The sequence below is a fragment of the Geojedonia litorea genome (assembly GCF_042654525.1).
GTDB classification, from domain to species: Bacteria; Bacteroidota; Bacteroidia; order Flavobacteriales; family Flavobacteriaceae; genus Geojedonia; species Geojedonia litorea.
The window spans coordinates 1-57,671 of sequence record NZ_JBHSGP010000005.1 but is presented as its reverse complement, the minus strand read 5'-3'; the positions used below and the strand labels follow the sequence as shown (position 1 = coordinate 57,671).

Sequence of the window (57,671 nt, the reverse complement as noted above, 5' to 3'; positions counted from 1 at the left end):
AACTAAAAAATTCTCTAACAGTTGTTTACCATCTGTAGTATGATATACTTCGGGGTGAAACTGAATAGCGTACGTAGATTCACCTTCAATTTTGTAAGCGGCATTCTCAACATCATGAGTACTCGCCAGTAATACGCCATTTGTTGGTAATTTTTTAATGGTATCGCTGTGGCTCATCCAAACTTGACTTCCTCTAGAAATTCCCGAGAAAAAGGCTTCTTTATCTTTTACAAAACTCAAATTGGCCCTTCCGTATTCACGTGTATTTGACGGAGCCACTTCTCCTCCTGAAAAATGTGCTAAATATTGAGCTCCATAACAAACTGCTAACATTGGCTTTCTGCCTCGAATTCGAGACAAGTCTGGATGTAAAACATCTTCACCTCTTACCGAGTTTGGGCTGCCAGATAAAATAACTGCATTAAAGCTGTCTGGATCTGTTGGAATTTTGTTGAATGGATGGATCTCACAATATATGTTGAGTTCCCTTACACGGCGAGCAATTAACTGTGTGTATTGCGAGCCAAAATCTAAAATAAGTACCTTGTTGTGTTGCATGCGCAAAAATAACAATGATTTAGGAATTACGTTTTAAGAATTCTGATTTTTTTGCCACGAATTCATAATTACCTTTTTGTACAAAATTCCGAATTGTGAAGCATTAAATTACAATCTAAACCAAAAGCCTTTTCGCATTTGCAGTATTACATTTTCAATACCAAAAATTCGGCTTTTAGGGGCTCAAGGTAATTAATAAGTTTGGCAAGGAATTCTTCTCCATTTTCGAGATAAAATTCTGAAAAATTGGTGTATCGTTCTTGCAAACTTTGATTAGGAAACAATTCATTTTGAAGATCTACAGCACGATCCAACACCTCATGTAACTTACGTTTTTGAGCTTTAAGCAAACGCCTTTCAAGGTGCTCCAATCCTTTAATTTGTTTACGCTCTTGTGCAGCAACAGCACCAATAAAGGAATTATCGGTTTGTTTTGCCAATTGATACAGGGCTTCAAATTGCTGTTCTAAATGAGTTTTTTGAGCCGAGAAATCAATATCAATTTTAGAATGAATTTGGGTCACTTTGTTTAAAAGTTGATCTTGACTTAAGAAAAGATCTTTTACTGAAAGTTGCAATTTTTGAAGTTTATCCAATTGCTTTTCTGAAATCATCAATGCAGAATTACGAAGTAAGAGCAATGGAAAGGTCACCTTTTGTGCTTCAAAATTAGATTTTAATTGTAACCAATAAGCCAATTCACCGCCACCGCCTATATAACAAAGATTTGGTAAAATTACTTCCTCATACAAAGGTCGCAAAATCACATTAGGGCTAAAACGTTCGGGATTGGAATATAGCTCATTTAAAATTTCATCTTTTGACCATGATATATCTGTTCCATAAACGCTATACTTTCCATCAACCTCAACAATGCGTTCTCGCAGATTCTTATGTAAATAAAAAAGATTGATTTCTCTAGGGTTAACCTGTATTTTATAGTTCTGATCGGTCAAATTGTTAATCTGTGCATTTGTTTCAGAAACTAATTTAAAGGACGTTTGATTAACCAATTCATCCTCCATAATAGGGATAAATAATCGTTTCAAATTTTTATCATTACCATCGAGGATCACCAGCCCATGGTCCTTAAAAAATTCATTCACCAAAAAACGCATGGCATCCGTTAAATTTTGATGCTTCAAATAAGCCGTTTTGAACAATTCCTTTAACACTTTTGCATTGGTGGTAGAGTTCAATTGACCTGAAAACACTTCATAAACTTCATCTAGTCCTTGTAAATCTAATTCGCCAACTGCACCCGTAGATTCTCGATTCCACTGTATTTTTTTTCCATCAAAATTAAAATAGTTGATTTCGTCAAAATCATGATCTTCACTTGCCATCCAATATACTGGCACAAAAGAATACTGTGGATAAGTTTCCTTTAATTGTTTACATAAATTAATGGTAGAAACGATCTTATAAAAAAAGTATAGAGGCCCAGTAAATAGATTTAATTGATGACCTGTTGTCACCGTAAATGTATTTGTATCCTTTAATGCTTCAATATTAGTAGATGTGCTTTTTGAAACAGTAAGATTTTTGTATTGTGACCGTAAACTAGACACCAAAGTCTCCCGAAATTCTGAATTGAAAGACAATTGTTTTTCATCGATTTGAATCTTGAAATTGTCGAGATTGGGATATCTATTATAGAAGGGTTTAAGCTGTTGCTTTTCATCCAAATAGTCACAAATTAAAGACGAAAAGTAATGGGTATCTCTAAACGGAATACAGTCTGTTGGCATAGTGTCATTAAAAATCTGTTGTAAATATAAGGCTCTTAAATATTTTATCTCCTAAATTTTAGTTAATTCGTTTGCACTTACTATCTTTATCCTCATTCATTTTTAAATCCATTTTAATGCAAAAATTATATGCGTTTTGTGTTGTCGCAATCTTTTCAATTTCCTTATCATTTGCACAACAAATTCAATCTCCAGATACTTTTTTAGGTTATGAATTAGGCACCAAATTTTCAAGACATCATCAAGTTGTTGACTATTTTAAATATGTGGCCACTCAAATGCCAAATCAGGTTCAATTAGAACAGTATGGCAAAACCAATGAACGACGTCCATTGATGGTTGCCTATATTTCTTCGGAAGAAAACATGAAAAACCTTGAAATCATTAGGGAAAATAACCTTAAAAGCGCAGGTATTCTCAATGGAAATTCAGACTCCAATAAAATTGCCATTGTATGGTTGAGTTATAATGTGCATGGCAATGAAGCCTCCAGTACTGAAGCCTCAATGAAAACCTTATACACTTTATTGACTCAAAAACAAGATTGGTTAAAAAATACGGTGGTTATTATTGATCCTTGTATCAATCCAGATGGACGCGATCGTTATGCCAATTGGTTTAATGAAACAGCGAGTACACCTTATGATATAGACCAACAAGCGAGTGAACATAACGAACCTTGGCCTGGTGGACGACCAAACCACTACCTTTTTGACCTCAATAGAGATTGGGCTTGGGCAACGCAAGTAGAGTCTGCTGCACGTTTAAAAATCTATAATAAATGGATGCCTCAAATTCATGTGGATTTTCATGAGCAAGGCATTAATGAGCCCTATTATTTTGCACCAGCAGCAGAGCCTTTCCATGAAATAATTACCGACTGGCAACGTGATTTTCAAACTCAAATAGGGAAAAATCACGCGAAATATTTTGACGCCGAAGGTTGGCTTTATTTTACAAGAGAGCGTTTTGACCTATTTTATCCTAGTTATGGTGATACCTATCCTACGTATATGGGCGCCATAGGTATGACCTATGAACAAGCGGGTCATGGTAGAGGTGGATTAGGCATTTTAAATGATGAAGGAGATGAATTAACTTTAGTTGATCGGGTTGCACATCACACCACTACAGGACTTTCAACCGTTGAAATCGCATCTAAAAATGCTGAAAAACTGAATAGCGAGTTCAAAAAATTCTTTGATAATTCGGGTTTAAAATATAAAAGCTACGTACTGCAAGGAAATACAGACAAAATTGAAGCGGTAAAGGCTTTATTAGATAAACATGAAATTTTATATGGTCACGCATCGAATGGCAAAGTGTCGGGATTAAAATATTCTACATCAAGCCAAGGCAGCGTGAATACCACGACTAATGATTTGGTAGTAAGTGCAAATCAACCTAAAGGGAAAATGGTGAAAGTACTTTTCGAGCCTAATGCTAAATTAAGTGATTCGCTCACTTATGACATTACGGCTTGGAGTGTACCTTATGCTTACGGACTTGAAGCCATTGCAAGCACAAGTTCCGTTTCAACTGCTGTAGTAGGAAAAACACCAAGTCTAAATACTATGAGTCCTTCGGCTACTGGTTATGTTTTGCCATGGAACACTTTAAATGACGCCCAATTTTTAGCCGATCTACTTAAACAAAATATAAGAGTACGCTTTACCGAAAAACCCTTTACAACTGATGGGAAAAGCTTTGACCGAGGTTCGCTTATTATTGTTAGGGGAGACAACAAAAAAGTGAGTGATTTTGATAACAAAGTTATACAAACAGCAAATGCCCATAAACGCAGTTTACACGCTGCGGCTTCTGGATTTTCGACTTCAGGTCCTGATTTTGGGTCGCCTGACATTAAATTGGTGAATCCCCCAAAAGTCGCCATGATATCTGGAGAGGCAACTTCTTCATTAAACTATGGCGAATTATGGCATTTCTTTGAGAAACAACTCAATTACCCTGTGACATCTATCAATTCAGAGCATTTTAGTTATATCAATTTGGACAAGTACAATGTGCTTATAATGCCCAGTGGGAATTACCGAAGTATGCTAAATGACAATGGAATGAAGAAACTTCAAGACTGGGTTAAAAATGGTGGAAAGGTAATTGCTATTGATCGTGCCTTGAATGCCTTTGCCAATAAAGATGGATTTAGTTTAAGCTCTAAAAAGGAAGACAAGAAAGATGAGGACAAGGCTGATAAAAAAGAAAACCTCATCCCATACGCCGATAGAGAACGTGAATATGCCAAAAATCTAATTACAGGCGCTGTATTCGAAACCAAAATCGATGCTACACATCCCATGGCTTTTGGCTACAGCAACAGCTATTTTACCTTAAAATTGGGAAGTTCTGCCTATAGTTTATTGGAAAGTGGTTACAATGTAGGGTATTTGGGGGAAAACCCTAGAAGTGTTTCTGGATTTGCAGGAAGCGAGGCTGTTAAAACATTAGGAAAAACATTAGTATTTGGTGAAGAACGACAAGGTAATGGTAGTGTGATCTATATGGTAGACAACACCATGTTTAGAAGTTTTTGGGAAAACGGAAAATTGTTTTTAGTTAATGCCATCTTCTTTGTCAATAATAATTCTGCAGAATTGTAAAACAACCATTTAATTCTATAATGTTGATTTCATAAAGTTCAATTGTTTTGACTAAATGTGTTATAAATAATCTTTAATATTTAATTCTTATTAGTTATGAAAACGATAGTTACATTACTTGCTTGTATTTTCACTTCAATAGGAGTCACCAGTCAATCTGTAATAGGAGCTTGGGAGTGTTATCATACTTCCGAAACAGGTGAGGAACTTAAAAGTGTTGTGATTTTTTCAGAAGGCTACCAAGTGCTTACCACCTACAATGCTATTTCTGGTAAATTTATTCATACTAATGGCGGAATTTGGAAATTGGAAGGTGATATGATGACCGAAAAAGTAGAATTTCATACTGATAATGCAGACCTAGTAGGTCAAGAATTTAGTTTTAAAGTCTTTATTTCTGATTCTACATTAAGCGTTGATGGTAATGAACTTCAATTTAAGAGACTTGACTCTGGAGCTCCAGGCCAACTGCAAGGTGCCTGGTTAATGTCTGGTAGAGTTAGAGATGGCGAAACCCAGTTGAGAGACACTTCTGGACCTAGAAAAACCATGAAAATATTGTCGGGCACCCGTTTCCAATGGATTGCCTATAATACAGAGACCAAACAATTTATGGGCACTGGAGGAGGAACTTACACAACAATTGATGGTAAGTACGTTGAAAACATTGGGTTCTTTTCACGAGATGATTCTAGAGTAGGCGCCAGTTTAGAATTTGATTATAAATTGGTAGATGGAAACTGGCATCATTCAGGCTTGTCTAGTAAAGGCGACCCCATTTATGAGATTTGGAGCATTAGAGAGTAATATTCTCTATTTAGTACTTATTGATTCAGAAAGAACTCAAAAAACACTTTTGGAGTATTAAATGAAGGAATCCGTTCTACCATAACATCCACATCAAAACCGTTCTTTTCCAAAAGTTTTCTATCCTTTAAAAAGTACTTGTTTCCTTGCTTTAAATTGATTTCTGGATGAAATTGGGTACCCAATAAACGTTTTTCTTTATTTATATAAGCTTGAATAAGGGAATGACTATTTGTGGCTATGATTTCGGAACCTTCAGGGAGTTCAGTCACTTCATCAAAATGGTGTTGCCAAATACGTTCCACTGGATTTAGGTTCAATAATTGTTGCCCTAATACATTAAACTCTACTTCTCCCCAACCGGCTTCCATTCCTTTTAGTGTTGCTCTCACTGCATTTTCACCTACCAATGCTAGTGCCATTAGCTGATGTCCATAACAAATACCAAACTGCCGAGTCCCTTTTCTCACTAAATCTTGAATGTAATTGACCGCTTCTTTGGTAAAAGGTGAAGGATCATTGATAGATAAGGTCGAGCCCGTATGTACCACATGAGTAAAATCCGCTTCAATTAAATCGTCGGGAAATGAAGCTTCGTTGGTGATGTGTAAGGCCGTTACCTCGACATCAAAATTTCGATTAAGAAAACTTTTGATAATAGGGGTTTCAAACTGGTCAACCGAATAATCGAGGATGAGGACCTTTGATTTCAAATGATAAAAATTTAAGATATTAATTTAATCTTCCACACACGTCGTCACGTTCCATGTGACAATTAGTTGGACTTAACAACTTCTCCAAACAAGTCGAAATCAGCAGCGTCTATAATTTTCACAAAAGCAAATTCACCCGTCTTCAAATATGTTTTAGAAGCATCAATTAAAACTTCATTATCCACATCAGGAGAATCAAACTCGGTACGACCCACAAAATAATTACCTTCTTTGCGATCGATAACCACCTTAAACTCCTGCCCTATTTTTTCCTGGTTCAATTCCCAGGAAATTTGGGACTGCAGTTCCATGATTTCATTGGCGCGTTGCTGTTTAACGTCTTCAGGCACATCATCTTCCAAGTTGTAGGCATGTGTATTTTCCTCATGGCTATAGGTAAAACATCCCAAACGTTCAAATCGCATCTCACGAACCCATTCTTTCATTTCTTGAAAGTCGGCTACAGTTTCACCAGGATAGCCCACAATAAGTGTAGTTCGGATAGTCATATTTGGCACGGCCTTTCTAAACTCATTAAGTAATTTGGTGGTTTTCTCTTTTGTTGTCCCGCGTCGCATACTTTTTAAGATATGATCTGAAATATGCTGGAGTGGGATATCGATATAATTACAAATTTTAGATTCACGATTCATAACATCCAGTACATCCATCGGGAAACCAGTTGGAAATGCGTAATGTAATCGAATCCATTCAATACCATCTACCTTGACTAGAGCCTCAAGTAATTCGGCAAGATTTCGTTTTTTATATAAGTCCAAACCGTAATATGTAAGGTCTTGGGCAATTAAAATGAGCTCTTTAACCCCTTTAGCCGCTAGCTTTTCAGCTTCTAAAACCACCTCTTCAATAGGTGTACTTTTATGTTTACCTCGCATCAATGGAATGGCGCAAAAACTACAGGGACGGTCACAACCTTCGGCAATTTTTAAATAGGCATAATTTTTTGGTGTTGTAGTTAGTCGTTCACCAATAAGTTCATGCTTGTAATCAGCGCCTAAAGCCTTTAGCAATGCAGGCAATTCAGTGGTTCCAAAATATTGGTCAACATTAGGGATTTCCTTTTGCAAATCGGGTTTATAACGCTCACTCAAGCATCCGGTCACAAATACTTTATCTACTTCGCCAGCTTCTTTTTTCTGCATGAATTCCAAAATGGTATTCACACTTTCCTCTTTGGCATTATTTATAAAACCACAGGTATTGATAACAACAACATTACCTTCCTCTTCATGAACAACATCCTTACCACTGGCTTTTAGCTGTCCCATAAGCACTTCACTGTCATAGACATTTTTACTACAACCCAGTGTTATAACATTGATTTTATTCTTTTTAAGTGTCTTTGTTCTCATGCGAAAAATTAAGGCAGCAAAGATACGTAATGATTGTTGATATATACTACGGTTTACTACAAATCAATGTATTTGAATAGCTAGTTATAATCCTTTGGCAATCGGCGCATTTTAGAAGCCTGCTCAAAGGCATACGCCCATTGTAGAAGAAATTTTTCCTGCAAGCGACCACCAATAAATGTCAATCCTCTTGGTTTCCCTTCCATATCGTATCCCATAGGGACAGTTATAGCTGGATATTCAGCTACGGCCGCAAAACCAGCGTGGTAATTATTTATGGATAGAATACCATCTAAATTGTTTGCTTTCATTGGGATGTCAAAAAATGATTGTCCTCCTTTTTTAAGTGAAGATTTGATAGCTTCAAACTCCTCCTCTGTTGCATTGTCGGCCATAATACCATGAAATAGTCTTTGCCCATAAGGCATCATATTAACAGAGTCTTTCTCATTATATACAATCACATCACTAACAGAGCCCACTGCAACAGAATTATCGGCTGCGGTAGAAAGATAAGTTGGTAAATCTTTTTTCATGTCGAGATTTAACAGACGTCTGAAATCTTTAAGTTCAATTGATTCGCCTTCAATTTCAACAACTTCAGCCCCTTGAGATTTTAAAACATTTATGGCGTTGACATATAAGGAATCTTCCATTAATCGTTTAATGGCTCCAAAACGTTTTCCTTTTAAAGTGCTCTCTTCTAGCCCATCCAAATAAAACCCAGGCTCCCAAAGTGCAAAAATGGATTTAGGATCGGATTTGTCTTCACCAAACATAGCATCTAATAGAATTACATTATCCATGACATTTTTTGTCATTGGGCCAGGAGTATCCAATGTAGATGAAATAGGCACAATCCCACTTCTACTCAATAAGCCAATGGTTGGCTTCAACCCTACAATTGAGTTTTGGCTCGAAGGTGACAAAATAGAACCTGAAGTTTCACTACCCACAGCCGCAGCACAAAAATTGGCTGCAACAGCAACGCCACTTCCCGAACTAGAGCCACCAGTATCCATAATCCGTCTACCATAAGGGTTAAGTGTCTGTCCTCCAATAGCACTGTAGCCACTTGGGCAATCACCGCAGAAAAAGTATGCCCACTCACTTAAATTAGCTTTACCTAAAATAAGGGCCCCTTTAGATTTTAGTTGATTTACAATGAATGCGTCTTCGGCGTTATTATAACGAAGTGCAACAGCCCCCGCCGTAGTAGGCATGCCTGAAGCATTAATATTATCTTTTAACAATACAGGCATTCCAAAAATTGGATGTTTCATTCTTTTATTACGGAATTCAATATCCTTTTGTTTGGCTTCATCAATAATATTGGGATTCAAGGAAATCACTGAATTTAGGGATAAGGGATTTTCTCTGTCAAAGGCCCTAATTCGAAATAAATAGAACTTTACAAGTGCTTCATAGGATAACTTCCCATCACGAATATGATTTTGAAGCGTAGGAATGTCTTGTTCTAAAACTAACGGTTTTAAACTTTGGTATTGAGATTCAGAAAAGGTTTCCATGTCCTTTTTGAAAGGTTCCCAAAGACTATCAATATTAATGTATTTTGAATCTAAAACTTTGAATTCCCGAAAATCTTTTATCGCGAGAGAATCAGTTTTAGTAGTATCTTCAGAAGGTTTGGTTTCATTGGAATTAGCTGGGCCTTTACAAGAATATATAAAAGCGGCTACACAGAAAAGATGGAAAAATTTCATGAATTAATATTTTTCCTAAAAATACTCATTTATTTAAAAAACGAATCCACAAATTCGTATTTGTTGAATACTTGAAGGTCTTCCATTTTCTCACCTACTCCAATATACTTTACAGGAATTTGAAATTGATCGGATATGCCTATAACCACACCACCTTTTGCTGTGCCATCTAATTTAGTAACCGCTAATGAGGTTACTTCGGTTGCAGCCGTAAATTGTTTGGCCTGTTCAAAGGCATTTTGACCTGTAGAACCATCTAAAACCAACAATACATCATGAGGCGAATGATCTACAACCTTTTGCATAACACGCTTCACTTTGGTCAACTCATTCATTAAATTTACCTTATTGTGCAAACGACCAGCCGTATCAATGATGACCACATCGGCATTTGTGGTTACAGCACTTTGTAAAGTATCAAAGGCTACTGATGCAGGATCGCTTCCCATGGATTGTTTTACAATAGGAACCTGAACGCGATCAGCCCAAACTTGTAATTGGTCTATAGCTGCTGCTCTAAAGGTATCAGCTGCACCTAAAACAACATTTAAGCCTTGCTTTTTGAATTGGTAAGCCATTTTGCCAATGGTTGTTGTTTTTCCAACGCCATTTACACCAACTACCATAATCACATAAGGTTTATGTGTTTTTGGGACAGTAAATTCGGTTTCCTCACCTACATTGGTTTCAGATAGTAAACCAGCAATTTCTTCCCTTAAAATTTCATTAAGTTCTGCAGTGCCCAAATATTTATCTTTAGCGACGCGTTCTTCAATGCGCTCGATTACTTTTAAAGTTGTGGCCACGCCTACATCACTTGTAACCAAAACTTCTTCCAAATTATCGAGAACATCATCATCTACTTTAGATTTCCCAGCAACAGCCTTGTTAAGTTTATTGAAAAACGATGTTTTTGATTTCTCTAGACCTTTATCTAAAGTTTCTTTTTTTTCAGAAGAAAATATTTTTTTAAAAAAACTCATTGTTGTTTGTTGTTTATTGTTTGCTATAAAGTTGCAGTTTATTAAACTGTCTTCAACTTCACAAAATCCCTTCAAAGAAGGAAAAGAACAATTACAAATATCCTGCCTTAATAATATTATTGTAAAAATGGCAGAGAAAAGTTCAAATATAGATATAAAAAAACTGCTTTCAAATGAAAGCAGTTGTAATTAAATATGGTGATTTAATCTTACTTTTTGTTTAAAAAATCATTCACAAACTCTGGAGCCATAACTGATTCAACAAACATATACGCTCCTGTTTTAGGAGACTTTACCATCTTGATCGCTTTTGTTAAACGTTTTGATCCTGTTTGTAAGGATGCTACTGCTTTCTTTGCCATGACTTATTATTTTATCTCTTTATGAACTGTCATACGCTTTAAGATTGGATTAAATTTTTTAATCTCCATTCTGTCAGGCGTATTCTTTTTATTTTTAGTTGTAATGTAACGTGAAGTTCCTGGTTGACCAGACTCTTTATGTTCTGTACATTCTAATATTACTTGTATTCTATTACCTTTCTTTGCCATTTTACGTGTCTTTAACGCGTGATGCTATTATTTTATAAATCCTTTAGCTTTAGCTTGTTTAAGCGCTGCAGAAATTCCAATTTTGTTGATGGTCTTCAATGTAGAAGTTGCTACTTTTAAAGTTACCCATTTATCCTCTTCAGGAATATAAAAACGCTTCTTGATTAGGTTGGCGTCAAATTTACGCTTTGTTTTATTCATAGCGTGTGATACGTTGTTTCCAACCATCGCTTTTTTCCCAGTAAGTTCACAAACTCTTGACATTCTTTCTAACTTTAAATATGTTATTCCTATATGATTTAAAAAACCTAATATGGATATTTTAAAACAGGCTGCAAATTTAGTAAAAGTTTACAATATCAGCAAACTAATAATCTTACTTTTTTAAAATTTCTTTTTGCAGCATTTCAAACGACTTGTTTACGGCCTTTTGAATAACTTTAGTTCGATGATTTCCAAGATTAAATTTTTCAGAATATACCGCTGTTTTAGTGGCTATTGCTATGAATACTGTTCCTACTTCAGCATCGCCATCTCCTTTGGTTGGACCAGCATTTCCAGTTGTTGCAATGGCGAAATCGGTGTCAAATAATTTTAAAACCGAAGCTGCCATGGCTTCGGCCACTTGTGAACTGACAACAGAATACTTGTTAATTAAGTCTGCAGATATCTTCAATACGTTAATTTTTGTCTCTGTTGCATAGCTTACAACACTTCCTTTAAAATAGTTGGAAGCGCCTGCAATAGCTGTTATAGATTCAGCTATTTTTCCGCCGGTACAGCTTTCTGCAGTCGCAAGGGTTCTCCCTAAAACCGTTAGCTGCTTTCCTATTACAGCTTCAAGTGAATCGTCTTCTTCAAATCCCACAAAAATATCCTTAATCTGTGGCAATAACAGTTTGATCTGTTTGTCAATTTCAGATTCAATTTCATTCTTATCCAAGCCCTTTGCCGATAAGCGCAAACGCACACGGCCCAAACTAGGTAAATAGGCAAGCTTAACAAACTTTGGCAAGGCATCTTCCCAAGCTTCAATTCGTGCTGCTAAACTACTTTCACCTAAACCATAGGTTAATACTGTTTTATGGAGAATGAAGGGGAATTTAAACGTACTTTGAAGCTTTGGAATCACTTCGTTTTCAATAAGTGACTTCATTTCAAAAGGTACTCCGGGAAGCGAAATAAAAACTTTATTTTCTTTGCGAATCCACATCCCTGGCGCACTTCCAAATTTATTCATCAACACTTCGGCACTTGAAGGTATTAAAGCCTGGTCTAGATTTACCTGTGTAGGTGTTTGATTAATATAGTTTTTCCAAAGGGAAATAATATTGTTAGTCACTGCCTGATTACGCACAAGATCATCGTTAAAATAATCGGCTATAGTTTTTTTGGTAATATCATCCTTTGTTGGACCCAACCCTCCGGTAAGAATGATAATATCTGCATTGTCTTCAGCTTCCTTTAATGCTTTTAAAATGTGCTCACGATCGTCTTGAACTGAAGTAATTTGATATACTGAAACCCCAATTTTATTGAGCTCTTTAGCTATAAATGCTGAATTGGTGTCAATAATTTGGCCGATGAGAATCTCATCGCCAATGGTTATGATTTCGGCTTGCATTATTATAGGTTGAAATCAGACTTTATTTCGGCTACTGCGAGCTCAACAGCAGAAAGAACTAGTTGAAGTTTATCTGAAACGTCTTCGTCACTTTTCTCAAATTTACCCCAATCCTGAACGTCTATTAAATCTTGTAGTACTCCCAGTTCAAATAAATCAACAGTTGGTTTCATTTTATGGGCGGCCTGATATGTAGTAAAAAAATCTTTTTCTGCAACCGCAGCTTTTAATCGTTGAGCATCTTCAGGTACTTCTTCTAAAAACGCTTCGGCAAGTGCCTTTACAAAATCATCATCACCTCCGGCCAATTCTTTAACCCGATCTAATTTATAATGCTGTTCCATTTATCTTATTTTAACCGAAAACATCGGTTTGTTTTCTAAATATCCTGTTAACTCGTCACCTGCACTTACCTTGCCAACCCCTGCCGGCGTCCCCGTAAATATAATATCTCCAATCTTTAAAGTAAAATATTTCGAGATATATTCGATGATTTCATCAATTTTCCACAACATCAAGCTGGTATTTCCTTCCTGAACAACTGCTGTATTGTTCTTAAGCGAAAAATTAATATTATCTACATCTATAATATCTTTTGATTTAATCCAATCTCCTATCACTGCTGCTCCATCAAAACCTTTTGCCTTTTCCCAAGGCAACCCTTTATCCTTCAATTTTGCCTGTAAATCTCTAGCCGTAAAATCAATTCCTAAACCTATTTCATTATAGTATTTGTGAGCAAATTTTTTATCGATATACTTACCAACTTTATTGATTCTTACCAAAACTTCTACTTCATGATGAATATCCTTAGAAAAATCTGGAATAAAAAACGGTTGTTTTTTAGCCAAAATGGACGAATCTGGTTTTAAAAATACTACTGGGTCTGTTGGCCTTTCGTTTTCCAGTTCTTTTATATGATCTGCGTAATTACGACCTATACAAATGAGTTTCATTATTAATAGTTTGTTTGCTTGTTGAGTTGTAAATTGATTATTATGATTACAACTAATTTAACTTATTATTTAAGGCTCTTAACTTAATTGCGGTCAACACTTTTTTTGTATACAATGGAAAATCGGCGTTGAGCAACCAACCAAAATAGCCGGGCTCATCGTTCAATACATCTTCTACACGTTTTCCTTTATGCTTTCCAAATGAAAAACATTCCTCTCCTTTTTTATTGAAGGTAATAAATCCTGCAAAATCAGCAAATTGTTTTCTTGAGCTGAATTGCGCCAAGAATTTCGTATCATTTTCAAGCTCATCGTATCTCGCAAGCTGGGCTTTCAAAACTTCATAAGTTGCTTTAGTATCGGCCGCAGCACTATGGGCATCGTCAAGATTTTTATCACAATAAAATTTATACGCTGCACTCAAGGTGCGTTGTTCCATTTTATGAAATATGGTTTGCACATCAATAGCTACCCTGTTCTTCATATCAAAATCTACTTCAGCACGTAGCATTTCTTCAGCTAATAATGGAATATCAAACCGATTTGAATTGAATCCACCCAAATCGGAATCCTTAATTAAATTAAAAATATCTTTGGCGACTTCTTTGAAGGTTGGTTGATCTGCCACGTCGGCATCTGAAATCCCATGAATGGCAGTTACCTCTTTTGGTATTGGCATTTCAGGATTTATAAGCCATGTTTTTGAATCTTCAGTCCCATCTGGGTGCACTTTTAATATTGAAATTTCAACAATTCTATCTGTTGTTATATTGATTCCTGTGGTTTCTAAATCGAAAAAACAAATGGGTTTAGTGAGTTGTAATTGCATTATATTAGTACTGTTAAGTCGTTTGCCGTTTGGGCATTCTACAACATAGAGAACAAAAATATAAAAACCCAACCGTTTAAAGGTTAGGTTTTAGAAAGGATTATATTGTATTATTAAATTTCACGTTTGGGATCCCAAGCTTCAAGATAGTCTTTAACAGCCTTTACGAATTGCCCACCTAATGCTCCATTTACGACTCTATGATCATATGAATGGGATAAAAACATGCGATAGCGTATTCCAATAAAATCACCTTCAGCAGTCTCTACAACTGCAGGCACTTTACGTATAGCACCTAAAGCCAAGATACCTACTTGAGGCTGATTAATTATAGGTGTTCCCATGATACTTCCAAAACTACCAACATTGGTTACGGTATAAGTACCACCTTGAATATCGTCTGGTTTTAATTGATTTAAACGTGCACGGTTGGCCAAATCATTAACCTTTTTAGTCATCCCAACAAGATTAAGCTGATCGGCATCTTTAATTACTGGAACAATTAAATTTCCATCTGCCAAAGATGTAGCCATACCTAAATTGATATGTTTCTTTTTAATTACAGAATCTCCTTGAACAGAAATATTCATCATTGGAAAATCACGAAGCGATTTTGCGACGGCTTCCATAAAAATTGGAGTGAATGTTAAGTTTTCACCTTCTCGTTTTGAAAATTCATCTTTGACTTTATTACGCCAATTCCAAATTTTAGTAACATCTGCCTCAATAAAACTTTGAACATGAGCTGAAGTTTTAACCGATTCGACCATATGATGAGCAATAAGCTTACCCATTCTGGTCATTTCAATTATTTCATCTTCACCGCTAACAACAGGTGTTGGTTTAGGCGTTTCAACTACTTTAGGCTCTGTTTGCGAAGGCTGGACAGATTTAACTTCTGGTGTTGGGACAGATTTTACTTGTGGTTGAGCAGATCTATTTTCTATATAGCTCAAAATATCATCTTTAGTCACGCGACCATCTTTACCGGTACCCTCAAGAGCATCTAATTCTGATTGGGAAACGCCTTCTTGTTTAGCTATATTTCTTACCAACGGAGAATAAAAACGTTCACCATTTGACACCACAGGAGCTACAACCTCCTTTGCAACCTCTATAGTTTTAGCAACTTCGGCAACAGACTGAGCCTCTTTTTCAACTTCAATAGGTTCGATTTGAGCTTGGGGGGATTCAACAGGTGCAGCGACTTCTGAATCTGTTTCTATAACGGCAATGGTTTGTCCAACTTGAACTACGTCATCAACTTCAAATAATTTTTCAATCAAAACGCCATCAACTTCGCTCGGCACTTCACTGTCTACCTTGTCTGTAGCTATTTCAAAAACCGCTTCGTCGGCTTCAATTGTATCACCAATATTTTTCAACCAAGAAGTAATTGTTGCCTCTGCAACACTTTCTCCCATTTTAGGAAGCTTAAGTTCAAATTTTGCCATATCTCTAGTACAAAGGTGTTTTTAAGGTTATCGTTTGCAAAATTAATAAATAATCGTCTATTTACTTATCATTTTAATAATTAATTACTTTTGAAAATAATGACATCTCCTCGTGTTTTGGAGCTGTTACTTCCAAGGATAAAATTAGAGTTTTTTGGAAGAATCTTAAATCTTGCCATTTTATTAATCTCTTTATCATTGTAATAATCAATTATAGATTTAAAATCCAGGAAATTACTGTCTAAAATAATTTCAGTGTTAATATCTACGGCACCCATAGTTTTACACATATATACAGGATGATTTAGCGCTTCTTTTAAACCTAATGGAAACTGTTCAGATATCAATACATAATTATTTACAGACATTTTGAATTCTTTTGGCTTTTGACGGAACAGGTAAACTAACCTAACTCCACACAATACTAGAATGTTAATCAAAGCACGGCTTTTAAAATGCTTTTTATAAAAAAGTTCCATGGCACCATAAAATCGTTTAGCATAATTTTTATCACGTAAAGTGCTCTCTCCTTTAAAATGGATTACCGTTGTAGTACCATTATAAAAATTGTCATAACCCAATTGGTGTATTTTATAAGAAAGGTCTATGTCTTCTCCATACATAAAATAATCTTCATCAAAACCTCCCACCGAATCAAAGATTTCTTTCTTCATTATCATAAAAGCCCCTACTAAAATTGGAGTTTTTGCAACATTAAATTGTTCAATTTGATTTGCATAATAGTATTTAGAATTTCCGATTAATTTTTTAAAAGCAACTTTTGGCGATGGAACATTGCGTTTACTTTCTGGCAAAAAATGTCCTCTACCATCAATTAAACGACAGCCTAAAATTCCGAGATTATTTTGTAGTTGTGCAAAATCTAAAAGAATGGTGAATGTGTCTTCGGCAACAACGGTATCAGGATTAAGAATACATATAAATTTACCCTTTGCAATTTTAACACCCTTATTATTTGCTTTTGAAAACCCTTCATTTTCAACATTTTCTACTAATACAACTTCAGGAAATAAGGATTTGACCATGTCACAACTCCCGTCTACAGACGCATTATCTACAACAATAATTTCGGAATTAATGGTTTTTGTAGCCGCTTTAACGCTATTTAAGCATAGCTCTAAAAAATAGCGAACGTTATAATTTACTATGACGATGGATAACTTCAAAAAACTATTACGATTTTAAGGAGACTTCAAAAGGAATCCTGTTTATAATACTTCTGCCTAAAGTGACCTCATCGGTATATTCCAGTTCATTACCAACTGATATCCCTCTAGCAATTGTTGAAGTTGTAATATCAAAATCTTGAATTTGCTTATAAATATAAAAATTTGTGGTGTCACCTTCCATAGTAGAACCCAAGGCAAAAATAAGTTCCTTGACTCTGCCTTGTTTTACTTTTTCGACTAAAGGCTGTATGTTCAAATCATTAGGGCCAATACCATCCATTGGAGAAATTTTCCCTCCTAATACGTGATACAATCCCTTAAAAGAACTGGTATTTTCAATAGCCATAACATCCCTTATGTCTTCAACAACACAAATCAATTCTGAGTTTCTATTTGGGTTTGCACAAATTTCACAAAATTCGGAATCACTTATGTTATTACAACTTTTACAAAACTTGATGTCATTACGCATGTTTTGTAATGCGTCTGCCAACTCAAGGGTTTGACTTTTTGGCTGTCGCAATAAGTGCAAGACTAAACGTAAAGCTGTACGTTTCCCGATTCCCGGAAGTTGAGACATTTCATTTACAGCCTTTTCTAATAATTTTGACGAAAACTCCATGCTGCGAATTTACGATTTTACAATTAAGAATTGATTATACAATTGTAATTTGTATTTTGCTCATTAATTAAATTCTCTATGAATTCTACTCAAATTATACTTCTCATAGCCTCTTATTTTGGAGTGCTCATTTTAATCTCATATTTCACTGGAAAAAAATCTACTAATGCCACTTTTTTCAATGCTGACAAGCAATCACCATGGTATCTAGTCGCTTTTGGAATGATTGGCGCTTCACTTTCTGGTGTTACATTTATTTCGGTACCAGGTTGGGTTGAGGCATCACAGTTTAGCTACATGCAAGTGGTATTGGGCTATATTGTTGGTTATTTAGTCATAGGAACCGTGCTTCTACCTCTGTATTATAAACTCAATCTTACCTCTATTTACACGTATTTAGAAGAACGTTTTGGAAATTATTCATATAAAACTGGCGCCTCGTTTTTTTTAATCTCTAGGATTGTCGGAGCTAGTTTTAGATTGTATTTAGTTGCAAACGTTTTACAGATTATCCTATTTGATGATTTAGGAATCCAATTTTGGCAAACTGTAACCATTACTGTATTACTTATTTGGCTTTACACCTTTAAGTCTGGCATCAAAACCATTGTATGGACCGATACTCTTCAAACCTTATTTATGCTTATTGGTGTAGGAGCAACCATTTATTATGTGAGTCATGACCTTGGTATTAGTGGTGGAAATCTGCTAGGATACATTCTTGAAAGTGATATGTCTAAAATTTTTTTCTTTGACGATTTTAAATCTGGTGATTACTTTTGGAAACAGTTTATTTCAGGTGCATTTATAGCTATTGTCATGACTGGTTTAGACCAAGATATGATGCAAAAAAATCTTACTTGCAAAACACTTAAAGACGCACAAAAAAATATGTTCTGGTTTACCATTGTGCTCACTATCGTCAATTTTGTGTTTTTAAGTTTAGGATTACTTCTTACTATTTATGCACAACAAAATGGTATAGATGCCAATAAAGATGACCTATTTCCTATTTTGGCTAAAAATCATCTAGGCATAGGAGTTTTTTCGCTTTTCTTGTTAGGTTTAATTGCTGCTGCATATAGTAGTGCAGATAGTGCATTAACCGCACTTACGACTTCATTTAGTATCGATATTTTAAATATTGAAAAAAAATATAATGAACAGAAACAAGTAAGAGTGAGAAAACAAATTCATGTTTTAATTTCAATTTTATTAATACTCGTTATTATAGCATTTAAATATGTAATTAAAGATGAAAGTGTTATTGCAAAACTTTTTGTTTTTGCCGGCTATACCTATGGCCCATTATTGGGTTTATATGCTTTTGGGCTATTTACTAAATTAAAAGTGAAAGACAAGTTGGTTCCATTTATTGCAATTTTATCACCAATTTTATCTTATATCATTAGTGTGAATAGTTTAAAGTGGTTAGGGTTTGAATTTGGATTCTTCATTTTAATTCTTAATGGTGCACTTACGTTTCTAGGCTTAATATTGATTCGTAGACAATAATACCAAGGTACAAGCCACCTCATATTGGATGTGATTTTCGTCCAGAATTTTATAAAACTCTGGGTTTTCAGCACCTGGATTAAAGATGATCCGTTTGGGGTTTAAGCCAACCAAATACTTATAAAATGTTTTTTGGTTCTTGGCATTCATATAAAGCGTTATAGTGTCTATATCACTATAAGGCTTTAATTCTGAGCCTATTAAAACACCAAAAGCCTCACCTCTCCTCTCACCAAACGCCTTAACTTCATGTCCCAATTGCACCAATTTTTGAATCGCAAAATAGCTATAACGAGCCCGGTCTAATGAGGCTCCAAAAACCAAGGTTTTTTTCTTCATTTGTTAAAAATTTGTTAAGCTCTGTTAAATTCGGTAACACAATACCAAAGTAAACGTCTATGTAGTAACAATCAAAATTACAATTCATCAATCAATCAATCAAAAAATGAAGAAACTATTCTTTCTGTGTATTTTATTTTCATTATACACGTTTAGCACCCAAGCAACAATCTATAGCGAAGAGCGTGAAGGTACAATTTCAGGCAAAGTAATTGATATCAATTTAAACACGCCTTTACCTTATGTGAATGTAGTTATTAAAAATGAAAGCGGAACTATCGTAACTGGTGGTATCACCGACGACGATGGACAGTTTAAAATTGGGGATATCCCAGATGGCAAAATTCTAGTAAGTATCCAATATATTGGTTACAAAACTGTAATCAAAGAAGTTAATATAGGCAGAGGCAATTACAAAGTAGAACTTGGTGATATTCCTTTGGAAGAAGAGGCAGCAGGTCTTGATGAAGTTACTGTGGTTGCCGAAGTTTCAACCATTCAACAAAAAGTAGACAGAAAAGTAATCACTATTGGCAAGGATTTAGCAGCTAGCGGAACAGCCTCTGATATTATGGTTGGCATTCCATCGGTAAGTGTTGATGCTCAAACTGGAGATATTAGTTTACGAGGTAATCAAAATGTAAGAGTTATGGTTGACGGAAAAATATCTAACATTCCAACAGCTCAACTTTTAAAGCAAATTCCATCAACTGCTATTAAATCTATTGAACTAATTACCAATCCTTCTGCAAAATACAATCCAGAAGGCATGAGCGGTATCATTAATATTGTTCTACATAAAAACACAATGGTAGGGTTTAATGGTAATATTAGTGTGGGATTAAGTCATGAAAGGAACCCTAAATTCAACAGTTCTATAAACACCAATTATCGTAATGGTAAATTTAACTTTTATGCGAATTACAGCAATAACATTTCAAAGTACAGCAATGTAGGTAATGTATTTAGACCAGACGATAATTCAGAGCAATTCTTTAATTTTTTAGACAAAAGACAATCACATTTGTACAAGGTTGGAGTAGATTTTTATTTAAACGAAAAAAATACATTCTCATTTTTTACGACCCAAAACACATCTGATAGCAGTAGTGAAGGACGAACTGATGCTCTGTTTTACAATAATTCGTCTGCAAATCAAAGTCAATTATTTTTAGCCCAAAGTGATAATTCATCATCACAATATAATTTTGATTATAAATTACTTTTTGATAAAGAAGGCCATAATATTGAGCTAGAAGTTGACTATAACATATTTGATGATACCACACCTGTGGACTATGTTTTTTTATTAGGCCCAAATCAAGATTATAAAGACAGTAATTTTACAGATCGAACGAGTTCAAACATTAATTTAGATTACGTTAATCCCTTATCTGAAAATGTAAAATTAGAATTAGGGCTTGAAGCGCGTTTATTTAATTCTGATATTAATTTCTCTTCAACTGGAGAAACCTACAATAGTGAAGGAAATTTAAGGCCAACACCAGATACCAACTTTGATTATACGCGAGACATCTATTCGGCCTATGGAACTTATAGTAAAAAGTTTGAAAAATGGACCATGCAACTTGGTGTAAGGTTAGAAAATGTAAATGAAGATGCTATTGCTCTGGAAACTGAAATAGGAAGTAATGAAACTAATATAATTGAGTTTACTAACGATTATTTTGAAGTTTATCCTTCAGCTTTTTTCACCTATAGTCCATCTGAAAAAAACTCATATCAATTGAGCTATAGCCGTAGGGTTGATCGACCAGGAATAGGTCAAGTGAATCCAATTAAAGAATGGAGTACACCTTTAGTTTCGTCATTCGGAAATATCAATTTAGTACCGCAATTCACTAATTCATTAGAAGTTAATTATACACGTCAACTAGAAAAAGGAAGTATTACTGCAGGTGTATTTTACAGAGCCATTTCTGACGAAATTAATAGAGCCATTTTTGTAGACCGAAGCGATATTAATTCTGGTCGTGTAATTATTACTCATGATAATTTTGATGATACTTCGGCTTATGGTATTGAATTATCTACCAATTATAAACCTACTAAGTGGTGGAATATTAATTCCAGTTTCGATTTGTATTCACAAACTCAAAAAGGAATAGCCGAACGCTTAAATGCACCAATTGAAACAGCAACAGTTGATGATATTGTTACTGAAATAAGAGAAGTTGATAACGTCGCCTGGAATTTTAGAATGTTCAATAATTTTACTGTAAACAAAGCTTTAACCCTTACTGCCTTTGGTTTTTACCGCGGGCAAAATAAAAGTTTACAATTTGATGTTGAGCCCATGTATTTTGTAAATGTAGGTGCTAGAGTTAATTTCCTTGAGGGCAAAGGCACCTTCAGCTTTAATTACAATGACATATTTAATACTATGAAATTTCAAGGTACTGGGACCGCACCTTACAGACAAGATGTGGAATTCAATTGGGAAAGCAATACTTGGAATATTAGTTTAGCCTATCGTTTTGGAGGCGGAAAATATCGTGCAAAATCACGAAAAGACAGAGATGATGATGTTAAATCTGATGGTGGAGGATTTTTATAATCAAAAATTTAATAACCTGCATAATAGTTGATGGTTAGTGTTAATGTCTGGTTATTAAATAAGAAAACCCGTAGTCATTTGGCTACGGGTTTTTGTTTTATATAGATTCTTTTCCAATTATTCTGTAATAATTTGCGTTTTTATTCGTCTAATTGTTAAACACATACCGTATTTATAATAATTTGAATTAGTCTTTAAATTATTTTAGAAAACAATGTGAACCCAATATATAAAAAACCCGAAGTCATCACTTTGGGTTTTTACTTTTATATGTTAATTGATAGTTAAAATTGTTAATTAATGAAATAAAAAAGAAGTTTTAGCGTCTATATGTAAGTGATAAGTTTTAAAAGTTAAAAAGGACTATAAAATTAACCGTTTTATAGTTTAGTGTTAGTTAGGTTGGTTAATAGCAGGAAAGCCCAGAACAGTGTTCTGGGCTTTCTTTTTATTTAAAAATGATATGTTTTACCATTTCATAATAACACTACCCCAAGTAAAGCCACTGCCAAAGGCTGCTAAAACAACTGTATCTCCATCTTTAATCTTTCCGGTTTCCCAAGCTTCGGTTAACGCGATGATTACAGAAGCTGCGGTTGTATTACCATATTTCATAATATTGTTAAATACTTGGTCATCTCTTAAACCAAATTTCTTTTGAATAAATTGAGCGATGCGCAAATTAGCCTGATGCGGAATCAACATGTCAATATCTTCTCGCTTTAGATTATTCTTCTTCAATCCTTCCATAATCACTTCGCTAAATCGCACTACAGCATGTTTAAACACAAACGTGCCATCCATATATGGAAAATAACTCAGATCTTCTTCTTTAGACTCTAATATTTCTGGTACCCAATGGGCAATACTTGGTGATTCCACTATAAGTTTATCGGCATATTTACCCTCACTATGTAAATGACTTGATAAAATACCTTTGGTGTTATCTTCTTCTCTTGAAAGCACACATGCCCCTGCTCCATCTCCAAAAATAACGGTTACACCTCGTCCTCGAGTTGTTTTATCTAACCCATTACTGTGATATTCAGCCCCAATAACCAATATGTTTTTATACATACCGGTTTTAATGAATTGATCAGCAACAGAAAGTGCATAAACAAATCCCGAACACTGATTTCTAACATCTAAAGCCCCAACAGTGTTCATGTCGAGCATATCTTGTATTTGAACACCGCAACCTGGAAAATAATAGTCAGGACTCAAAGTAGCGAATACAATAAAATCAATATCGTCTTTGGTGAGACCCGAACGCTCTATTGCAATTCTAGCGGCCTTTGCTCCCATCACCGCAGAAGTGTCATTTGTCCCTTCTTTAATCCAGCGTCGTTCTTTTATTCCAGTACGTTCCTGAATCCATTCATCACTGGTATCCATGAATTTTGATAAATCATCATTGGTAACCACATTGTCGGGCACATAATAGCCCAATCCTTTTATTCTGGAGTTATACATAGTGTAATTTTTTTTTCAATATACAGTTAAAAAATTAAAATTAATCAATTAATAAACCGAAAGGCTAAACACAGCATTGATTTTCACAATTACAACATAATTTTAACATACTACTATTCGTATAAAACCTTATTTTAGTAGTTCTTATTTTAAACTTAAATCACTTCAAATGAAATCAACGTTATTTTTCCTTTTCATGTTTCTTTTCCAATTCAGTTTTGGACAAGAAAACCTAACCTATCAAAAACCGCCAGAAAACATTCTAGAGCTGGCCGAGGCACCCTTGGCGCCAAATATTAGAATGGACAGCAAAGGTGAAAACATTGTGTTTTTATATCGAAGTAATTATAAATCAATTGATGAACTTTCTGAAGAAGAACTTCGTCTTGGTGGCTTACGCATTAACCCTGTCACTAATATAGGAAGTAGAACACGTTATAATACAGATATTAAAGTACGTGTAGGAGTAAAAGGTTCTATACAAGACGTTAGTGGTTTACCTGAAAATGGACGTTATGCCAATTTCTCGTACGCGCCAAATGAACAACTTATGGCATTTACCAATACCACTAATAAAGGAGTTGAACTTTGGATTTTGGATATCACAGCAGCCAAGGCTTCAAAAATCAGCAATGCTAATTTAAATGGTAATATAGGACGACCTTTTACATGGTTCAAAGATAGCAGCGCATTAATTGTTGAATTTCTTCCAGATAATAGACAAGCGTTGATAAATACAAAAGAAGCTGTACCTACGGGACCAACTATTTCGGTAAGTGAAGCCGGTGTAAAAGCGCAAAACAGAACCTATCAGGATTTATTAAAAAATCCAAACGATGAGTATAATTTTGAGCAACTCGCCTTATCGGAGTTACGAAAAGTGACTATTGACGGTAAAACCACACTTTGGAAACCTAGTGCCATGTATAGAAGTGTTGATTTTTCACCAGACGGTAATTATGTCATGATTACCACCATTGAAAAACCCTTCTCGTACCTCGTTCCTTATTACAGATTTCCATCAAAAACAACCATCTACAAAAGCAATGGTGAATTTGTTAAAACAGTTTTAGAAGTGCCTCTTATTGAAGATCTTCCAAAAGGATTCATGGCAGAACGCACTGGTAAGCGTGACCTAGCATGGCGAAATGATAAGCCTGCAACATTAATTTGGGTTGAAGCTTTAGATGGTGGCGATCCAGAAAACGAAGTGCCATACAGGGATGAAGTGTTTCAGCAAAATGCTCCCTTTAATGGCCCAGTGACTTCTCTCTTAAAAACTAAAGATAGATTTGCCCGAATTATTTGGGGTAACAACACAACTGCTATTGCTTACGACCGTTGGTGGAATACAAGAAATACACGCACCTACGTGTTTAATCCATCTAATCCAAAACAAAAACCGGAAATACTTTTCGATCGCAACTATCAAGATGTTTACAGTGACCCTGGAGATTTCGTAACCAAAGAAAATGAATTTGGTGAGCGCGTCTTAGATTTGGACGGTACAAATGTCTATTTATTAGGTGATGGTTATACGCCTGAAGGTAAGTTTCCTTTTGTTGATGAACTTGATTTAAGTACTAAAAAGAAAAATCGTCTTTACCAATCTCAACTCACTGACAAAGTAGAAACGCTTTCTTTTGCACTCGACGCCAAAGCTGGAGAGATCGTTGTTCAAATAGAATCAAAGAATGAATTTCCAAATTACTATATCAGAAACATTAAAAAACGAATTGGATTAATCCCTTTAACACAATTTGAAAATCCTTTTAAGAGTATTCAAAATGTACATAAAGAGGTCATTAAATACAAGCGTGACGATGGTTTAGACCTTACTGCTACACTATATTTACCAACCAATTACGAAGAAGGTAAAAAATACCCCATGATTATGTGGGCCTATCCTCGTGAATACAAGGACAAAAATAGTGCGTCACAAAGCACTTCAAATTCAAATGAATTTACCTACCCATCTTATGGCTCCCCAATCTATTGGGTTACTAGAGGATATGTGGTCTTGGATGATGCATCATTCCCTATTGTCGGTGAAGGTGATGAACAACCCAATGACAGCTTTGTAAAGCAATTAGTAGCTAATGGAAAAGCTGGAATTGATGCTGTGGATGCTTTAGGTTATATTGATCGAGAACGTGTAGCTGTTGGTGGACACTCTTATGGCGCATTTATGACTGCTAATTTATTGTCACACTCTAATCTATTTGCTGCTGGTATTGCCAGAAGTGGAGCTTATAATAGAACATTGACACCTTTCGGGTTTCAAAGTGAAGAACGTAGCTATTGGGAAGCTCCAGAGATTTATTACAACATGTCACCATTTATGCATGCCGATACTATGAAAACACCATTACTACTTATTCATGGTGAAGCTGATAACAACTCTGGGACATATCCTTTACAAAGTGAGCGTTACTTTAATGCCTTAAAGGGTCTAGGTGCACCTGTAAGACTAGTTATGCTACCAAAAGAAAGTCATGGTTATGCGGCTAAAGAATCTATTTTGCATATGCTATGGGAGCAAGACCAATGGCTAGAACAATATTTAAAAAAGAAAGAAGACATTACACTTCCTGAAGAATCCATGAAAGATTAATAAGAAGTAAAAGATTCAATATAAAAAAGTCATTCTGTTGAGAATGGCTTTTTTTATGGTGTCAGTTTGTCACATTTATACTATTGGCATTTTTGTTGCCAAACAAAGAAGTATAACTAATAATTGAAAAAATCACATATCATGACAAAAGGAAATATTAATGTTTCGGTAGAGAATATCTTTCCTCTCATTAAAAAATTCTTATACAGCGATCACGAAATCTTTTTACGAGAGTTGATTAGTAACGCAACAGATGCCACCTTAAAACTTAAACATTTAACAAGCGTAGGTGAAGCAAAAATAGAATATGGTAATCCAATCATTGAAGTCAAAGTTGACAAAAAAGGCAAAAAACTACATATTATTGACCAAGGTCTTGGAATGACGGCCGATGAAGTTGAAAAATATATTAATGAAGTTGCTTTTTCTGGTGCAGAAGAGTTTTTGGACAAATACAAAGATTCTGCTAAAGATACTGGTATCATAGGTCATTTTGGACTAGGCTTTTATTCGGCATTTATGGTAGCTGAAAAAGTAGAAATTATCACCAAATCGTTTAAGGACGAACCTGCGGCACATTGGACCTGTGATGGCTCGCCAGAGTTCACTTTGGAACCGCATGATAAAACCGAAAGAGGAACAGAAATCATTCTTCACATTGCCGATGATTCTAAAGAGTTTTTAGAAGATTCAAGAATTAGCGCACTATTGAAGAAGTACAACAAGTTTATGCCAATACCAATTAAGTTTGGCACTAAAGAAGAAACCTTACCACTTCCTGAAGATGCAAAAAAAGATGCAAAACCAGAAAAAGTAACGGTTGATAATATTATTAACAATCCAAATCCCGCTTGGACCAAACAGCCAACTGATTTGGAAGATCAGGATTATAAAGATTTTTACAGAGAGCTTTACCCAATGCAATTTGAGGAGCCTTTATTCCATATACATCTTAATGTTGATTATCCATTCAATTTAACGGGAATCTTGTATTTCCCCAAAATGACCAACGATCTTAACATTCAAAAAGATAAAATTCAGTTATACCAAAATCAAGTATTTGTAACTGATAATGTAGAAGGAATTGTTCCTGAATTTTTAACGATGTTAAGAGGAGTTATAGATTCTCCAGATATTCCGTTAAATGTATCGCGTTCATATTTGCAAGCTGATGGTGCTGTGAAGAAAATTTCTTCTTACATCACGCGTAAAGTTGCAGACAAATTGAAATCTTTGTTCAATAACAACCGTGAAGATTTCGAGAAAAAATGGGATGATATCAAAATCGTGATTGAGTATGGGATGCTTTCTGAAGAAAAATTCTTTGAAAAAGCAGATGCCTTTGCGCTATACCCAACTGTTGATGGTAAATACTATACCTACGACGAACTCTACAATAAAATCAAGGCTAATCAAACTGATAAAGACGATAATCTTGTCATTTTATATGCCGCTGATAAAGATGCACAACACAGTTACATTGAAGCGGCAAAAGCAAAAGGTTACGAAGTTTTATTGTTGGATTCTCCAATTGTTAGTCATTTAATGCAAAAATTGGAAACTTCAAAAGAGAAGATTTCATTTAGCCGTGTGGATGCCGATCATATTGACAGCCTCATCAAAAAAGATGATACCAAAATATCTAAACTAACCGAAGAGCAAAAAACAGAACTTGATACTTTATTGAAAGAAGTTATACCTTCTGAAAAATTCATGGTACAGTTAGAGTCTATGGATAGTGATGCCGCTCCGTTTATGATTACTCAACCAGAGTTTATGCGCAGAATGAAAGAAATGCAACAAACTGGTGGAGGCGGAATGTTTGGCATGGGAAATATGCCAGAAATGTATAATCTAGTGGTCAATACAAATTCGGAATTGGTTGGCGAGATTATGAATACCAAAACTAAAAAGAAACAAGAGCGATTAATAAACCAAAGTTTAGATTTAGCACGTCTCTCACAAGGGCTATTAAAAGGTGAAGAGCTCACTAAATTCATCAAACGAAGCTACGAAATGATAAAATAGAGCTTTAGTCTTTTAAAAACGGAATATTTTAAACCACTTTGCTTAAGCAAAGTGGTTTTTTTTCGACTATAATATTCAATTTAAAAACAGTAACTTCGTCTAAATAGCATTAAAGCATGACAAAATATCTTTTCCTCAAACTTATAGTTACATTAGGTCTTGGTTTGAGTTTTCAAAAAAATCTAGCTACAAAAAATCATGTTTCGTCTTACGATAGCAATACTACAATAACAGATACGCTGGATTTTGATGACGGTCCGTATATATTTATCTATAATGATAGTTTAGTAAAAAAGACCATTATTGGTGGTAACGTGGAGTCCAAAATTCTAAAACCAGAAACACTAAAAACAGAGTTTATTCCTGAAAGTTCAATATTCAAAAACGTTTCTAAAATTGCGGCCTTAAGTGATATTCATGGACAATATGATTTGCTTATTTCATTATTACAAAACAACAAAATCATTGACAAAAATCTAAATTGGGTGTTTGGAGATGGGCACTTTGTGATTGTTGGAGACATTTTTGATCGTGGTTCCGAAGTGACTGAAGTGCTTTGGTTTATTTATAATTTAGAACAGCAGGCCCTAAAAAATGGAGGTAAAGTGCATTATATTTTGGGCAATCATGAGTACATGGTTCTTCAAAACGATTTAAGATATATCAATAAGAAATATTGGCATACAGCTAAAGCCCTTCAAACCAATTATAATGAGCTTTTTAACAATCAAACAGTACTCGGTAGATGGCTTCGTTCCAAACCAACAATAATTAAAATCAATGACCTTCTATTTGTACATGGAGGCATTTCGGAAGACTTAATAGCCCAAGAATTTGATTTAGAATTTACCAATGATATTATGCGTAAGTCACTTCAAATGGATAGACGTGATTTACAATGGGACTCAATTTATGGCAACTATTTTAACGGTTCTGGCCCCATTTGGTACCGTGGATATTTTAGCGAAAATTTTAAAAAGGCTGATTTAAACAAATTGCTGCGTAAACTTGGTGTGAAGCATATTGTCGTTGGACACACCTCTCAAAAGCAAATAAAGAGTTTATTTAAGAACAAATTGTTGGCAGTAGATTCGAGCATAAAATTGGGAGTTTATGGAGAAGTATTATTGATTGAAAACAGAAAGTTTTATAGAGGCACTCTTGAAGGCAAAAAAATTAGACTTAATTAAAATTGGTATAACTATTCTTTTCGAGCTGAATTTAGAATTTCAGTTTTGAATTTATCAGTATTCACCATTACCTCAAAAAAACTTGAAATGTAGTCTCTGGCAATAGTAAATTCATTTTCATTTTCAAACATATCTTTATATGAGTCTAAAAGAGAAAATATTTTTAATCTATTTTTTAAAAACTCTTGGCGAACCTGTTCAAATAAGTTTTCATCTCTTTCAAACCCTCTAAATTTACGTTGTGTAACGGATGATAAACCCAAACTATTTCCTTCGATTTGAGAAACAGTGGCATAACTGCAATTAACAAAGCCAGACATATCAAAATCATACGGAATTGGAATCATCTTCTCTTCAATATACAACACCTTCATATTATGTTGATAGGCCTGTGAAAAATCCGTATTTCCTATCATAAATTGAAAAAATGCATTTCTTATTGAAGCCATGGATTCTTGATTCAAGGGATGCATATTGCGTTTATATATTTTAGCATTTAAACGTTTAGCTGCAGTTTTATCATCTTCTATAAAAAACCCTTTTAATTGATACGATTTTGAAGTGTTTCGTTTCATGTTTTCCAGATCAACCTCTAACAATCGTGTTTTAAAATGATAAGGCGAAATAAGTTCAAAAAGTTTGTAAGCAAGATATTCTTTAATCACATTGTCATTGTTATCCTTTTGAACCAAACACGGCAACACTATCTTTAAAGTTTTATTCCCTTCAAAAGCTGTGTTTTTTGAATGAGATTTTTTTATTTTCACTTTTAAAGGCGGAAAATAGCAGTTTTTTAAACGGTAATTCCCTCTGGCCCTTAATTCAATATCTAAAGATTTCCAAGTAGTATCATTTAATCTATATGACAACTTAGAATCAATATAGGTTGAGTCATTAGTATCTTTTTTGATTTCAGTAATAGAATACGATAATTTAATAGGCATAATTTGCTCTTCCAAAAATAGTTCAGAAACTTCGACTACGCTTAAAGGTTCGTGTGTTTGAGAATATCCTAAAGTGCAAAGTATTATTGAAAGAGTCGAGATAAAAATCCTTATTGGCTTATTCATTATAAAACATTAACTTTATCAAATATAACACATTTATAATCAGCCTATCAAACCATACTTTACAATAATAAACTTTAGGACCTTTCTCGCTTTAGCAATTGCTATCGTAGCCACCTATTTGTTTTATCAGTCCGAAATTAACTTTGAGTTAAACCTAACCTTATTAAGTATAGCGATTATCTTTCCTTTAGTATTCACCATTCGAGGGTCATTTAGGAGACGTGAAAAGGCACTCGAACATTTAAGTGAATTTAGGAGTTCCATAAAAACAGTAAATTATTTTTTTATGAGCCACGATGGTTTATCAGAAAACCTTAAGTCAGAAATTCAAAACATTTTACTAGAAATCAATATTAAAACCTTGGTTAATCTTAAATCAAAAGATTGCGAAATAAAAGATATTGATGCCCTTGTGCATAAAGTGTATCAATTTACTTTAGACAATAAACTTTCAATGTCCAAAAGCTTGCGGGAAAAAGTATTTAGGTTTATGAAAGACTTACATGAATCTATTGAGAATGTTTATGCTATACATAGTCACAGGACTCCTATAAGTTTAAAAGCTTATTGCGAGATCTTTATATATATTTTTCCTTTTATTTATGCCCCAACTATAATATTTAATATAGGCTCTAATAATCCGCAATGGGTCACTTACTTTATTGTTTTACTTACCGAATACATTTTGATATCCCTTTACAATATCCAAAATCAATTAGAATATCCTTTTGATGATATAGGCCTTGATGACATAAAACTAGATAATTTTAAAATTGAGCGTTAGTCATAAAAGGTGACGAATCTACTAGAACATGTAACCAAACCATTTTTTAATCGTCAAACATATTACTTAACGACTAATCACAATCAAACACAAAAGTCATGAAACTAATTAGCACCAAAAATTTTATAACTATAATAGTACTCCTTTTTTTAGCCTCGATTACAGTTCAAAGTCAAAATTTAGAAAAAGATGTAGACACATTTTTAAACTCCATGTATCCTTCAAACGAGCCTGGAGTTTCCTTTTTAATTGCTAAAGAAGGAAAACCTATTTACCATAAAGCCTTTGGTATGGCTAATTTAGAATTGGATGTTCCGATGAACACCAATAATGTATTCGAAATAGGATCAATTACCAAACAGTTTACCGCAGTGGCCATTTTAATGCTAGAAGAGCAGGGAAAATTAAAAGTTGAGGATGATATTACAAAATTCATTCCCGACTATCCTACAATGGGCAATACTATCACTATCCATCATTTATTGAATCACACTTCGGGAATAAAAAGCTATACTAGCATGCAAAGTTTTATAAAGCATGCTCGGACAGACATGACTCCTACCGAACTTATAGATGTATTTAAAAATGAGCCTATGGATTTTAAAACTGGAGAACAATTTTTATATAATAATTCTGGTTATATTATCCTTGGTCACATAATAGAAGTGGTTTCTGGCCAATCCTATGCAGACTTTATCAAGACACATATTTTTGACAAATTGGGCATGGACTCTTCTTATTATGGTAGCATGAAAAAACTGATTCCTAATAGAGCAACCGGATATTCATCAACACAAAATGGATTTGAAAATGCCGATTATTTGAGTTTGACTTTGCCTTATGCCGCTGGATCATTAATGTCCACGACAAGTGATTTACTAAAATGGCAAATGGCATTAAATAACAATCAATTATTATCTAAAAGCAGCTATGAAAAGGCCATTCATGGTTCAACTTTAAATAACGGCGAACATATCACTTATGGCTATGGACTTGGTGAAAATAATATCAATGGCTCGCGAAGTATACAACATGGCGGAGGCATTTTTGGCTATACTACCATGGGGATTTATTTACCAGAAGAAAAAGTGTATGCAATCGGGCTCACTAACTGTGATTGTAAAAATATTACATCAGCTACAACAAAAATTGCTGCTATGGCCATTGGCAAGCCTTTTCCAGACATCAAAGATGCTATTAAACTGCCAGAAACCGATTTAAAAAAATGGGTTGGTGCCTACCAATTTGACGAAAGTACGATTAGACATATTACTTTTGAAAATGGACAACTATTCAGTCAACGAGAAGGAAGTACAAAGCTTCCAATTTATGCTATGTCCAATTCAAAATTCATTTTTGAAGGTGGAGACACTAGCTATGAATTTAGCTCAAAAGACGGAAAAAAAGTTGCCAATTTTACTAATGGTGGAAACACAATTGTTGGAACGGAAATAGACAAAGCAGCACCCGTTGAAAAAATTGCAATAACACTAGCTCCAGAAATTCTAAAACAATATACTGGCAAATATGAAATCATGCCTCAATTTATTATAGAAATTACGGTAAAAGAAAACCAAATATTTGCTCAAGCCACGGGGCAACCACAGTTTGAAATTTTTGCAGAAAAAGAAGATTCTTTTTTCTTGAAAGTAGTACCTGCCCAACTTACGTTCAACAAAGACGATAAGGGCAAAGTAATTAGCGCTACTTTAAATCAAGGTGGTCAACAAATGACTGGCTCAAAACTCGATTAATTATTCAATCATTTTAAAAGAACAAAAAACCTCCTGCAACATAATGCAGGAGGCTTTCCGAGGTTAAGTGTTCACATTCCATAAACACTTCGATTAATAGCATCGTTATATTAAAAATCCGTAGTCACTGAACTTGCACCGGCAAAAGCAGTTGAATATACTGGAGCACAGTTACAATTTTCAGTCGGAATATCAAATATTAATAGTTTTTGTTGGGCTCTTTCAGCAACAAAAATGGCTCCTTTAGAGCTACTTATAGCCACATCAACAGGGTTTCCCAATTGGGTCATATCTCCTGCAATTCTAATTTGGTCAGATAATGAAATCATACCGCCATCGCCAGCTGCATGGAACTTTTGTGTAAAGTTTTTAATTATTATCAAAGCTCCATCTGATGCAGAATTAGGCATTCCAGCAGCTGAACCTATATCGGTTAAAACCATAGTATCCGAACTAGTATCATAATTGAGGCCATGTGTTCTAACCAAACCTTCAATTGCTACTTCAGCCGTTGGAGGGAGGTCACCGCTTTTAGCATTATGGAAGTTTTGAAAATATGCTAAAATGTTAGTGAGGTCTTCAATGGCCCAAAGATCTTTTCCTGTGACTTGCACATCCCAAACTTTAAAACCAACATTATAGTTTCTAAAGTCACTTATTTGGTCATCGTTTACATGATAGCTTGCCAACCTTCCTGGCATGATATCATCTGCAATTACCACTTTATTGTTATATAAGGCAGAACCTCGTCCGTTTGTAAAACTAGACGGTCCAATCGCACTAGGAGTAACCAAATCACCGTCTGATGTTCTTGAAATATTAGCTACTGCCACTAAATTTTTATCGGTTCGGTTTACTTGATAAACAGCGTCTCTGTTACCATCATATTCAACGCCATCTGCGTCGGCATAGGGCACATTAATTGATTTTAGTGTTGGACTCATCATGCCTGTAGATATGTCAAAAATTCCTAAAACACCAGAAGTGTTTGATGATACGTAAATAGATGTACCGTTTAAGTTGGATTGTTTGTTAAAAGAAAAGTTGCTCTCAAAATTATCTGAAGAGTCATAACCAACAGGTTCTTTATCACAATTTGTAAAGATTAGTGCTGTAAAGGCGCACGCGAATAAAGCTAATTTTTTCATAAGATCTTGTTTTAAATAATTAATAACTATTACTTATTCGGGGCACTCAACAACACTTACGTAAAAACCAACGAGGCGGTTTTATAAATTTTAAAAAAATAGTTTCATAATCTCACTACGATTTTCATCATTTAATTACCTTTAAAACCATTAAAAAGTTTGAATGCAATTCACCAAAATGAAAATACTTTCAACAAATATTGCCAAACCAAAATCAATTGAATGGAATGGTAAAACTATAACCACAGGAATTTTCAAATCTCCAATAAACCTTCCTATCTATCTGGATACTGAAGCTGTTAAAGGTGATGAAATTTCAGATCGAAAGGTTCATGGCGGCGAGTATAAAGCCTGCTATCTTTTTTCAGCAGACAACTATCCCTATTGGAAAAACTTGTACCCTCACTTGCAATGGGCCGATGGAATGTTTGGTGAAAATTTGACCGTTACTGGGTTAAATGAAAAGCATATTCATATAGGAGATATTTACAAAATAGGTACCGCTTTGGTTCAGGTCACCCAGCCCAGAGAACCTTGCTATAAACTTGGTGTGAAATTTGGAAATCAAGTAATTCTTAAAGAATTTATTGCTCATGGTTATCCAGGCACCTATGTTCGCGTGTTAGAAAAAGGTTATGTTTCTGTTGGTGATACTATAGAATTAGTTCAAAAAGCACCCAATAGTGTGAGTACTTTTGACTTCTTTAAATTGCTATATTCAAAAGAAAAAGACCAAGCATTATTGGCTTCAATAGTTAACAATGAAGCCTTACCAATTAAAAAACGCTCAAAATTAAGTGCCTTTCTTAAATCCTAATGCAACACTTTAACATATCTTTGCTTCAAATTTAAGTACATGCTGTTTAAAGATCTTAATCTTAACAAACCTATTTTAAAAAGTCTCGAAGAAGCAGGATATTTAGAACCTACTTTGGTTCAAGAGAAAACGATTCCGTTAGTACTTGAAAAAAAAGATGTGCTAACTACCGCTCAAACAGGTACTGGAAAAACAGCAGCTTTCGCCTTACCCATATTACAATTATTGTTTGATAAACAAGATGCTCCAAAAAAAGGAAAAAAAATAAGAGCTCTTGTAGTAAGCCCAACACGGGAATTAGCAGTACAAATTGGTGACAGTTTTAAAGCTTATGGTAAAAATACCAATTTAAGATCAACAGTAATTTTTGGTGGCACAAGTATTGAGCCGCAAATTGATATTCTCAAAAAAGGGGTTGATATTTTAATTGCTACACCAGGTCGTTTATTGGATTTACATAAACAAGACATTATAAATCTTGATTATATTGAAATTTTGGTTTTAGATGAAGCCGATTTAATGTTAGATATGGGCTTTATTGACGATGTCAAAAAAATTGAACGGTTATGCCCTGAACAAAAACAAGTCCTCTTATTTTCGGCGACAATGCCTTATAAAGTGGAACAACTGGCTAACAATATCTTAAAATCACCTGAGCGTGTTGAAGTGACACCAACCTCTTCAGCCGCAAAAGATGTGAGCCAGATTTTATATTATGTTCCCAAACGAAATAAAATTGAGCTTTGCTTACACCTTTTAAGAAATACCATAAAAGGTAGTATACTTATTTTCAGACGTACCAAATTTGGTGTTGACAAGCTTGAACAAACCTTAATTAAAAATGGTTATAAAGTAGAAACTCTACATGGAGACAAATCACAAAGTGATAGGCAAACGGCTTTAAATAAGTTTAAAAACGGTTATGTATCCATTTTAATCGCTACAGATGTGGCAGCTCGTGGCATTGACATCAATGAATTGGATGCGGTTATCAATTTTGATATGCCAAACGTCCCTGAAACCTATGTTCACCGCATTGGTAGAACTGGTCGCGCTGGAAATTTAGGAACTGCATACTCACTGTGTTCTGCAGATGAGAAGGCCTATATTAAAACCATTCAACACCTTATTAATGTTCAAATTCCTGTTGAAGATGAACATCCCTATCCTCTAGATCCTAAAGCTAAACCGGTAGTCCATAAAAAGAAAGGAAGCAAACACAAAAAGGGACGAAAGAGCGAGGCTTCAAAAAAGAAGAAAAAACGCTGGTATTAGTTTAGTATTTAATTTACCTCCTATCTAAATAACGTTTCAATATTGGTGTTTGAATACCAAGCATCACAGCAAACATAAGTAGAGTATACATGGTTGTTTGAGAGATTTTGACACCAGAGAAAAGACTAGAGAATTGATTAAAATTCATATTATCAAACCAACTAACATCAATCGTATCTCCTACAAACATCACATACCCAATCCAGCCAATTGTAAGGGTTAATAATAAAATCCAAATAGGCTTTGAAATTAATGGTTTATAAGCGGTAACATTGGATGTTGATGAAACCAATACCTGATGCATTACTTTTGAAGTAAAATCAACTGAAGGTGACTCCAAAGGAGCTTCTTTCATCATTTTATCCACAAAAGACTCTATATCCTTATTTGTGTTCTTTTTCATAATACTCTATAAGTTCTGGTTCTATTCGTTCTTTTAAAATACTCGCCAACTTTTTTCTGGCTCTAAATAATTTCACCTTAACGTGGTTAGGTGTTAACCCTATAATTGATGATATTTCTTCTAACGACTGCTCTTCAAAATAAAATAAGGTCAGTAAAAAACTATCATCACTTGGCAATTGATCTAAACACTCCTGTATAGCCTGTTTTCGTTCTTCTTCGACCAAATCGTCAAAGGCATTGTTGGTTGTTTTTATATAATTAGTTGTATGATTATTAATTTCAACTTCATTGTATTTTCGCTTATTACTTTTAATTTTATCCAAACATGAATTATAAGCAACTTTATAAATCCACGTTGAAAATTTTGAATCTCCTTTAAACTTATCTAACGATTTAAAAGCCTTAATAAATGTGTCTTGAGATACTTCTTCGGCTTCTTCCCTATGTTTCATCATCCGCAAAGCCAAGGTAAATACCAAATCTTTGTAGCGGTCTACTAAAATTGCAAAAGCATTAGTATTTCCGCTAATAACTTGATTGATGATTATTTGGTCGTTGCTGGTCATTTTTATAGTAAGACGACCTCTTTGTTATTTGGGTTACAACCTTTATAAAGAAAATAATTACGTCATTATGTAACCTAATTTCAAAAGCTGTCGTCATAAGCAATAAACACATTAAAATTAATCAATTAAAAACAAACAGTTATGGAAGCATTAATAGTTTTTATCATCTTTGGTTCAATATTCGCTATTGCCTACTTGTATTATTCAACTCGAAATAAGGAACGCCTTGCCTTAATAGAAAAAGGTGCCGACGCCAGTATTTTTGTAAAAGGAAAGCGCGAACACACCGCTCCAATTTGGAAAGTACTAATTTTAAATCTTGCACTCTTGCTAATGGGTATAGGTTTGGGAACTTTTATAGCTTCACTATTAGATACCTATTCCTCTTTAAATAATGATGCGGTTTATCCTGCTGTTATTTTCTTTATGGCTGGTATAGGATTGTTTATCGGTTTCCACATGACTAAAAATTTAGATAAGGAATAACAGTTACCGACCAACCATAAAAACTGCCTTCTCAACCGATGGCAGTTTTTTTTATGCCTACCCATTAAACAAAGAGTTGTATCTTTAAAGCAATAAATTTTTGAACTCATTAAATTACTTAACCTCATATGTTGCTTTTGGTTTGTAGGTACTGCGGTGGCCCAAACTGCTATACTTGAAAGTCAATCTCAAAAACCTGTGTCTTATGCAACGGTTTCCTTTGGTAATGGTTATGGTATTTTTGCTGATGACGATGGTGTGTTTTACTTTTCAAAAAAGCTTTATCCCGATGTTGATTCCTTGCATATCTCTGCACTTGGGTACAAAGATTTGTCAATTAGTACCCAGAATTTAGCCTCCACTATTTATTTAGAAACTCAAGCCGACGAATTGGATGAAATTTTAATTAACGTAAAGGTTGATAGAAAATTTAGTGAAGAAACGCTTAAACCTTATTTAGATGATGATTATTATCATTGTTGGTTACCTACTATAGAATCGGAAATTGCTGTGTTCTTTCCAAATACCAAAGAACAACTCACAAAAATCACCAACATACATTTCCCTATTACTTTAGAATCTAAAGATTGGGAAAAACGAAAACGAAAAAATGCAGACAAAAAACCGTTTTCAACACTGTTTAAGGTTAAGTTTTACAAAAACAATAATGGAATTCCTGGAGAAGTTATGACCTATGACAATATTGTTTTTAGAGCAACCGAGCGAAATGGTGATAATTTTAATCTCGATGTATCCAATAATAATTTATTTGTACCCTCAAATGGCTTTTTTGTGTCCATTCAAGTTTTAGGATATACCGACAAGGTTGGAAAACTTCTTCCTAATAAAAAATATAAAGAAATTAAGTCAAATAACGGTGTAGTCAAAATACCTACCAATTTTAGACCACTTTTACCTTTTACTGATAAAATTTCCACCAATCGCACCTTTATTAAACGCGTGTTTTTAAATGATAATAAATGGATTCAATTTATGAGAGGAAATATTATTGATTCTAGCCTTTTAAGGGCAGGACTTAACAATTATGGCGTTGGTGTAACTTATAGAGTTTATAAAGATGACTAACTCCTGGCATTTATATCTAATGGCAGTACTTTATGTGCTTGCCGGAATAATGCATTTTATAAGGCCAAAAATGTATTTACGAATTATGCCAAGATACTTGCCCAATCATAAGTCCTTGGTAATTTTGAGTGGTTTATCTGAAATTATCTTAGGCATAGGTCTTTGTTTTGAGGTCTCCAAAACCTTTGCAATTTATGGGATAATTGCGATGCTTATTGTGTTTTTACTAGTTCACTTTTATATGTTATCAAGTAAAAAGGCAGGTGCAGGAATACCGAAATGGATTTTAATATTACGCATTCCACTACAATTTGTTTTAATGTATTGGGCTTACATCTATTTATAAGAAGCTTGACTACTCTACCTCAAAATCAAAGTAAGTATCAGGAAATGGCTCATCTCTTAAAGTAAAATGCCACCACTCTTGAGGATAGTTTCTAAATCCATGCTTTAGCATGATTGTTTGTAATAACTGCCTGTTCAACTTTTGAGCATTAGAAAGATCTTCATATGCAACCCAAGACTGTTCACCAAAAAAATCGTAAGGACTACCCATATCCAAAGGCTCGCTCGTTATACCATCAATTATGGTTAAATCTAAAGTACTGCCTCTACTATGCCCAGATCGAGAAGCGATATAACCATCTCTAAACAAAAAACGTTTGTCAACTTCTGGATAAAACTCTTGTTTATTAATCGTATCAGTTAAATCCTTCGCCCATGCTATAAAATGGTTTACTGCTCGTTGTGGTCTGTATCCGTCATAAACCTTTAAGCACAAATTTTGCTGTTGAAGTTCACTCTGGACTTTATAAAGTGCATTTGCCGTTTCTAGAGTAATAATTAATTTGTTTGCCTTATAACCTTCAATAGTATCACCCACAAAATTATGACTAGAAAAATAACGCAATTCCACATCTAAATCAGGAATTACTTCATGTGCATAAACAAAGCCTTTAGGTAATTGAAACTCCTTATAATCACTAAATGCAAAAGTGATTACGGCAAGACTAAATATGAGAATTTTGTTCTTCATCTTATAAAGGCTAATTTAGATAAAAAATTAGCTATGAACCGGATTTCAAATGAAAAAAAGCATTTAATACTGCCTGATGCCGAAGTCATTTATATTCCTGAATTTTATTCATTTGAAAAGGAGAGGTACTATTTCAAAGTTTTAAAAACTACGGTAAAATGGCAGCAAGACAACATAAAAGTTTTTGGAAAAATCCACAAACAACCTCGACTCACCGCTTTATACGGTGAAAATAACCAAACCTACTCCTACTCCAATATTGAGATGAAGCCAAAGCCATTTATAAAAGTACTTCAAGAAATCAAAAATGATATTGAAAACATTACCAAACATGACTTTACTACGGTCCTTTTAAATCTGTATAGAGATGGGAACGATAGTAATGGCTGGCATGCCGATAACGAAAAAGAATTAGGTAAAAACCCTGTTATCGCTTCTTTAAGTCTCGGCGAGGCAAGGTGGTTCCATTTTAAGCACAGAGTAATTTCTAATGAAAAATACAAGTTACTATTGGAGCCTGGAAGCTTACTTGTCATGAAAGGCAGAATGCAACATCATTGGTTACATCAAATACCAAAAACCAAAAAAGTGATCGACGAACGAATTAATTTAACTTTTAGGAAGATTGAAATAGTATAAAAAGAAAAAACCGAGATCCCTCAATCTCGGTTTTCCTAATTTGCTTTTTCTATGTGTAGATTTAGGGTCTCTAATTCCATCAACATAATGCAAATATTAATTAATTAATCCATTGAACTAAAAACTAAATTTTAGTACACTTCAAATGTAGAATTATATTTTAATAAATCTGTTTAAATACATTATTAATCGATGAAATACACTAAATTTTAACATTTACGGATGAAATTTACTATATTATCGATGAAATGCACTTAATTTAAATGCTCATTTTCTTCGATCAAGCAAATATTTTTTCAACTCAAACGTTAGTATTGCAACTTAAAAGTTCCTTTTAATTAACTTTGATCTATAAAGTAATTTAACCATATGCATGTATTTAGATATTATTTAATAGTAATCCATATAGGGAATGTTTGGATTGGATTCTCACAAGATTTAAATTATTCCAGTCAAGACATAAGTGTAAATACGTTTATAGATGGCACATTACTTACTCCAACTGATAAAGAACAACCTGCATTAGCTATTTTAATAGCGGGATCAGGACCAACCGACCGAGATGGAAATCAAAATTTTCTTAAAAACAATGCGCTTAAAAAATTAGCTCAAAACCTTTCCAGCAATGGCATCGCTACATTTAGATATGATAAACGCATTGTTAAACAAATTAGAAATGGAAATGTGAGTAAGACTATTATGTTTGATGACTTTGTTACTGATGCTAGTTCGGTTATTGAGTATTTCAAAAACACTAAAAAGTATTCTAAAATAATAGTCATAGGACATAGTCAAGGTAGCTTAGTAGGTATGTTAGCTGCGAAAAATAGAGCCGACGGATTTATTTCATTGGCTGGTGCAGGACAACCTATTGATCAAGTGATTATTGAACAAATAGATAAAACAGCTTATATCTATACTGAAGATGCAAAAAAGGCATTCAATATAATGCGAACAGGAAAAACCACAAGTGACTACCCTTCACAATTGGGTTCTATTTTCGATATATCTATACAGCCATTTATGATGAGTTGGATGAAATATAATCCACAAGAAGAAATCGCCGTTCTAGACATGCCTATTTTAATTATAAATGGCACTAAAGATTTACAGGTAAGTACCGAAGAAGCCCAAAGTTTAAAAAACGCCTCCCCGAATGCCCAATTAAAATTGATTACTAACATGAATCATGTTTTGTTTATAATTGAAGGGGATGATTTAGAAAACTCTAAATCTTACAACGAATCGTTTAGAACACTTTCTCCTGAATTACTATCGGAGATTACTAATTTTATTAATTCCATTAGTTAATTTAATTTGTTTTTACTCGTTTTTTAATCGGTGAAACAAAGCTTTTTACCTTTTACATTTTTATTTCACCGAAAAAAAGAAGAACGTCACCGAATAAATAGGACATTTAAGGACGTAGTTTATAGATTTAACCTAATTAAGCCCAACTACTTAACTTATGAAAAAACAGATCCTACTTGTCGTTTTCTCTCTTCTATCCATGTTCTTTACCTATGCCCAAGAATTTGGTTTCGGGATTAGAGGTGGTTTAAACACTTACAGTATTGGAGATATAATCACTGTTGGATCAAATGGTCCACAAGGTCCAGATGCCGGATTAAACTTCGAGCCAGTTAAAGATATTGGGTTTCAAGCTGGCGGCTATTTTTTTGCACAATTTGGTAAATTTTTCGTTCGACCAGAACTCAATTACGTTTCATCTCAAAATCATTATGATTTTCCTGATCGGCAATCAAAATGGACTACTTCTAAAATTGATTTCCCTATACTATTAGGTTACGAACTTATTGGACCCGTTTCTATTTATGCTGGACCTGGGTTTAATTTTTTTGGAGACACCGAAATAGAAGGCGTTCAAGAAACAAGCTTTACAACGGGTTCACCCGGACCAGATCTAAAAAAGACTACTTTTAATATTAATGTTGGTATAATGTTTCGTTACAAACGTCTAGGTGTTGATCTGCGATATGAAATGGGACAAGGTGAAACTGACCAAGAGCGCGAAGATTTTATTAGGTCTGCTTATGGCGTTAATCTTGCAGATCTTAAACCGTATAAACCAAATGTATTGAGCTTAAGCGTGTTTTTTGATATTTTCAGAACAGACGCCCAAAGCATAGGTGGAATGTTCGATGGTCTTTTCAAAGGTAATAGCTGTTATTGCCCTTTTTAATAATATTCTAATTTTTACTACCACATAAAAAAAGCACCTCGTTGAGGTGCTTTTTCACTAACTAACCAACCAAATGTAATTTTAACTTTAATTAAGAACTAGCGTTCTTAAGCTATTATCAATTACAATTAGTATTGAGCAAATGCCATGCCAAAAGTTGATTTGGAAATATAAATGTTTTATTATATCTTTATGATATCATTTTAATATCATATTAAATTTATATATCATGAAAGAAGAGAAAATTATTGTCCCCGCTAACGGTTACCTTATGTTGTTTGTATTTCTATTATTATTTATAGGAGGCATTGTTACAACTATTACCTTTAAAAAGCCTTGGTTTGCTTTTGCTATTCTTGCAGCAATATTACTTGCGCCTGGTTTTATTATGGTACAACCTAATGGTTCTAGAGTGTTGTTACTCTTTGGTGAATATGTTGGTACCGTTAAAAAAAATGGATTTTTCTGGGTAAATCCATTTTACACAAAAAAGAAAATATCACTTCGGGCCAGTAACTTTGATAGTGAGCGACTTAAGGTTAATGATAAGCTCGGAAATCCTGTGATGATTAGTACAATATTGGTATGGCGGGTGCATAATACCTATAAAGCGGCCTTTGATGTGGACAATTATGAAAATTTTGTTCGTGTACAAACCGATGCTGCCGTAAGGAAGCTAGCGAGTATGTATCCTTATGACAATTTTGCAGATGAAGGCCATGATGAAGATATCACCTTACGTTCTAGCGTTAATGAAGTGAGTGCAGCTCTCGAAAAAGAAATTGATGAGCGTTTATCAATTGCAGGAATTGAAGTTCTTGAGGCCAGAATTGGTTATTTAGCTTATGCACAAGAAATCGCAAATGCCATGCTTAAGCGTCAACAGGCAACAGCTATAGTTGCGGCCAGACATAAAATTGTTGAAGGTGCTGTAAGTATGGTAGAAATGGCTTTAGAAGAATTAAGTAAAAAACAAATTGTAGATTTAGATGAGGAACGAAAAGCTGCTATGGTGAGTAATCTTATGGTTATTCTTTGTGGAGATAAAGACGCATCTCCTGTTCTCAACACCGGAACATTAAATCATTAATCATGAAAGAATATAAAGTTATAAAACCGTCTTTAGGGTTTAGAAAACGACACGAAAAACTAGAAGACCTTATAAATAAATATGCCAAAGAAGGATGGACATTAAAAACCATAACCGATAACCAGCATGGTGGAATTTCTTATATTGTCTTTGAACGCGAAAAAAATAGATAATCAAACAAATCGTTAATTTTATGCCGAAGAAAAAAGCATTTGCCTTACGAATAAATGAAGACATGCTCAAGGCTATCGAAAAATGGGCCTCTGATGACTTTAGGAGTACAAATGGCCAAATTGAATGGATGCTCATGCAATATCTCAAAGAAAAAAATAGGTTGATAAAACCTAAAAATGATACTAACGAAAAAAGCGACACTTAAAGTCGCTTTTTTTATACTCTTTAATTTGGTATTTTGCAGCTCACAAATTAAAAACAACTATGGAACACTCACCATTATTTACTAACGACGCTATTGTTTTTGGGTTATTAATGCTCGCTTTAGGTTTTGTATTTTATACTGAATCTAAAACGGAAGGTTTTTGGGCCAAATTCTATAAATACATTCCAGGACTCTTAATGTGTTATATGGTCCCAGCAATTTTTAACTCATTAGGATGGATTTCAGCTGATGTCACACAAACCTATTTTGTTGCAAGTAGATATCTTTTGCCGGCCTCATTAGTATTATTGACCATTAGTATAGATCTAAAAGCGGTTTTTAATTTAGGATGGAAGGCACTAGTCATGTTCTTTACAGGAACCATTGGAATTATAATTGGTGGTCCAATTGCTATTTTATTAATCTCAACATTTTCACCTGAAACCGTTGGTGGTGCAGGTTTTGATGCTGTTTGGAGAGGACTAGCTACGCTTGCCGGGAGCTGGATTGGTGGCGGTGCTAATCAAGCTGCAATGTTAGAAATTTATGAGTACAACCAAGAACTTTATGGTGGAATGGTCCTTGTAGATATTGTAGTTGCCAATATTTGGATGGCCTTTTTATTATTAGGAATTGGTAAGAAAAACAAGATTGACAAATGGTTAAAAGCTGATAATTCGGCTATAGATGAACTAAAACATAAAGTACAAACCTTTACTGAAAAGATTACAAGAAACCCAACACTTACTGACTACATGATGATTTTGATGTTTGCATTTGTTGCAGTGGGTATTGCGCATTTTGGAGCAGATCATATTTCAAGTTTTCTAAATGCCAATTTTGAAGTCGTCAGCGATCCCAAAAGTCCTTTGTCATCGTTTGGAAGTCAGTTTTTCTGGTTAATTTCAATTGCAACTTTGATTGGAATTTTACTATCATTTACTAAGGCTAAAAATTATGAAGGTGCCGGAGCCAGTAAAATTGGAAGTGTATTTATTTATGTACTTGTAGCTACTATAGGTATGAAAATGGACCTAGGAAAAATTTTCGAAAATCCAGGACTTATATTAATAGGAATCGTCTGGATGGTAATTCATGCTGGGCTTTTAATTTTAATAGCAAAACTTATCAAAGCGCCATATTTCTTCTTAGCTGTTGGTAGTCAGGCCAATGTTGGAGGCGCAGCATCGGCACCAGTGGTTGCAGCAGCCTTCCACCCTTCTCTAGCTACAGTAGGAGCCCTTCTAGCAGTGTTTGGCTACGTGGTTGGTACCTATGGCGCCATACTTTGTGCAGAGTTAATGAGAATAGCTGCAGCAGGTTAGTTTTTAAAAAATATTTATAAGATATTTGCGCTCAAATTATAAAAACGAATGAAAAGAATACTTTTTCTAATTACTATTGTAACACTATCAGCCTGTAATACAGAAACACATAATTTCACCCTTAAAGCAAATATTAAAGGGCTAAAAAAGGGAACCGTTTATCTTGAACGGGATTTAGACTCTACCTTTTTAACCTTAGATTCTCTCGTAATTAATGGGAATTCAGAGTTTGAACTTCACACAAATTTAGAAGAACCTGAAGTATTATATATTCGTTTGAATAAAAATGCAAACGAGCAAGTAGCTGCGGCATTTTTCGCAGTGGAAGGGGTGACTGAATTTAATTCAACTTTAAAGAATTTTAATTTTGATGCCAAAATTAAAGGCTCAAAACAACATGAGCTATTGGAAGAGTATATGACTACAATATCAAAACTTAACAATCGTAATTTAGACCAAATCAAGGAAAATTTTGAAAACAGAAAAAGTAATGACTCCATAGGAAACATGTCCTTTCAAGATTACCAAAATAACCTTATCAAACGAAAATATTCGTACACCATTAACTTTGCCCTAAACAACAAAACAAGTGAGATCGCCCCTTATTTGGCAGTCTATGAAATCCCAAATACCTCAACTCGTTATTTAGACACCATTTACAATTCCCTTCAAGACAATCTAAAAACGTCACTTTATGGGAAAAAATTAAAAGTAATTATTGACCAAAGAAAAGCTGCTCCATCGAATTTAGAGTAAAAGTCATCCACAAAGGCATATAATTCGTACTTATACTAAACGTTTTAAAAACGAACACAATCATTTCGTTTATTGAACTTTACTAAGTACATGAAGATACCAAAACTTTTTAAAAATAAATGGGCTAACCATATAGGTTATCTGATTTTGAGCCTAATTCTTCTTTTTGTTGGTCTTTACTTCAGCATTTATATTGGGTTGTGGGGGAAAATACCCACTTCCAAAGACTTGTCTAATTTAAATCAAAGTCAGGCAACTGTAGTTCTAGACCGCAATGAAGCACTTATAGGTAAACTGTATATCTATGATCGTCAACCTATTGACTATAATCAATTTCCCCAACATTTAATTGATGCCCTTATTGCTACTGAAGATACTAGATTTTATGAACACAATGGCATCGACAATAAAAGTTTGGCCCGTGTGTTTTTTAAAACCCTTTTAATGTCTGACGAAACATCGGGAGGTGGAAGTACAATTACACTCCAGTTAGCTAAAAATTTATTTGGAAGAGAAAATTATGGTTCATTTGGGATTATAATCAATAAAATCAAGGAAAGTATTGTCGCCAAACGTTTAGAAGATCTGTATTCAAAACAAGAAATCCTCAATTTATACCTAAACACGGTTCCATTTCCTGATAACACCTATGGTATTGAAAGCGCAGCAAAAAAATTCTTTAATGTAACAACAAGCCAATTAACAATTCCGCAATCGGCTACACTAATAGGGACACTTAAAGCCAATCACAGTTATAATCCCAGATTATTTCCAGAGCGATCTAAAGCCAGAAGAGATTTGGTAATTGATCTCATGAACAAGCAAGGGTTTATAAGTGATGAAGAAGCTTCTATTGCCACTGAGTCAGAATTAGAATTGGATTATCACCACTATGCGCCCAATCAAGGTTTAGCTCCCTATTTTAGGGCAGAAATAAAGAAGCAACTCGATAGTATTTTACAAAACCCAGACTATAAGAACCCTAACGGAGAAACTTATAACGTTTTTCGTGATGGTTTAAAAGTATATACAACTTTAGACAACACCATGCAGCGCTACGCTGAAGAAGCAATGCGAGAGCACATGTCCAATCTTCAGGCAACCTATGAGAAAGCTTATGGAAAACGGGCTCCGTGGTTAAAAAACAAAGCTGTTTATGAAGCCGCAAAAAAACGATTAAAAGTCTACAAAAAATTAAAAACTTCAGGAATTTCAGAAAAGGCCATAAACGATTCATTAAGCAAACCCAAATCACTTGAATTATTCTCTTGGGATGGAACTATTATGGAATCTGTTTCTACATTAGATAGTTTAGAACATTTTCTAAAATTTTTAAATGCAGGATTAATCTCTCTTGAACCATCTAGCGGTGCGATTAGAGCCTATGTTGGTGGTATTGATTATAGATTTTTTCAATATGATCATGTATCTCAAAGCAAACGTCAGGTAGGCTCCACATTTAAACCTTTTGTATATACTGCTGCTTTAGAGAATGGTATGGATCCCTGTGCTTACTTTTCAGTAAAACCTGTGACTTATACTGATGTTGATGATTGGACACCCACAAATGCATCTGAAATTGATGATGAAGATATCGATTATTCTCTAGAATATGCTTTAAGTAATTCCATTAACACCATCGCTGTAAAAGTATTATACGAAACAGGGATAGATAAAACCATTGAACAAGCATATAAAATGGGCATCAAAAGCACTATTGAAAACGTACCTTCAATTGCTTTAGGGTCAGCCAATCTTTCATTACTTGAAATGGCGAGCGCTTATTCTAGTTTTGTAAATAGCAGTATGCCATCAACTCCCATTTTCATCACTAAAATTGAAGATAAGAATGGAAATATCATTGCTTCGTTTGAAGATTTGAATCCTAAAATTAATCAAGAAAAAGCATTTAGCGATGAAACAAGACAAACCATGTTGGAGTTCATGAAAGCTACGGTAAATAGTGGTACCGCCCAACGCTTGAGAACATCCTATAAGTTAAACAATAATATTGCTGGAAAAACTGGAACTACACAAGACAACAAAGATGGTTGGTTTGCAGCGATAATGCCTAATTTGGTTACTGTAGTTTGGGTGGGAAATGACAATCAACAAATAGGTTTTAGTAGTACCTCCATAGGTCAAGGTGCTAACTCGGCTTTACCAATTTTTGCAAAATATCTACAAAAACTAAATAATGATTCCAAATTTAGAACCATTACCCATGCAGAATTTGAAACACCTCGGGATGATGTTTTAAACAATCTAGATTGTGAACAGTCTAAAAAAGAAAGTTTCTTAGAACGCTTATTCAGAAGTGATTCAGACTCAAAAGAATTCAGAAAAAAGAGAAAGGGAATATTTGATTGGCTGAAAAAGAAGAAGGAAGATAATTCAGATAGCCGATTTAATCCATAAAAAAAGTTCAGTATACTACTGAACTTTTATTTTTGAGCCGATGGAGGGACTTCCCTCGACTACGCTCGGGATAAACTTCTCGCTCAAGCGACAAAACGTTTGCAAAGAAAAACCCCAATCACTATGTAGGATTGAGGTCTATTATTGAGCCGATGGAGGGACTCGAACCCACGACCTGCTGATTACAAATCAGCTGCTCTAGCCAGCTGAGCTACATCGGCAAAACAAGATGCAAATATAATCTAGCAGACGATATTTGCAAATAATTTTTCGAAATTAGCCTAGCTTATTAATTTTCTCAATTAGTGCTCTTCCTTTAGTTTCTAATTCTTGATTGATACTTTTAAAATGTGCTTTTTTATTCTCAACACTTTTATCATTTACTTTTGCAATCAACTCATCAAAAACTTCAATTGCTTCATCAATAATTGCTTCACTTTTTTTAGTGTCTTTGTCGGTATTAGAATATTCCCAGACATAGACTGCTTCTATGATATCGCCTAAAACGTAGTTAATATCTTTTTTTAGGTCTCTAACATTTGCCATAATATAAAATTGTATTTATTAAGTGCACAAAATTACACATAAACTTCTAATAGTGTTACATTTTCAGCACTAATTTCGAAGGACTTGATTCCAGCTGGAATCAATACTGTTTCTCCTTTTTTCAAAGTGGTAAGTGAATTACTGCAATGGATTGTTGCTTCCCCTTCAGTGCAGATATAAATCATAAACGAGTCGTGGTGATTATCTCGTTTAAAAAGCCCATCTAAATTTAAATAATTAGTTGTAAAATAATTACATCTCACCATTTGATTAGGCTTGTTTTTTACGGTTTCATATTGAACTTTAAAATCATTTTTCATTTCAAAGTCAATGGCATCTATAGCCAAATCATTATGAAGTTCTCGTTCATTACCTTGATCATCAACCCGATCCCAGTCATAAATACGATATGTAATATCACTAGTTTGCTGTATTTCAGCCAACAACACTCCTGCACCTATAGCATGTACTCGACCAACCTCAATAAAGTATGTGTCTCCAGCTTTAACTTCATCAAAGTTTAGAATTTGGGTTAAGGTTTTATCATTTAAGTGCTTTAAATAAAGCTCTGGTGTCACTTGTTGATTAAATCCTACAATTAAATTAGAACCTGCGTCTGCTTGCATCACATACCACATTTCTGTTTTACCAAAGGAATTGTGGCGTTTAGCTGCTAATTGATCATTTGGATGTAATTGAATAGAAAGATCTTCTCTCGCATCAATAAATTTGATAAGTAGTGGAAACTTATCACCAAAAACTTGGTGATTTTTATGACCAATTAACTTTTCCTTTTGGTCAAGTAGTATTTGTTTTAAGGATTGTCCTTTAAATTTTCCATTACTAATTATTGATGTATCACCTTCGACGTCACTTATTTCCCAACTCTCCCCGACTTTAGTAGATTGGCTATTTTTGTTTAAATAGTTTTTTAACTTTTGCCCACCCCAAATGCGTTCTTTTAAAATTGGATGGAACTTAAATGGATATAAAGAATCTGTCATTATCTTCCGGAATAGGAAACAAAATTCCTTGGTGTTTCGTAGAGTATAACCTCTAAATCTAATAGTGAATCTAAACGAGGTTTAATTTTATTGTAAATAACTACAACAATATTTTCGGCAGTGGGATTCAGGTCTTTGAAAGCTTCTACTTCAATATTCAAATTTTTATGATCAAAGGCATCTTCAACTTCTTCTTTAATGATATCTTTTAAATCTTTCATATCAATCACATAGCCTGTTTCTTTATTAATTTTACCCGTAACACTAACAATCAATTCGTAATTGTGGCCATGAAAATTAGGATTGCTACACTTGCCAAATACTTGATTATTCTTTTCATCGCTCCAATCTTTTCTATATAAGCGATGTGCGGCATTAAAATGAGCCTTTCTGCTAACAGTAACTATCATTTTGCAATGTTTATGTGTTGATAAAACTTATCAAAAATAATTTTAAACCAGGCCGTGTAGTGTTCTGGAGACATTTCAATATCATTTTTAACCTCTTCCAATGGCATCCATTTCCAGCTGGCAACTTCATCGAAATTAATTTTAGGATCCTTATTATAAGTCCCTATCATTACATGATCAAATTCATGCTCGGTCAAACCATTATCAAATGGTGCTTTGTATATAAACGACATAATTTCGGTCAATTCGGTAACAAATCCCATTTCTTCCTGCAACCGACGTTTTCCTGCTTCAATATTGCTTTCTCCATCTCGTTGATGACTACAGCATGTATTGGTCCACAGCCCAGGTGAATGGTATTTATGAGATGCTCTTTGCTGCAACATTAATTCGTTGTTGTCATTAAATACAAATACCGAAAAAGCGCGATGCAGCAAGGCTTTTTCATGAGCTTCCATTTTAGGCATTAGCCCAATTTTTTCGTCATTTTCGTCTACAAGAATAACCTGTTCTTCTATCATAGAATACAAAAATACTAACTAATTTATAGTTTAGCATTATTTATGGATAACTATATAAAAATAAGTAATACCTTTTGACTAGAGTACTTAATTCATACTGATAATTATAAACTCACTTCTTCTATTTTGTAAATGTTCTTCATCTGAACATTTAGAATTGTCGCCACAATCATTTACCAACTTGCGTTCTCCATAACCCTTTCCTTTAATTCTGCTAGCCGAGATACCACCAACTTGTGTTAGGTATTTTATGGTAGACACTACTCTTCGATTGGATAAATTATCGTTGTACTCCCGAGTACCTCTACTATCGGTATGTGAGTTAACTTCAATGACCATGTTTGGATAACTATTAAGAACTGCTAGTAATTTTTGTAACTGTATTTCAGATTCTCCTGTAATGTTATCATCATCAGTATTGAAGTAAATTATTGGAATATTTAGGGTTTTGGCTAAATCTGAACCTACGCTAATCTCAATATTTTCTTTTTCTAAAATTAGATCTGCAGACAATGTTTCCTTTTGAGATGCCGTCTCAAATCGTTTTTCAAAAGTTGCATACCCCTCTTTTTCGGCTCTTATTAAGTAAGCCTTTTCACAGTCTAATTCATTAAACATAAATTGACTTTCATCATCAACTACAGCTTGATTTATAGTGTTTCCTGTTGAATCTAAAAGCGTCACAATAACATTAGTCAAGAGATTGTTTGAGTTTTTATCCCATATGCTCCCCACTACAGTTTGAGTACACCTTGGAATTGTAAATCCATAGATGTCATCATCGCCTTTACCTCCTGCTCTATTTGAACTAAAAAACCCTTTACGCGTTTCTAAATTTTCATAATACGCAAAATCATCTTTCGAACTATTAATGGGCATACCTAGATTTTTGGGTTCAAAGGCTACTTTTTGATCCATCTTAGTTTCGAAATCTCTAATTACAAAAACATCTAAACCTCCAAGACCAACAATTCCATTAGATGCAAAAAACAAGTCTCCTTTAGCGTTTATAAACGGAAAAGTTTCATGACCTTCTGTATTAATATATGGCCCTAAATTTTCTGGAACACCCAAACTGCCATCCTTATTTATAGCAACCATATAGATATCTGATTTACCATAAGTTCCAGGCATATCTGAAGCGAAGTACATTTTAGTACCACTAGCATTAACCGAAGGGTGAGCTACATTATACTCATCACTATTAAAATGTACAGATTTTATATTACCCCACTCATTGTTTTCAAATGATGCTTGAAAAATTTTCAACTTATTTATACCATCTTTACTTCTATTTTCAATGTGATCGATAAAATTGTTTCTGGTAAAAAACATGAATTCATCGTTTTTATAAAATGTCAATGAGGATTCGTGAAATTTAGAATTAATGGTTTTATCCCATTTAATTGGTTCATCAAAAGAAGTTCCTCCATCCTGACTTTTAGCCATATATAAATTTAAGAAAGGCTGATTGTTCCAAGCATATGTTCTTCCCTTGCCACGAGCTGAAGAAAAAATGACCTGATCATTATAAAGAATGCCTCCAAAATCTGAATATTTTGTGTTAATCTCTAAATTGAAGATTTGAAAATCCTGACTAAGCCCTTCTATTTGAGTCAAATAGTCCTTATGTTGTTGATATGATTTTCCTCTTAAATCTGAAGAATTGGCATTATAAAATTTCTGCATCCATTTATCAGATTCTTCATAATTTTCAATAGATTTTAGGGCTTGAGCATATCTAAAATAATATTCTGTATCAAAATGCTCATCAGCTTTAAATTCGTTTAAATTTATTAACTCACCATACCATTTCACGGCTTCTGCCATTTTATTATTGAAATAAAATGAGTTACCAAGTTGTTTAAGTAAATCAACAGACTTGAAACCCTTGTTTGCTACATCTAACAATATGTCACTCGTTTTAACATATGAAAACTCGTTGTAGGCATTATCGGCTTTTCTAATTTTCCTGTTTTGAGAATACCCAATAGCAAAAAGTAAGCAAAATGTGATAGTTGTTATTCTATTTATAGTCATAAGTATATAGTTTTTAAAAGAATCGAGGTGAAATAATTTTTCCTAATTTTTGTAATTCAAAACGCAGCATAATTTCATGTGAGCCACTATTATAATTATTTAAGTTTGTTGTGGTAGTATCATAAGCATATCCTATATAAAGACCTTGAGACAATTGAAACCCTACTAGTCCACTAAAAGCATCATCCCATCGATAAGCCAAGCCAAGAGTGATTTTATTCCTTAATAAAAGATTGGCTGACACATCTGCTATTATAGGTGCGCCTGAAACTGCCTTAACTAATACAGCAGGCTTCAACTTTGTATGTTCATTGATATCAAAAACATAACCCGCAATAGCGTAATAATGTAATCGTTCTGAAGCTACAGATTCCTGAAAGTCGTCATAATGCTTGGTTGTTAAAAAATTTGGAATAGCCACCCCTAAATACCAATTTTGATTATGCAAGTATAACCCTGCACCTATAGTTGGAGAAATCAAACTCATATTTTCATTAAACACGGCATCAGGATTTTTATATTTACCCTTACTCCAATCAGTTTGCAATAAATGCATACCTGCTTTTACTCCAAAGGACAATTTTGTCAAAGCTTTGTTTACTAAAAGAGTATACGAAAAATTAGCATCGATATAGCTCTCTGTTGCTGGGCCTAATGCATCGTTCACTACAGAAAGCCCCAATCCTAGCTTTTCATTTCGAAGTGGTGTATGAACAGCAAATGTTTGGGTTTCTGGTGCACCGTCTATTCCTACCCATTGAGTTCTATATAAACCTGTAACACTCAAAACCTGTCTTTGGCCAGCATAAGCCGGATTAACACTTAATGTATTATACATATACTGTGTGTATTGAGGGTCTTGCTGTGCAAAACTTGTATGTATTAGCAGCATAAACACAGCTACTATTATTCCTTTTAAAACTAATTTATGTGTCATTTCTAACTTTGTTTTATTTATAAACTAACTATCTATTAATATATAACCAACCAACTTTTGGTTTTGAATCATCCCCTAGATTTAATACATAATAATAAGTACCTACGGGTAGTTTATTTGATTCATTTAACACCACTCTACCATTGGACGTACCGTCCCAGTTATTAGAGTATTTTTTAGTGGCATATACTATATTGCCCCAACGGTTATAAATTTCTAATGTGTTATTTGGGTAATTTTCTATACAATCAATTATAAAGTTATCATTGACGCCATCTCCATTTGGAGAAAACTCATTGTATATTGTCAAGCAAATTGGATCTACCGATACACTTGATGAATTATTATTCAAATTTAAATCAGATCCACCTTCCGAACTTAAAATCGAAGCCGTATTAAGATAATCACCAAAGCCTAATACTTTAGCTTTAAGTTCTAAAAGTTCAACACCTCCTGGGGCTACTTCATCAATCATCCATTCTCCATTCTCAAAACTGTAATTTCCTGAAGTTGCAATCGAAGATGTATAAGTATACCCGCTTGGAATAATTTCTTCAACTCTTACATTTGTTGCGATAACATCACCAATATTAGAGATTGCAATCGTAAACACAACTTCCTCATCTACCATTGGTTCTGCGATATTAACAGTTTTAGAAATTTCTAAATCAAAATTTATGTTACATGTGTTAGTTACTGGTAAAGTAATACTCGAGCTGTTATAATCACATGGATCATTTACATCAGTACCATCTGTGGTCTCATCATCATTTGTGACTCCATCACCATCACAGTCGGCTGCTTGCCAAACTGGATTGCTCGTATCTGGCGTACTACCTGCTGTGTAAACACATGGGTTATTGGAATCTGGGTCTGTACCATTGGCATCGCCATCGCCATCACAGTCGGCTGCTTGCCACACTGCATTACTCGTGTCTGGTGTACTTCCTGCACTATAAATACAAGGATCGTTTGAATCTGGATCTGTGCCATTTGGATCGCCATCGCCATCACAATCTGAACTACTCCATACACCACCTTGTGTTAGGGTTATACTTGAAGCATTATAATCACATGGATCATTTACATCAGTACCATCTGTGGTCTCATCACCATTTGTGACTCCATCACCATCACAGTCGGCTGCTTGCCACACTGCATTACTCGTGTCTGGTGTACTTCCTGCACTATAAATACAAGGATCGTTTGAATCTGGATCTGTGCCATTTGGATCGCCATCGCCATCACAATCTGAACTACTCCATACACCACCTTGTGTTAGGGTTATACTTGAAGCATTATAATCACATGGATCATTTACATCAGTACCATCTGTGGTCTCATCACCATTTGTGACTCCATCACCATCACAGTCGGCTGCTTGCCACACTGCATTACTCGTGTCTGGTGTACTTCCTGCACTATAAATACAAGGATCGTTTGAATCTGGATCTGTGCCATTTGGATCGCCATCGCCATCACAATCTGAACTACTCCATACACCACCTTGTGTTAGGGTTATACTTGAAGCATTATAATCACATGGATCATTTACATCAGTACCATCTGTGGTCTCATCACCATTTGTGACTCCATCACCATCACAGTCGGCTGCTTGCCACACTGCATTACTCGTGTCTGGTGTACTTCCTGCACTATAAATACAAGGATCGTTTGAATCTGGATCTGTGCCATTTGGATCGCCATCGCCATCACAATCTGAACTACTCCATACACCACCTTGTGTTAGGGTTATACTTGCAGCATTATAATCACATGGATCATTTACATCAGTACCATCTGTGGTCTCATCACCATTTGTGACTCCATCACCATCACAGTCGGCTGCTTGCCATACTGCATTACTCGTGTCTGGCGTACTACCTGCTGTGTAAACACATGGGTTATTGGAATCTGGGTCTATCCCGTTCGCATCGCCATCGCCATCACAATCTGAACTACTCCATACACCACCTTGTGTTAGGGTTATACTTGAAGCATTATAATCACATGGATCATTTACATCAGTACCATCTGTGGTCTCATCACCATTTGTGACACCATCACCATCACAGTCGGCTGCTTGCCATACTACATTACTCGTATCTGGTGTACTTCCTGCACTATAAATACAAGGATCGTTTGAATCTGGATCTGTGCCATTTGGATCGCCATCGCCATCACAATCTGAACTACTCCATACACCACCTTGTGTTAGGGTTATACTTGAAGCATTATAATCACACGGATTATTGGGATCAGTGCCATCATTAATTTCATCACTATAGACAACGCCATCACCATCACAATCACTTGTATTTACTGGCTGCCAATCTGGATTAGATTTAGGCTCACATGGGTTATTTGGTTCTGGATCTACAGTATCACAAATATTATCACCATCGGAATCTACACATGCTGGTATTGTAATATAATGGGTTGCAGTTGCACACACCGAACCATTACACACTTGATAATCAACCGTAACTGTACTATTATCTTCACTTGCTAATGCTGTATAAGTGAGTTCTCCTGTAGCTTGATTAACACTAATTGTTCCAGATGCTGTTCCCGTTGCTAATACAGTAATAATACTTCCAGTTAAAAAATCATCATTAAATATGATATTATATGTTTTTGGAACACCAACATCCGCAGTCGTATTGTCATCTAAAGCTACTGGTGCTAATGGATTTGGATCAGTTCTATTCACATTACCATCACCATCACAATCCGCTTCATTCCAATTACTACCTTGAACTAAAGTCACGCTTGAGTCATTATAGCTACACACATCATTCGGATTTGTACCATCAGTAGTCTCATCACCATTAGTTACACCATCGCCATCACAATCTGAACTACTCCATACACCACCTTGTGTTAAGGTTATACTTGCAGCATTATAATCACAAGGATCATTTACATCAGTACCATCTGTGGTCTCATCGCCATTTGTGACTCCATCACCATCACAGTCGGCTGCTTGCCATACTGGATTGCTCGTATCTGGCGTGCTTCCTGCTGTATAAACACATGGATTGTTTGAATCTGGGTCTGTACCATTGGCATCGCCATCGCCATCACAATCTGAACTACTCCATACACCACCTTGTGTTAAGGTTATACTTGCAGCATTATAATCACAAGGATCATTTACATCAGTACCATCTGTGGTCTCATCGCCATTTGTGACTCCATCACCATCACAGTCGGCTGCTTGCCATACTGGATTGCTCGTATCTGGCGTGCTTCCTGCTGTATAAACACATGGATTGTTTGAATCTGGGTCTGTACCATTGGCATCGCCATCGCCATCACAGTCGGCTGCTTGCCACACTGCATTACTCGTGTCTGAAGTACTTCCTGCACTATAAATACAAGGATCGTTTGAATCTGGATCTGTGCCATTTGGATCGCCATCGCCATCACAATCTGAACTACTCCATACACCACCTTGTGTTAGGGTTATACTTGAAGCATTAT

53 protein-coding genes and 1 tRNA gene (1 of these 54 running past the window's edge) are annotated in these 57,671 nt (G+C 34.6%); 23 read left to right on the top strand and 31 right to left on the bottom strand.

The window, feature by feature from the left end:
• On the bottom strand, positions 1-558 hold the start of the coding sequence (gene guaA / locus ACFO5O_RS02245; protein WP_387960539.1) for a glutamine-hydrolyzing GMP synthase. 978 nt of this gene lie to the left of the window's left edge; the window shows 558 of its 1,536 coding nt (coding positions 1-558); its start codon is at positions 556-558; its stop codon lies off the left edge, out of view.
• A gap of 146 nt (positions 559-704) precedes the next feature.
• A complete protein-coding gene (gene bshC, locus ACFO5O_RS02240) occupies positions 705-2,309 on the bottom strand; it encodes a bacillithiol biosynthesis cysteine-adding enzyme BshC (protein WP_387960537.1) in 1,605 nt (534 codons plus the stop codon).
• 116 nt (positions 2,310-2,425) lie between these two features.
• Between bshC and ACFO5O_RS02235 the strand changes: the two genes are divergently transcribed.
• Together ACFO5O_RS02235 and ACFO5O_RS02230 are read left to right on the top strand one after the other, a co-directional pair.
• Positions 2,426-4,927: a M14 family metallopeptidase gene (locus ACFO5O_RS02235; RefSeq protein WP_387960534.1), complete on the top strand. Its 2,502-nt coding sequence runs from the start codon at positions 2,426-2,428 to the stop codon at positions 4,925-4,927.
• A gap of 96 nt (positions 4,928-5,023) precedes the next feature.
• Positions 5,024-5,734: a membrane or secreted protein gene (locus ACFO5O_RS02230; protein ID WP_387960532.1), complete on the top strand. Its 711-nt coding sequence runs from the start codon at positions 5,024-5,026 to the stop codon at positions 5,732-5,734.
• 17 nt (positions 5,735-5,751) lie between these two features.
• On the opposite strand, the gene ACFO5O_RS02225 is transcribed toward ACFO5O_RS02230, so the two are convergent.
• From ACFO5O_RS02225 to recR, 14 genes are all read right to left on the bottom strand, one after another.
• Positions 5,752-6,447 (bottom strand): type 1 glutamine amidotransferase, encoded by a 696-nt coding sequence (locus ACFO5O_RS02225; protein ID WP_387960530.1) that lies wholly within the window; start codon positions 6,445-6,447, stop codon positions 5,752-5,754.
• Positions 6,448-6,509: 62 nt separating this feature from the next.
• Positions 6,510-7,820: a 30S ribosomal protein S12 methylthiotransferase RimO gene (gene rimO, locus ACFO5O_RS02220; protein WP_387960528.1), complete on the bottom strand. Its 1,311-nt coding sequence runs from the start codon at positions 7,818-7,820 to the stop codon at positions 6,510-6,512.
• 80 nt (positions 7,821-7,900) lie between these two features.
• Complete coding sequence (locus tag ACFO5O_RS02215) at positions 7,901-9,544, bottom strand: amidase family protein (protein ID WP_387960526.1); 1,644 nt, start codon at positions 9,542-9,544, stop codon at positions 7,901-7,903.
• Between the two features lie 29 nt (positions 9,545-9,573).
• Positions 9,574-10,527 (bottom strand): signal recognition particle-docking protein FtsY, encoded by a 954-nt coding sequence (gene ftsY, locus ACFO5O_RS02210; protein ID WP_387960524.1) that lies wholly within the window; start codon positions 10,525-10,527, stop codon positions 9,574-9,576.
• Positions 10,528-10,736: 209 nt separating this feature from the next.
• Positions 10,737-10,889, bottom strand: coding sequence for a DUF4295 domain-containing protein (locus ACFO5O_RS02205; RefSeq protein ID WP_119029514.1), 153 nt, complete (start codon positions 10,887-10,889; stop codon positions 10,737-10,739).
• Between the two features lie 6 nt (positions 10,890-10,895).
• Entirely contained in the window at positions 10,896-11,078 is a 183-nt protein-coding gene (gene rpmG, locus ACFO5O_RS02200) for a 50S ribosomal protein L33 (protein ID WP_007648529.1), read from the bottom strand.
• Between the two features lie 27 nt (positions 11,079-11,105).
• Complete coding sequence (rpmB, locus tag ACFO5O_RS02195; RefSeq protein ID WP_387960520.1) at positions 11,106-11,342, bottom strand: 50S ribosomal protein L28; 237 nt, start codon at positions 11,340-11,342, stop codon at positions 11,106-11,108.
• Between the two features lie 112 nt (positions 11,343-11,454).
• A complete protein-coding gene (locus tag ACFO5O_RS02190; RefSeq protein WP_387960518.1) occupies positions 11,455-12,702 on the bottom strand; it encodes a competence/damage-inducible protein A in 1,248 nt (415 codons plus the stop codon).
• 2 nt (positions 12,703-12,704) lie between these two features.
• A complete protein-coding gene (locus ACFO5O_RS02185) occupies positions 12,705-13,046 on the bottom strand; it encodes an Hpt domain-containing protein (RefSeq protein ID WP_387960516.1) in 342 nt (113 codons plus the stop codon).
• Complete coding sequence (locus ACFO5O_RS02180) at positions 13,047-13,658, bottom strand: fumarylacetoacetate hydrolase family protein (protein ID WP_387960514.1); 612 nt, start codon at positions 13,656-13,658, stop codon at positions 13,047-13,049.
• A gap of 52 nt (positions 13,659-13,710) precedes the next feature.
• Positions 13,711-14,487, bottom strand: a complete 777-nt coding sequence (locus tag ACFO5O_RS02175) for an exonuclease domain-containing protein (RefSeq protein WP_387960512.1) — start codon at positions 14,485-14,487, stop codon at positions 13,711-13,713.
• Between the two features lie 113 nt (positions 14,488-14,600).
• Positions 14,601-15,941: a dihydrolipoamide acetyltransferase family protein gene (locus ACFO5O_RS02170; protein ID WP_387960510.1), complete on the bottom strand. Its 1,341-nt coding sequence runs from the start codon at positions 15,939-15,941 to the stop codon at positions 14,601-14,603.
• Between the two features lie 80 nt (positions 15,942-16,021).
• Positions 16,022-17,128 carry a glycosyltransferase family 2 protein gene (locus ACFO5O_RS02165; RefSeq protein WP_387960508.1) on the bottom strand — a complete coding sequence of 369 codons (1,107 nt, stop codon included), beginning with the start codon at positions 17,126-17,128 and terminating at the stop codon, positions 16,022-16,024.
• Positions 17,129-17,135: 7 nt separating this feature from the next.
• Positions 17,136-17,753 carry a recombination mediator RecR gene (gene recR, locus ACFO5O_RS02160; protein WP_387960506.1) on the bottom strand — a complete coding sequence of 206 codons (618 nt, stop codon included), beginning with the start codon at positions 17,751-17,753 and terminating at the stop codon, positions 17,136-17,138.
• Positions 17,754-17,831: 78 nt separating this feature from the next.
• On the opposite strand from recR, the gene ACFO5O_RS02155 reads away from it, so the two are divergent.
• Positions 17,832-19,268 (top strand): sodium:solute symporter, encoded by a 1,437-nt coding sequence (locus ACFO5O_RS02155; protein ID WP_387960504.1) that lies wholly within the window; start codon positions 17,832-17,834, stop codon positions 19,266-19,268.
• Here ACFO5O_RS02155 and ACFO5O_RS02150 read toward each other — a convergent pair.
• Complete coding sequence (locus ACFO5O_RS02150) at positions 19,245-19,607, bottom strand: CoA-binding protein (RefSeq protein WP_387960502.1); 363 nt, start codon at positions 19,605-19,607, stop codon at positions 19,245-19,247. The genes ACFO5O_RS02155 and ACFO5O_RS02150 overlap by 24 nt on opposite strands.
• A 106-nt stretch (positions 19,608-19,713) precedes the next feature.
• Here ACFO5O_RS02150 and ACFO5O_RS02145 point away from each other — a divergent pair, with 106 nt between their 5' ends.
• Positions 19,714-22,185 (top strand): TonB-dependent receptor, encoded by a 2,472-nt coding sequence (locus tag ACFO5O_RS02145; protein WP_387960500.1) that lies wholly within the window; start codon positions 19,714-19,716, stop codon positions 22,183-22,185.
• A gap of 468 nt (positions 22,186-22,653) precedes the next feature.
• On the opposite strand, the gene ACFO5O_RS02140 is transcribed toward ACFO5O_RS02145, so the two are convergent.
• Positions 22,654-23,658, bottom strand: coding sequence for a 3-oxoacyl-ACP synthase III family protein (locus ACFO5O_RS02140; protein WP_387960498.1), 1,005 nt, complete (start codon positions 23,656-23,658; stop codon positions 22,654-22,656).
• A 169-nt stretch (positions 23,659-23,827) separates the two neighbouring features.
• Here ACFO5O_RS02140 and ACFO5O_RS02135 point away from each other — a divergent pair, with 169 nt between their 5' ends.
• The 3 genes from ACFO5O_RS02135 to ACFO5O_RS02125 all read left to right on the top strand — a co-directional run bounded on the left by ACFO5O_RS02135 (position 23,828) and on the right by ACFO5O_RS02125 (position 29,490).
• Entirely contained in the window at positions 23,828-26,272 is a 2,445-nt protein-coding gene (locus ACFO5O_RS02135) for an alpha/beta hydrolase family protein (RefSeq protein WP_387960496.1), read from the top strand.
• Positions 26,273-26,413: 141 nt separating this feature from the next.
• Positions 26,414-28,300, top strand: a complete 1,887-nt coding sequence (gene htpG, locus ACFO5O_RS02130) for a molecular chaperone HtpG (protein ID WP_387960494.1) — start codon at positions 26,414-26,416, stop codon at positions 28,298-28,300.
• A gap of 116 nt (positions 28,301-28,416) precedes the next feature.
• Entirely contained in the window at positions 28,417-29,490 is a 1,074-nt protein-coding gene (locus ACFO5O_RS02125) for a metallophosphoesterase (RefSeq protein ID WP_387960492.1), read from the top strand.
• 11 nt (positions 29,491-29,501) lie between these two features.
• On the opposite strand, the gene ACFO5O_RS02120 is transcribed toward ACFO5O_RS02125, so the two are convergent.
• Positions 29,502-30,560, bottom strand: a complete 1,059-nt coding sequence (locus tag ACFO5O_RS02120; protein ID WP_387960491.1) for a hypothetical protein — start codon at positions 30,558-30,560, stop codon at positions 29,502-29,504.
• Positions 30,561-30,846: 286 nt separating this feature from the next.
• Between ACFO5O_RS02120 and ACFO5O_RS02115 the strand changes: the two genes are divergently transcribed.
• Together ACFO5O_RS02115 and ACFO5O_RS02110 are read left to right on the top strand one after the other, a co-directional pair.
• Positions 30,847-31,344: a hypothetical protein gene (locus ACFO5O_RS02115; RefSeq protein ID WP_387960489.1), complete on the top strand. Its 498-nt coding sequence runs from the start codon at positions 30,847-30,849 to the stop codon at positions 31,342-31,344.
• Positions 31,345-31,442: 98 nt separating this feature from the next.
• Entirely contained in the window at positions 31,443-33,098 is a 1,656-nt protein-coding gene (locus ACFO5O_RS02110; RefSeq protein WP_387960487.1) for a serine hydrolase, read from the top strand.
• A 110-nt stretch (positions 33,099-33,208) separates the two neighbouring features.
• On the opposite strand, the gene ACFO5O_RS02105 is transcribed toward ACFO5O_RS02110, so the two are convergent.
• Positions 33,209-34,246 (bottom strand): hypothetical protein, encoded by a 1,038-nt coding sequence (locus tag ACFO5O_RS02105; protein WP_387960485.1) that lies wholly within the window; start codon positions 34,244-34,246, stop codon positions 33,209-33,211.
• Positions 34,247-34,409: 163 nt separating this feature from the next.
• Here ACFO5O_RS02105 and ACFO5O_RS02100 point away from each other — a divergent pair, with 163 nt between their 5' ends.
• The gene (locus tag ACFO5O_RS02100) at positions 34,410-35,063 is read left to right on the top strand and encodes an MOSC domain-containing protein (protein WP_387960483.1); all 654 of its coding nucleotides are present in this window, start codon (positions 34,410-34,412) and stop codon (positions 35,061-35,063) included.
• A gap of 39 nt (positions 35,064-35,102) precedes the next feature.
• A complete protein-coding gene (locus ACFO5O_RS02095; RefSeq protein ID WP_387960481.1) occupies positions 35,103-36,338 on the top strand; it encodes a DEAD/DEAH box helicase in 1,236 nt (411 codons plus the stop codon).
• A 13-nt stretch (positions 36,339-36,351) separates the two neighbouring features.
• Here ACFO5O_RS02095 and ACFO5O_RS02090 read toward each other — a convergent pair whose 3' ends face one another.
• Together ACFO5O_RS02090 and ACFO5O_RS02085 are read right to left on the bottom strand one after the other, a co-directional pair.
• Positions 36,352-36,741: a hypothetical protein gene (locus ACFO5O_RS02090; protein ID WP_387960479.1), complete on the bottom strand. Its 390-nt coding sequence runs from the start codon at positions 36,739-36,741 to the stop codon at positions 36,352-36,354.
• Positions 36,722-37,309 carry an RNA polymerase sigma factor gene (locus tag ACFO5O_RS02085; protein ID WP_387960477.1) on the bottom strand — a complete coding sequence of 196 codons (588 nt, stop codon included), beginning with the start codon at positions 37,307-37,309 and terminating at the stop codon, positions 36,722-36,724. Before ACFO5O_RS02085 ends, ACFO5O_RS02090 begins: the two co-directional genes overlap by 20 nt.
• 141 nt (positions 37,310-37,450) lie before the next feature.
• On the opposite strand from ACFO5O_RS02085, the gene ACFO5O_RS02080 reads away from it, so the two are divergent.
• From ACFO5O_RS02080 to ACFO5O_RS02070, 3 genes are all read left to right on the top strand, one after another.
• Positions 37,451-37,795 (top strand): DUF6249 domain-containing protein, encoded by a 345-nt coding sequence (locus tag ACFO5O_RS02080; protein WP_387960475.1) that lies wholly within the window; start codon positions 37,451-37,453, stop codon positions 37,793-37,795.
• A 198-nt stretch (positions 37,796-37,993) separates the two neighbouring features.
• Positions 37,994-38,881, top strand: a complete 888-nt coding sequence (locus tag ACFO5O_RS02075; RefSeq protein WP_387960473.1) for a hypothetical protein — start codon at positions 37,994-37,996, stop codon at positions 38,879-38,881.
• Positions 38,874-39,227 (top strand): DoxX family protein, encoded by a 354-nt coding sequence (locus ACFO5O_RS02070; protein WP_387960471.1) that lies wholly within the window; start codon positions 38,874-38,876, stop codon positions 39,225-39,227. The genes ACFO5O_RS02075 and ACFO5O_RS02070 overlap by 8 nt, the downstream gene beginning before the upstream one ends.
• Before the next feature lie 9 nt (positions 39,228-39,236).
• Here ACFO5O_RS02070 and ACFO5O_RS02065 read toward each other — a convergent pair whose 3' ends face one another.
• Positions 39,237-39,917, bottom strand: a complete 681-nt coding sequence (locus tag ACFO5O_RS02065; protein ID WP_387960469.1) for a M15 family metallopeptidase — start codon at positions 39,915-39,917, stop codon at positions 39,237-39,239.
• Positions 39,918-39,950: 33 nt separating this feature from the next.
• Here ACFO5O_RS02065 and ACFO5O_RS02060 point away from each other — a divergent pair, with 33 nt between their 5' ends.
• The 9 genes from ACFO5O_RS02060 (at position 39,951) to ACFO5O_RS02020 (ending at position 48,727) form a co-directional block, all read left to right on the top strand.
• The gene (locus ACFO5O_RS02060) at positions 39,951-40,556 is read left to right on the top strand and encodes an alpha-ketoglutarate-dependent dioxygenase AlkB family protein (RefSeq protein ID WP_387960467.1); all 606 of its coding nucleotides are present in this window, start codon (positions 39,951-39,953) and stop codon (positions 40,554-40,556) included.
• 369 nt (positions 40,557-40,925) lie between these two features.
• Entirely contained in the window at positions 40,926-41,867 is a 942-nt protein-coding gene (locus ACFO5O_RS02055; RefSeq protein ID WP_387960465.1) for an alpha/beta hydrolase, read from the top strand.
• Positions 41,868-42,024: 157 nt separating this feature from the next.
• Positions 42,025-42,759 carry an outer membrane beta-barrel protein gene (locus ACFO5O_RS02050; protein ID WP_387960463.1) on the top strand — a complete coding sequence of 245 codons (735 nt, stop codon included), beginning with the start codon at positions 42,025-42,027 and terminating at the stop codon, positions 42,757-42,759.
• Positions 42,760-42,988: 229 nt separating this feature from the next.
• On the top strand, positions 42,989-43,849 hold the full coding sequence (locus ACFO5O_RS02045) for an SPFH domain-containing protein (protein ID WP_387960461.1): 861 nt from the start codon (positions 42,989-42,991) through the stop codon (positions 43,847-43,849).
• A gap of 2 nt (positions 43,850-43,851) precedes the next feature.
• Entirely contained in the window at positions 43,852-44,022 is a 171-nt protein-coding gene (locus tag ACFO5O_RS02040) for a DUF4177 domain-containing protein (protein WP_387960459.1), read from the top strand.
• Between the two features lie 20 nt (positions 44,023-44,042).
• Entirely contained in the window at positions 44,043-44,228 is a 186-nt protein-coding gene (locus tag ACFO5O_RS02035; protein WP_387960457.1) for a type II toxin-antitoxin system antitoxin, read from the top strand.
• A gap of 59 nt (positions 44,229-44,287) precedes the next feature.
• Positions 44,288-45,553: a DUF819 family protein gene (locus ACFO5O_RS02030; RefSeq protein WP_387960455.1), complete on the top strand. Its 1,266-nt coding sequence runs from the start codon at positions 44,288-44,290 to the stop codon at positions 45,551-45,553.
• Between the two features lie 48 nt (positions 45,554-45,601).
• On the top strand, positions 45,602-46,309 hold the full coding sequence (locus tag ACFO5O_RS02025; RefSeq protein ID WP_387960453.1) for a DUF4369 domain-containing protein: 708 nt from the start codon (positions 45,602-45,604) through the stop codon (positions 46,307-46,309).
• Positions 46,310-46,399: 90 nt separating this feature from the next.
• Positions 46,400-48,727, top strand: coding sequence for a transglycosylase domain-containing protein (locus ACFO5O_RS02020; protein WP_387960451.1), 2,328 nt, complete (start codon positions 46,400-46,402; stop codon positions 48,725-48,727).
• Between the two features lie 147 nt (positions 48,728-48,874).
• On the opposite strand, the gene ACFO5O_RS02015 is transcribed toward ACFO5O_RS02020, so the two are convergent.
• The 8 genes from ACFO5O_RS02015 to ACFO5O_RS01980 all read right to left on the bottom strand — a co-directional run.
• Positions 48,875-48,948, bottom strand: a tRNA-Thr gene (locus ACFO5O_RS02015).
• A gap of 55 nt (positions 48,949-49,003) precedes the next feature.
• Positions 49,004-49,273: a hypothetical protein gene (locus ACFO5O_RS02010; protein ID WP_387960449.1), complete on the bottom strand. Its 270-nt coding sequence runs from the start codon at positions 49,271-49,273 to the stop codon at positions 49,004-49,006.
• Positions 49,274-49,305: 32 nt separating this feature from the next.
• Positions 49,306-50,277, bottom strand: coding sequence for a type I phosphomannose isomerase catalytic subunit (locus ACFO5O_RS02005; protein WP_387960447.1), 972 nt, complete (start codon positions 50,275-50,277; stop codon positions 49,306-49,308).
• Positions 50,277-50,687, bottom strand: a complete 411-nt coding sequence (locus ACFO5O_RS02000; protein WP_387960444.1) for a 6-pyruvoyl trahydropterin synthase family protein — start codon at positions 50,685-50,687, stop codon at positions 50,277-50,279. Before ACFO5O_RS02000 ends, ACFO5O_RS02005 begins: the two co-directional genes overlap by 1 nt.
• Positions 50,684-51,208 (bottom strand): isopentenyl-diphosphate Delta-isomerase, encoded by a 525-nt coding sequence (gene idi / locus ACFO5O_RS01995; protein WP_387960442.1) that lies wholly within the window; start codon positions 51,206-51,208, stop codon positions 50,684-50,686. Before idi ends, ACFO5O_RS02000 begins: the two co-directional genes overlap by 4 nt.
• Before the next feature lie 87 nt (positions 51,209-51,295).
• Positions 51,296-53,248, bottom strand: coding sequence for an OmpA family protein (locus tag ACFO5O_RS01990; protein ID WP_387960440.1), 1,953 nt, complete (start codon positions 53,246-53,248; stop codon positions 51,296-51,298).
• A gap of 13 nt (positions 53,249-53,261) precedes the next feature.
• Entirely contained in the window at positions 53,262-54,185 is a 924-nt protein-coding gene (locus ACFO5O_RS01985; RefSeq protein WP_387960438.1) for a PorP/SprF family type IX secretion system membrane protein, read from the bottom strand.
• A 28-nt stretch (positions 54,186-54,213) separates the two neighbouring features.
• A partial coding sequence (locus ACFO5O_RS01980; RefSeq protein WP_387960436.1) for a T9SS type B sorting domain-containing protein occupies positions 54,214-57,671 on the bottom strand: 3,458 nt, incomplete at its 5' end.

What these genes read in the sequence shown, in the direction of transcription:
- ACFO5O_RS02035 (WP_387960457.1), top strand. Translation starts at nt 44,043, where the DNA reads ATGCCGAAGAAAAAAGCATTTGCCTTACGAATAAATGAAGACATGCTC.
- ACFO5O_RS02000 (WP_387960444.1), bottom strand. Translation starts at nt 50,687, where the DNA reads ATGATAGTTACTGTTAGCAGAAAGGCTCATTTTAATGCCGCACATCGC.
- ACFO5O_RS02180 (WP_387960514.1), bottom strand. Translation starts at nt 13,658, where the DNA reads ATGAAACTCATTTGTATAGGTCGTAATTACGCAGATCATATAAAAGAA.
- ACFO5O_RS02025 (WP_387960453.1), top strand. Translation starts at nt 45,602, where the DNA reads ATGAAAAGAATACTTTTTCTAATTACTATTGTAACACTATCAGCCTGT.
- ACFO5O_RS02090 (WP_387960479.1), bottom strand. Translation starts at nt 36,741, where the DNA reads ATGAAAAAGAACACAAATAAGGATATAGAGTCTTTTGTGGATAAAATG.
- rpmB (WP_387960520.1), bottom strand. Translation starts at nt 11,342, where the DNA reads ATGTCAAGAGTTTGTGAACTTACTGGGAAAAAAGCGATGGTTGGAAAC.
- ACFO5O_RS01990 (WP_387960440.1), bottom strand. Translation starts at nt 53,248, where the DNA reads ATGACTATAAATAGAATAACAACTATCACATTTTGCTTACTTTTTGCT.
- ACFO5O_RS02170 (WP_387960510.1), bottom strand. Translation starts at nt 15,941, where the DNA reads ATGGCAAAATTTGAACTTAAGCTTCCTAAAATGGGAGAAAGTGTTGCA.
- ACFO5O_RS02140 (WP_387960498.1), bottom strand. Translation starts at nt 23,658, where the DNA reads ATGTATAACTCCAGAATAAAAGGATTGGGCTATTATGTGCCCGACAAT.
- ACFO5O_RS02185 (WP_387960516.1), bottom strand. Translation starts at nt 13,046, where the DNA reads ATGGAACAGCATTATAAATTAGATCGGGTTAAAGAATTGGCCGGAGGT.
- ACFO5O_RS02125 (WP_387960492.1), top strand. Translation starts at nt 28,417, where the DNA reads ATGACAAAATATCTTTTCCTCAAACTTATAGTTACATTAGGTCTTGGT.
- ACFO5O_RS02105 (WP_387960485.1), bottom strand. Translation starts at nt 34,246, where the DNA reads ATGAAAAAATTAGCTTTATTCGCGTGCGCCTTTACAGCACTAATCTTT.
- ACFO5O_RS02055 (WP_387960465.1), top strand. Translation starts at nt 40,926, where the DNA reads ATGCATGTATTTAGATATTATTTAATAGTAATCCATATAGGGAATGTT.
- ACFO5O_RS02150 (WP_387960502.1), bottom strand. Translation starts at nt 19,607, where the DNA reads ATGAAGAAAAAAACCTTGGTTTTTGGAGCCTCATTAGACCGGGCTCGT.
- ACFO5O_RS02235 (WP_387960534.1), top strand. Translation starts at nt 2,426, where the DNA reads ATGCAAAAATTATATGCGTTTTGTGTTGTCGCAATCTTTTCAATTTCC.
- ACFO5O_RS02050 (WP_387960463.1), top strand. Translation starts at nt 42,025, where the DNA reads ATGAAAAAACAGATCCTACTTGTCGTTTTCTCTCTTCTATCCATGTTC.
- ACFO5O_RS01985 (WP_387960438.1), bottom strand. Translation starts at nt 54,185, where the DNA reads ATGACACATAAATTAGTTTTAAAAGGAATAATAGTAGCTGTGTTTATG.
- idi (WP_387960442.1), bottom strand. Translation starts at nt 51,208, where the DNA reads ATGATAGAAGAACAGGTTATTCTTGTAGACGAAAATGACGAAAAAATT.
- ACFO5O_RS02110 (WP_387960487.1), top strand. Translation starts at nt 31,443, where the DNA reads ATGAAACTAATTAGCACCAAAAATTTTATAACTATAATAGTACTCCTT.
- ACFO5O_RS02005 (WP_387960447.1), bottom strand. Translation starts at nt 50,277, where the DNA reads ATGACAGATTCTTTATATCCATTTAAGTTCCATCCAATTTTAAAAGAA.
- ACFO5O_RS02045 (WP_387960461.1), top strand. Translation starts at nt 42,989, where the DNA reads ATGAAAGAAGAGAAAATTATTGTCCCCGCTAACGGTTACCTTATGTTG.
- rpmG (WP_007648529.1), bottom strand. Translation starts at nt 11,078, where the DNA reads ATGGCAAAGAAAGGTAATAGAATACAAGTAATATTAGAATGTACAGAA.
- htpG (WP_387960494.1), top strand. Translation starts at nt 26,414, where the DNA reads ATGACAAAAGGAAATATTAATGTTTCGGTAGAGAATATCTTTCCTCTC.
- ACFO5O_RS02100 (WP_387960483.1), top strand. Translation starts at nt 34,410, where the DNA reads ATGCAATTCACCAAAATGAAAATACTTTCAACAAATATTGCCAAACCA.
- ACFO5O_RS02010 (WP_387960449.1), bottom strand. Translation starts at nt 49,273, where the DNA reads ATGGCAAATGTTAGAGACCTAAAAAAAGATATTAACTACGTTTTAGGC.
- ACFO5O_RS02230 (WP_387960532.1), top strand. Translation starts at nt 5,024, where the DNA reads ATGAAAACGATAGTTACATTACTTGCTTGTATTTTCACTTCAATAGGA.
- ACFO5O_RS02065 (WP_387960469.1), bottom strand. Translation starts at nt 39,917, where the DNA reads ATGAAGAACAAAATTCTCATATTTAGTCTTGCCGTAATCACTTTTGCA.
- rimO (WP_387960528.1), bottom strand. Translation starts at nt 7,820, where the DNA reads ATGAGAACAAAGACACTTAAAAAGAATAAAATCAATGTTATAACACTG.
- ACFO5O_RS02115 (WP_387960489.1), top strand. Translation starts at nt 30,847, where the DNA reads ATGAGCCACGATGGTTTATCAGAAAACCTTAAGTCAGAAATTCAAAAC.
- ACFO5O_RS02135 (WP_387960496.1), top strand. Translation starts at nt 23,828, where the DNA reads ATGAAATCAACGTTATTTTTCCTTTTCATGTTTCTTTTCCAATTCAGT.
- ACFO5O_RS02155 (WP_387960504.1), top strand. Translation starts at nt 17,832, where the DNA reads ATGAATTCTACTCAAATTATACTTCTCATAGCCTCTTATTTTGGAGTG.
- ACFO5O_RS02215 (WP_387960526.1), bottom strand. Translation starts at nt 9,544, where the DNA reads ATGAAATTTTTCCATCTTTTCTGTGTAGCCGCTTTTATATATTCTTGT.
- ACFO5O_RS02085 (WP_387960477.1), bottom strand. Translation starts at nt 37,309, where the DNA reads ATGACCAGCAACGACCAAATAATCATCAATCAAGTTATTAGCGGAAAT.
- ACFO5O_RS02145 (WP_387960500.1), top strand. Translation starts at nt 19,714, where the DNA reads ATGAAGAAACTATTCTTTCTGTGTATTTTATTTTCATTATACACGTTT.
- recR (WP_387960506.1), bottom strand. Translation starts at nt 17,753, where the DNA reads ATGGAGTTTTCGTCAAAATTATTAGAAAAGGCTGTAAATGAAATGTCT.
- ACFO5O_RS02120 (WP_387960491.1), bottom strand. Translation starts at nt 30,560, where the DNA reads ATGAATAAGCCAATAAGGATTTTTATCTCGACTCTTTCAATAATACTT.
- bshC (WP_387960537.1), bottom strand. Translation starts at nt 2,309, where the DNA reads ATGCCAACAGACTGTATTCCGTTTAGAGATACCCATTACTTTTCGTCT.
- ACFO5O_RS02060 (WP_387960467.1), top strand. Translation starts at nt 39,951, where the DNA reads ATGAACCGGATTTCAAATGAAAAAAAGCATTTAATACTGCCTGATGCC.
- ACFO5O_RS02205 (WP_119029514.1), bottom strand. Translation starts at nt 10,889, where the DNA reads ATGGCAAAGAAAGCAGTAGCATCCTTACAAACAGGATCAAAACGTTTA.
- ACFO5O_RS02040 (WP_387960459.1), top strand. Translation starts at nt 43,852, where the DNA reads ATGAAAGAATATAAAGTTATAAAACCGTCTTTAGGGTTTAGAAAACGA.
- ACFO5O_RS02070 (WP_387960471.1), top strand. Translation starts at nt 38,874, where the DNA reads ATGACTAACTCCTGGCATTTATATCTAATGGCAGTACTTTATGTGCTT.
- ACFO5O_RS02190 (WP_387960518.1), bottom strand. Translation starts at nt 12,702, where the DNA reads ATGCAAGCCGAAATCATAACCATTGGCGATGAGATTCTCATCGGCCAA.
- ACFO5O_RS02030 (WP_387960455.1), top strand. Translation starts at nt 44,288, where the DNA reads ATGGAACACTCACCATTATTTACTAACGACGCTATTGTTTTTGGGTTA.
- ACFO5O_RS02020 (WP_387960451.1), top strand. Translation starts at nt 46,400, where the DNA reads ATGAAGATACCAAAACTTTTTAAAAATAAATGGGCTAACCATATAGGT.
- ftsY (WP_387960524.1), bottom strand. Translation starts at nt 10,527, where the DNA reads ATGAGTTTTTTTAAAAAAATATTTTCTTCTGAAAAAAAAGAAACTTTA.
- ACFO5O_RS02175 (WP_387960512.1), bottom strand. Translation starts at nt 14,487, where the DNA reads ATGCAATTACAACTCACTAAACCCATTTGTTTTTTCGATTTAGAAACC.
- ACFO5O_RS02095 (WP_387960481.1), top strand. Translation starts at nt 35,103, where the DNA reads ATGCTGTTTAAAGATCTTAATCTTAACAAACCTATTTTAAAAAGTCTC.
- ACFO5O_RS02080 (WP_387960475.1), top strand. Translation starts at nt 37,451, where the DNA reads ATGGAAGCATTAATAGTTTTTATCATCTTTGGTTCAATATTCGCTATT.